A 57,671-nucleotide genomic window follows, 5' to 3' on the forward strand; every position below is an offset into this window, starting at 1 on the left:
CCTCGGATCGTCGCGGCAACGGTGGACGCCAACGGCGAACGAACCGAGACACCGCGACCCGACGGGGTGTACGTGGTCAGTCCCGATACGGCCAAGACGGTCCGCAACATGTTCCGGTCGGTCACCCAGGACGACAACGGAAATCAGCGCGGTACCGGAGTCGCCGCTGGTGTCGAGGGCTACCAGATCAGTGGTAAGACCGGCACGGCCCAGCAGGTCGATCCCGAGTGCAAGTGCTACTCGAACTCGAAGTACTGGATCACGTTCGCGGGTATCGCTCCGGCCGACGATCCTCGCTACGTGATCGGGATCATGCTGGACGCGCCGTCCCGCAGTGCCGACGGCTCGGGAGGGCAGTCGGCCGCACCGCTGTTCCACAACATCGCCAGCTGGCTGTTGCAGCGCGACAGTGTTCCGATGTCCGCAGACCCGGGCCCCAAGTTGGTTCTTCAGGCCGACTGAGGCTCGAATCTGTCGGTCCGGGAATCGGGGCGGCAGCATGCCGATCACGGTCGCCGGTAATCTGACACATCGGCTCGAGGCGTGTTCGTCGATCAGCCACCGCAGCGTGTTCGAGCTGACGCAGTGTGCGGTGGAAGTACAGAGGAAGGGAGCAGGAGTGACTGTGTCATCGGATTCACAACCCGCTCCGGGGTCTCGGCCGGCGAATCCGCCGCACACCGACGTATCCGACGTGGCGACCGCTGTCGGTGCAACGATCGAGTGGGGACACCTCGACGGAGTGCAGGTCACCGGAATCGATCTGCGAGCGCAGTCCGTTCGTCCCGGCGATCTCTTCGCCGCGCTACCCGGATCCGCTCGGCACGGAGCCGAGTTCACCGCCGACGCGATCGAGCGGGGTGCGGCGGCGGTCTTCACCGACCCATCCGGTGCCGACATCGTCCGCCGCGTCCTCGCCACCGCCGATCGCCAGGTTCCCGTCCTCGTGCACGACCGACCACGCCAGGTGCTCGGAACCGTGTCCGCCCTCGTGTACGGCAATCCGTCGTCGAAGATGACGGTCGTCGGAATCACCGGCACGTCGGGCAAGACGACGACCGCGTACCTCGTGGAGGCCGGCCTGACAACCGCCGGCCGCCGCTGCGGACTGATCGGCACGATCGAGACCCGCGTAGTGGGCCGGCACGTACCGAGCGCTCTCACCACCCCCGAGGCTCCGCAGTTGCATGCGCTCTTCGCCGTCATGGTCGAGGCCGGAGTCGACACCGTGGTGATGGAAGTGTCCTCCCATGCGTTGTCCCTCGGCCGAGTCGACGGCACCGACTTCGCGGTTGGCGCGTTCACCAACCTGTCCCAGGATCATCTCGACTTCCACGACTCGCTCGAGGACTACTTTCTGGCCAAGAGCCGGCTGTTCGGGGTCGATTCGCCGGTACGGGCAGACACAGCGGTCGTGTGCGTCGACGATGCCTGGGGCGTGCGGATGACCGATATCGCCCGGTCGGCAGGATCCACGGTCGTCACGGTGTCCACCGGTGCCGACTCGCAGTGGACCGTCTCCGAGTGGGCCAAGCACGACGACGGAACGCAGTCGTTCACCGTTGCCGATCCGAACGGAACGTCGTTGCCGGTGTCGGTGCGTCTGCCGGGTCGCTACAACGTCGCCAACGCCGTGCTCGCGCTCGCGACCTGCGAAGCGGCAGGAGTGGATGCCGCGACGGCGGCACCCGGAATCGCGACCGTCGACGTGCCCGGTCGAGTGCAACGAATCGATCGTGGCCAGGACTTCCTCGCGGTGGTCGACTACGCCCACAAGCCCGCTGCGGTCGAAGCGGTGCTGGCGACTCTGCGAGAGTCGTCCCGTGGACGTATCGCCGTCGTGTTGGGTGCCGGCGGGGATCGAGACACCGCCAAGCGCCCTCTGATGGGTGCGGCCGGAGCGCGCGGTGCCGATCTGCTCGTGGTGACCGACGACAATCCGCGCAGTGAGGATCCGGCAGCGATACGGCATGCCGTCGAAGACGGTGCACTGTCGGTGCCCGACGACGCTCGTGGCGAAGTACGAAATGTCGAAGGCCGCGCAGCGGCGATAGAACAAGCCGTGGCGTGGGCACGTGAGGGGGACGTTGTGTTGATCGCAGGTAAAGGACACGAGACGGGCCAGGAGGTGGCGGGGGTGAAGTATCCGTTCGACGACCGAGTGGTACTCGCATCGGCCATCGACGCACGACTGGTCACCACGAGCGCAGGCGCACGGTGATACCGCTCTCGATCGCTCGCATCGCCGAGATCGTCGGCGGCGAACTGCACGACGTAGCGGACCCGACGGTGCTGGTCGCCGGGCCGGTGGAGTTCGACTCACGCAAGGTCACACCCGGCAGTGTCTTTCTCGCCCTGCCCGGTGCCAAGGTGGACGGCCACGAGCACGCGGCCGACGCCGTGGCCGCAGGCGCTGCTGTCGTTCTCGCGGCGCGTCCGGTGGGCGTCCCGGCTGTCGTCGTTCGGCCGGCGCCGCACTCGAGCCGTGCGATGGCACTCGAACACGACCCGGAGGGGGCCGGCGCTGCGGTGCTGACTGCGCTCGGCGCGTTGGCCCGGGAATCGGTGCTCGAACTGACCGCGCACCACGACCTGACCGTGGTGGGCGTGACGGGGTCGTCGGGCAAGACGTCGACGAAGGATCTCATCTCGGCGGTGCTGCGTCCGCTCGGATCCGTGGTGGCCCCACCCGGATCGTTCAACAACGAACTCGGGCATCCATGGACTGCTCTGCGGGCCGACGCCGATACCGACTTCCTCGCCCTCGAGCTGTCCGCCCGGGGAATCGGCCACATCGCCGAGCTCGCCAGGCTTGCGCCGCCGCGGATCGGGGTGGTTCTCAACGTCGGAACCGCGCACCTGGGCGAGTTCGGTTCACGTGCCGCCATTGCGCTGGCCAAGGGTGAACTGGTCGAGGCACTGCCCGCTGCTGCGGACGGCGGCGTGGCGATCCTCAACATCGACGATCGTCTGGTCGCCGAGATGGCGACACGTACGAAGGCGGCCGTCGTCACCGTCGGACTCAACGCGGACGCCGACGTCCGGGCTGTCGACGTCGTGGTCGACACCGATGCGCGAGCGTCGTTCACACTCGTGTGTGCGGCAGGCACGGCGCACATCACCCTGGCGGTGCACGGTGAACATCAGGTGGGCAACGCCCTGGCTGCCGCGGCCGTCGCGCTCGAGTGCGGGGCCGGCGTGGCCCAGGTTGCCGAAGCGCTCTCGACCGCGGTACCCACCTCGATCCGCCGGATGGATGTACGCACCCGCGCGGACGGGGTCACCGTCATCAACGACTCGTACAACGCGAATCCCGATTCGATGCGGGCCGCCCTCAAGGCGCTGGTGTCGATGTCGCGGCGAGACGACGGGCCGAAGCGGCGCAGTTGGGCGGTGCTGGGGGAGATGGGCGAGCTCGGCGGCGAATCGGTGGTGGAGCACGATGCGATCGGTCGGCTCGCCGTCCGCCTGGACGTCGATCGGTTGATCATCGTCGATTCGGGTCGGCCCACGCGTGCGCTGCATCAGGGTGCCGTCATGGAAGGGTCCTGGGGCGAGGAATCGATGCTCGTACCCGATCGCGAGACAGCCATCGCCGTGCTCGAGGACGAGGTTCGCGCCGGCGACATCGTTCTGGTCAAGGCCTCGCAGTCGGGCGCGATGTGGATTGTTGCTGAGGCCTTGTTGGCCGAACCGTCGGCCGACGCCCTGTTGGCCGAACCGTCGGCCGACGCCTTGTTGGCCGAACCGTCGGAGGGCGAGCAGTGAGACAGATCCTGTTCGCCGGAGGGATCGCACTTGCAGTCGCAATTCTGCTGACTCCCGTGCTCATCAAGACCTTCTCGAAACAGGGCTTCGGCCAGGAGATCCGGGTCGAGGGCCCGGCGAGCCATCAGTCCAAGCGCGGTACTCCCACCATGGGCGGCGTGGCGATCCTGGTCGGGATCTGGGCCGGCTACTGGGGCTCGCACCTGATCGGCATCGGATACGACGCCGAGGGGCCGTCGGCGTCGGCTCTACTCGTACTCGGCCTGACCACCGTGCTCGGCCTCGTCGGCTTTCTCGACGACTTCATCAAGATTCGTAAGCAGCGGAACCTCGGTCTGAACGCCACCGGCAAGTACGTCGGCCAGATCACCGCGGCGGTGCTGTTCGCCATCCTGGTCCTGCAATTTCGCAGCGACGACGGATTGACTCCGGGCAGCACTCAACTGTCGTATGTGCGCGACATCGCAACGTGGTCGATGTCGGCTGCTGTCTTCGTGTTTTTTGTCTGTCTGCTGGTGATCGCGTGGTCCAACTCGGTCAATCTCACCGACGGCCTCGACGGCCTGGCGGCCGGGTCCATGACATTGGTCCTCGGGGCGTACACCGTCATCACCTTCTGGCAGTACCGGCAGGCGTGTGCAGGACCGGCCGGTCCTGCGCCGGGTTGCTACGACGTACGCGACCCTCTCGACCTGGCCCTGGTGTGCGCATCGGCGGCCGGTGCCTGCATCGGTTTCCTGTGGTGGAACGCCGCGCCCGCCAAGATCTTCATGGGCGATACCGGATCCCTCGCTCTGGGCGGCCTGATCGCAGGACTGTCCGTGGTCACCAAGACCGAACTGATCATGGTGGTCATCGGCGCGTTGTTCGTCGCCGAAGCGGCGTCGGTCGTCATCCAGGTCGCAGTGTTCCGGTCGAGTCGGCGACGCGTGTTCCGAATGGCCCCGTTCCATCACCACTTCGAGTTGGCCGGTTGGGCCGAGACGACGGTCATCATCAGGTTCTGGTTGCTCGCCGCGATCGCGTCGGCCGTCGGCTTGGCACTGTTCTACAGCGAATACCTCGCGGCTGTGGGCGGTTAGGCAATGACCGAAGCCTCGACCCATCTGTCCTGGTTGCGCGATAGTTCGGTGCTGGTCACCGGTGCGCGCATCTCCGGGCTGGCCGTCGTACGCCCACTGCTGGACCTCGGCGCACTCGTGACCGTCACCGACTCGAACCGAGCTGCGCTCGACGAGGCGTCGGCGCTCGGTGCTGCCGTGGTGGTTCAGGACGATCTGCTCGCCGATCCGGACGCGATCGCGGCCTTTGCGCTCGTCGTCACCAGTCCCGGGTTCCGGCCGGACTCTCCGGTGCTGGCTGCGGCCGCCGACCACGCCGTCCCGGTGTGGGGCGACGTGGAGTTCTCGTGGCATCTCGACCGCGCCGAGGTGTACGGCCCGCGCGCTCGTTGGCTGGTTGTCACCGGTACGAACGGTAAGACGACCACCACCTCGATGCTCGCGTCGATCCTCGACGCTGCCGGAATCGACTCCGTCGCCTGCGGAAACATCGGCCTCCCCATCGCCGACGCGTTGCGCGGTACCCCGCATCCGCGCGTACTCGCGGTCGAGCTGTCGTCCTTCCAGTTGTTCTGGGCACCGTCGGTTCGTCCCGCGGCGGGGGTGGTGCTCAACATCGCCGAGGACCATCTGGACTGGCACGGGGGCATGGACGGGTACGTCCAGGCCAAGGCGCGCGCATTGACCGGGGACGTCGGGGTCGTCGGACTCGACGACGCGGTGGCGGCCGGTCTGCGGGCGGGGGCACCGGCAGCGACGGTCGTCGGTTTCCGCCTGAACGAACCCGCCGCGGGCGAGCTGGGAGTGCGGGCGGGAATGCTCGTCGACCGTGCGTTCGGGGACAACGTCGAGTTGCTCCGGGCCGACGAGGTGGAACCGAGTGGCCCGTCCGGTGTGCTCGACGCGTTGGCCGCGGCTGCGTTGGCGCGATCGATCGGTGTCGACGCCGAGGCCGTCCGAAACGGATTGCGGACGTACCGGGTGGGACCGCATCGGGCCGCAGTGGTGCGTGAGCTCGGTGGGGTGACGTTCGTCGACGATTCCAAGGCGACGAATCCGCATGCCGCGCGCTCGTCGATCCTCGCGCACGATCGGGTCGTGTGGATCGCGGGCGGGTTGTTGAAGGGTGCGGTGATCGACGATCTGGTCGTCGAGATCGCCGATCGGCTCGTGGCTGCGGTGGTGTTGGGCCGCGATGGGATGCAGATCGCAGAGGCTTTGGCGCGACACGCCCCCGATGTTCCGGTCGTCAGGCTCCCTTCGGGAGACGATGCTGGTGTGACTCATGAGGCTGAAGATGCAGATGCGGTGATGCGAGCGGCCGTCGACCACGCTGCGGGGTTTGCCGCGGCCGGCGATACCGTCCTGCTGGCCCCCGCGGCTGCGTCGTTGGACATGTTCGTCGATTACGGCCACCGCGGCCGAAGCTTCGCCGAGTCCGTCGAGCGCCTCGACATCGCCGCCCTCGGATCGCCGCGATCGTGACCACCGCAGCTCGACCGGCGCGTCCACCTCGTCGCACCACCACGCCGCGCACCCGAATCGGACTGTGGTTCGGTCGGCCGCTGGCGTCGTTCCACCTCATCGTCACGATCGCGGTGCTGCTCACTGTGCTCGGACTGGTGATGGTGCTGTCCGCGTCGTCGGCCGAATCGTTCGCAGCCGATGAGTCCGGCTACGCGCTGTTCACGCAACAGCTGATCGGTGTCGCACTGGGTGTGGTCGCGTTCTATGCGGCGCTTCGGCTGCCGGTGCGATACCTGCGCAAATTGTCGTTCCCGCTCTTCCTGGTCTCGATCACGATGTTGATGCTGGTGTTGATCCCCGGTATCGGTGCCGAGCGTCAGGGCGCACGGCGTTGGTTCGACTTCGGTGTCGTCTCGTTCCAGCCGTCCGAGCTGGCGAAGGTCGCGTTGGTTCTGTGGGGAGCGCACCTGCTGGCCTCCCGTCGCAGCGAGCACGGCAACATCAAGTCGCTGCTGGTGCCGTTGCTGCCTGCGGGCCTGCTCATGTGTCTGCTCGTCGTGCTCCAGCCCAACCTCAGTACCGCGATCGCCCTGGGCATCATTCTCGTCGCACTACTGTGGTTCGCCGGCCTCAACGCCCGGCTGTTCGGAGCAGTCCTGGTGACCGGTTTGGCTCTGGCGACCGTGCTCGCGTTCACCGCCGGCTACCGCTCGAACCGCGTCAAGGCCTGGCTCAACCCGGGGGAGGACACCCAGGGTCTGTCGTATCAGTCCACCCAGGCCAAGTACTCCTTGGCCGACGGCGGACTCTTCGGTCGCGGATTGGGACAGAGTCGCGCGAAATGGAGCTACCTCCCCAACGCGCACAACGACTTCATCTTCGCGATCATCGGCGAGGAGCTCGGCATGATCGGCTGCCTTGCCGTCATCGGATTGTTCGGTCTCTTCGTCTACACCGGCCTACGCATCGCGATGCGGTCGGTCGATCCGTTCCTGCGTCTGTTGACTGCAGGCGCAACGTGCTGGGTGTTCGGTCAGGCCATGATCAACATCGGCTATGTGGTCGGGCTGCTGCCGGTGACCGGTCTGCAGCTGCCGCTGGTGTCCTACGGCGGTACGTCCACGGCCATCACGCTGTTGATGTTCGGGATCATCGCCAGTGCGGCCCGACACGAACCGGAAGCCATCGCCGCGCTGCACGCCGGGCAAGAGGGTCGTATCGCCCGAGCTCTGAGATTGCCGCTGCCTGCTGTCTTCTCACCGAAGCGGGCCGCGATGGCACGCTCCAAATCCACCCGTCCCACGTTGGCGGCGCAGGATCGCACACGTCTCGAGTCCCGCAAGAACAAGGACGGCCGCGGGGCACGGTCACCCGAGCCCGGACGTACCCGGGTGTCGAGTTCACGGGTGGACACTGCCGGCCCCAACGGGTCGGCCAGGAACGCACCCCGTGGCCACGCCCGCCGTGCCGAGCCCCAACGCCGAGACACCGGCAGCGGGTACGCCGCCGGACCACGGTCGCCGTATCGGCCGCGTCCGGAACCGCAACCCGGTCGTCCGCCGGTCCGCTCGGGTGAGCGAGGATATCGACGGTGAAGCAGACATCGAGGCCGATATCCGTGGTGGTGGCCGGAGGCGGAACCGCCGGACACATCGAGCCCGCGCTCGCCGTGGCCGACGCCCTGCGCGAGCTCGACCCCACCGTCACCGTCACCGCCCTCGGCAGCAGCCGGGGGCTCGAAACGACACTGGTACCCGCCCGCGGCTACGCGCTGGAACTGATACCGCCCGTGCCGCTGCCTCGCAAGCCCACTCTCGACCTGGTGAAGTTACCGGTTCGGGTCGCACGGTCGGTGCGTCGAACCCGGGAGATCTTCGCTGCGGTCGAGGCCGATGTACTGGTCGGCTTCGGCGGTTACGTCGCGCTTCCTGCGTATCTCGCTGCCCGCGGTCGACTTCTCGGTCGCGGCGGCCGTATTCCGGTGATCATTCACGAGGCCAATGCCCGCGCCGGCATCGCGAACAAGGTCGGTGCACGCAGCGCCGAACGAGTCCTTGCCGCCGTCGCCGGATCTGGTATCTCTGCACCGGGGTCCGAGGATGCAGAAGTGATCGGAATTCCGGTGCGGCCCACCATCACCGGTCTCGATCGCGCAGCGATGCGGTCGCAGGCTCGCGCTCATTTCGGTCTGCCCGAACACGGGCCGGTGCTGCTGGTGTTCGGCGGTTCACAGGGCGCGCGTTCACTCAACGACGCAGTGTCCGGTGCCGCGGGCGCCCTTGCCGCCGCCGGCATCTCGGTTCTGCACGCACACGGTCCCAAGAACACACTGGACGTGGAGCAGAGCAATCCGGATGCTCCGTACGTCGCAGTGCCCTACATCGACCGGATGGACCTGGCCTACGCGGCGGCCGACCTCGCGATCTGCCGGTCCGGTGCCATGACGGTCGCCGAAGTCTCCGCGACCGGGCTTCCTGCCGTGTACGTGCCTCTACCGCACGGCAACGGTGAGCAGGAGCTCAATGCCCGTCCCGTCGTCGACGCCGGAGGTGGCATCCTGGTAGCCGACGCGACGCTGAGCGCGCAGTACGTGACCGACACGGTCGTCGCTTTGGTGGCCGACACCGAGCGCATCGCCGCGATGTCCCGTGCTGCGGCAGGAGCCGGTCACAAGGGTGCTGCGGCTGCCGTTGCGCAGATCGTGCTCGATACCGCGCACGCGGCGCGGCGCTGAACCGGGCGGCGGCGAGAATGCCACAGAACGAGGGAGACGTCCGCGTGACAACTGAGGGTGCGGCGATGTCGGAGTTGCCGGCAGAGCTCGAACGGGTGCACATGGTGGGAATCGGCGGTGCCGGGATGTCCGGGATCGCACGCATTCTGCTGGCGCGCGGTGGTCAGGTGTCCGGATCGGATGCCAAGGAATCGCGCGGGGTGTTGGCGCTGCGAGCCCGCGGTGCGCTGGTGCGAATCGGGCACGATGCAAGCGCGCTGGACATGATCGACGGCGGCCCCACCGTGGTCGTGACGACCCACGCGGCCATACCCAAGACCAACCCCGAACTCGTCGAGGCTCGCGATCGCGGGATTCCGGTGGTGTTGCGGCCCGCCGTCCTCGCGTCGTTGATGGAGGGGTACCGCACCCTGCTGGTGTCGGGCACGCACGGGAAGACGTCGACCACATCGATGTTGGTCGTCGCACTGCAGCACTGTGGGTTCGACCCGTCGTTCGCGGTCGGCGGTGAGCTCAACGAGGCCGGAACCAACGCGCATCACGGCAGTGGCGACGTCTTCGTCGCCGAGGCGGACGAGAGTGACGGTTCGCTGTTGCAGTACTCGGCGAACGTGATCATCGTGACGAACATCGAGGCCGATCATCTCGATTTCTTCGGTACGACCGAGGCCTACGTGAAGGTGTTCGACGATTTCGCCGCGCTGCTGCACCCGGGCGGTGTGCTGGTTGCATGCATGGACGACCCGGGTTCGGCAGCTCTGGCCCGCCGCGTGGTCGAGAAGAATCTTCCCGGAGTGACGGTGCTCGGCTACGGGTCGTCCGACGTCGACGCCGGACCGGTGGAGATGGCCGTTCGTCTGTTGGCCTGGGAGCCCGAGGACATCGGGGGCGTCGCGCAGTTGCAGATCGCCGGTGAGGACTCTGCCCGCACGGTTCGGCTGGGAGTACCGGGACGGCACACCGCCCTCAACGCGCTGGCGGCGTTCGTGGCTGCCCGCCAGGTGGGCGCGGGGGTCGAGGAGTTGCTGGCCGGGCTGACCGGATTCGGGGGAGTGCACCGGCGGTTCCAGTTCACCGGACGCGAGCACGGAGTCCGAGTGTTCGACGACTACGCCCATCACCCCACCGAGGTGCGGGCCGTGCTGACCGCTGCGCAGGCGTTGGTCGCGGGTCAAGCACTGGAGGGTGGCGAGCGGGCGCGGGTCGTGGTGGTGTTCCAACCGCATCTGTACTCGCGCACTGCGACGTTCGCCGAGGAATTCGGTACCGCACTGTCGTTGGCCGACGAGATCGTGGTGCTCGACGTCTACGGCGCTCGCGAGGAACCCCTGCCCGGTGTGACCGGGGCCTTGGTCGCAGCGTCGGTGACCAAACCGGTGAACTACCAACCGGATCTGTCGTTGGTCGCCAAGCAGGTGGCCAATCTCAGTCGTCCCGGCGACGTGGTGATCACGATGGGTGCGGGCGACGTGACCATGCTCGGCGGGCCCATTCTCGACGCCCTTCGTTCCAAAACCGATTTCGGTGCCACGACCGGCCGCGCGGTACCGAAGGATCGGCCGTCGACGTGACTCGTCGGTCCGATCGAGACCGCGCTTCCAGATCGGAACCCGTTGCCGGGCAGGGTGATTCGACGTCGTCGGTCACAGACAGGCAAGCTCGCGCGCGGGCCAGGGAAGAAGAGCGCGCTCGCGTGAAACGGTCACGCCGTCGCGCAGTGCTTGCCGTCGTGGCGGTTGTCGCAGTGATCATCGGATCGGCAGTGCTGGTCTACTTCACGCCGCTGCTGTCGGTTCGGACGATTTCGGTCGTGGGAGCCTCGTCGGTGTCCGAACAGCAGATCCTCGACCGACTCGAGGTGCCGACCGGCCTGCCGCTGGTCCGGGTCGACGCCGCGGCCGCGGCCCAGCGTGTTGCATCGATACCGGAGCTGGCATCGGTTCGGGTGCAACGGAAATACCCGTCCACCGTGCAGGTGACCGTCGAAGAACGTGTCCCGGTGGCGTTCGTCGATTCCCCCGACGGCGCTCACTTGCTCGATGCAACCGGCGTGGACTTCGCCGTCGCACCGCCTCCGCCCGGGGTGGTCCGACTGGTGACCGACAATCCTGTCTTCGGCGATCCGGTGACGAAAGATGCACTGGCTGTACTCGATTCGCTGCCGCCGCTGATCCGAGGTCAGGTCGGCGAAGTGCGCGCGAGCACGCTGTCCGACATCTCGATCCTCCTGTTGGACGGGCGGACCGTCGTGTGGGGGAACAAGGACAACTCCGAGCGCAAGGGGGCGGTGGCGATCGCGTTGCTGTCGCAACCGGGTCAGATTTTCGACGTGTCCAGTCCCGATCTTCCGACCACGAAATAGCAACGGGCCCGAAAGGCTCATATTTTCGGCGCGGCATCGGCGCGCCTAATGGCGATCGTGGCCGTCGGTGAATAGCGTTCCGATCAGTCGAGTACTTGACATAACTCTAAGCCTGTGGTTTAGGTTGAGGGTTTTCCACATTTTTCGAGCAACAATCCACGGAAGGCGAGAGCCCATGACGCCCCCGCACAACTACCTCGCCGTAATCAAGGTCGTCGGCATCGGCGGCGGCGGCGTGAACGCGGTCAACCGGATGATCGAACAGGGACTCAAGGGAGTCGAGTTCATCGCCGTCAACACCGACGCTCAGGCCTTGCTGATGAGTGACGCCGACGTCAAGCTCGACGTCGGCCGTGAGCTGACTCGCGGACTCGGTGCCGGTGCCGACCCTGAGGTGGGTCGCCGCGCAGCGGACGACCACAAGGACGAGATCGAAGAGGTCCTCAAGGGTGCCGACATGGTCTTCGTCACCGCAGGTGAGGGCGGCGGAACCGGTACCGGTGGCGCTCCCGTCGTCGCCAACATCGCGCGCAAGCTCGGCGCGCTGACCGTCGGCGTCGTGACGCGTCCGTTCTCTTTCGAGGGCAAGCGCCGTGGTGGCCAGGCCGACACCGGTATTCAGCAGCTGCGTGAATCCTGCGACACGCTCATCGTCATCCCCAACGACCGTCTGCTTCAGCTCGGCGACGCGGCTGTCAGCCTCATGGATGCGTTCCGCAGTGCCGACGAGGTCCTGCTCAACGGCGTTCAGGGCATCACCGATCTGATCACCACCCCCGGGCTGATCAACGTCGACTTCGCCGACGTCAAGGGCGTCATGTCCGGCGCAGGCAGTGCGCTGATGGGCATCGGTTCCTCCCGCGGTGAAGGCCGCGCGATCAAGGCCGCGGAATCCGCGATCAACTCGCCGCTGCTGGAAGCGTCCATGGAAGGTGCTCGCGGAGTGCTGCTCTCCATCGCGGGTGGCTCGGATCTCGGCCTGTTCGAGATCAACGAGGCCGCCTCGCTGGTCCAGGAAGCGGCGCACATCGACGCCAACATCATCTTCGGAACTGTCATCGACGACTCTCTCGGCGACGAGGTTCGTGTCACCGTCATCGCCGCCGGGTTCGACGGGGGAACGCCGACGCGTCGTCCGGTCGAGGCAGCGGCATCCACCCGCGGCCCGATCGGATCGGCGCGCTCGGGCGAGGTCTCCTCGCGTTCCAACGACAGCTCCGAAGGCGCTGTGTTCCGCGACCCGGTGGGCGCACCCAGCGGATCCAGCCTGCCCCCGCTGAACTCGTCCAGTTCGTCGAACCGCGAATCGTCCAGCCGCGAGTCCGCAGCCGGTCACGGCCGGGATTCCGGCGGTCAGGGCCGCGAGTCGGTCGGATCCGGACGCCGCGTTCCCGTCGCCGAGGACGACGGCGAAGACGAGGTCGACGTGCCGTCCTTCATGCGGCGGTGAGTGACTCCTTTCGGGTCAGGCGGGTGTCGACGACGCGAGCAGGCGGCGTGTCGGCCCCGCCGTTCGACACCTTCAATCTCGGTGACCACGTCGGCGACGACCCGGCTGCTGTCGAGGCCAACCGTCGGCGCCTCGGTGACCGGTTGGGTATGGGCATCGAACGCATGGTGTTCATGGAACAGGTCCACGGCCGCACCGTCTCGGTGGTGGACGGGCCGGTGTCCGAGCCCGTTCCCATGACCGATGCGTTGGTGACGACGCAGCGCGATCTCGCGCTCGTGGTGTTGACGGCCGACTGTGTTCCGGTGTTGCTGTCCGACGAAGAGGCGGGCGTGATCGCCGCGGTACACGCCGGCCGCGTCGGTGCCCGCATCGGCATCATTCCTCGAGTACTTGCGTCGATGGTCGAGCTGGGCGCGGTCCCGGAGAGGATCGGGGCCTTCCTCGGCCCGGCGGCCAGTGGGCGTCAGTACGAGGTACCCGCCCACATGCGTGCCGACGTCGACAAGCATCTTCCCGGAAGCGCGACGACGACGGTTCGGAAGACTCCCGGTCTCGATATCCCGGCAGGTGTGCGCGCGCAGCTGATTGCCGCAGGACTGCACGGAGTGGCTCAGGATCCCCGGTGCACCATCGAGGATCGCACCCTGTTCAGCCATCGCCGGGAAGGTTCGACCGGCCGTATCGCGAGCGTCGTGTGGATGGATTCCGCATCCGCAGACGAGGTTCCCGACTCCGGCCAGGAGAGGATGTCGTGAGCGAGCCCACCGACCGAGCTGCCGAGATCGCCGCCGCGTTGGCGTCGGTACGCGAACGACTGGCGCGAGCATGCGCGGACGCAGGTCGAGAAGACTCGACCGTGACTCTGCTGCCGGTGACGAAGTTCTTCCCCGCGTCCGACGTTCGGATCCTGTACGAGCTGGGCTGCCGTGAGTTCGGCGAGTCCAGAGAGCAGGATGCGTCGCCCAAAGTGGCCGAGACCGCCGAGGACTTCCGCGGTGATCCGCCGCGATGGCACATGATCGGGCATCTCCAGCGAAACAAGGCGAAGTCCATCGCTGCGTGGGCGCACTCCATTCACTCGGTGGACAGTGCTCGATTGGTCACCGCGCTGTCCAAGGCCACCGAGACAGCACTCGACGACGGCGCTCGGACGACGCCGCTCGACGTCCTCGTTCAGGTCAGTCTCGACGGCGATGTCCACCGCGGCGGCGTCGAACGCGGGGACCTGTACGAGTTGGCCGACGCGGTGTCGACCGCACCCGGCTTGCGTCTGGCCGGACTCATGGCCGTACCTCCGTTGGACGCCGATGCGGACGCTGCGTTCGGTGATCTCGAGGTGCTGCATCAGCGACTTCTGCGTGATCATCCCGATGCCCGCGAGTTGTCGGCCGGCATGACGGGGGACCTGGAAGCTGCTGTGCGACACGGATCGACGTGCGTGCGTGTCGGTACCGCAATACTCGGTGCGCGGCCGATAGCCTCCCAATAACAGTCCACGGATCACATCAGTCACAACAGACACTTGCGAACCTGGAGATGGACAGTAGACACGGCCACGGAAGGCAGAACGATGAGCACCCTGCACAAGTTCAAGGCGTACTTCGGCATGGTTCCGCTCGCGGACTACGAGGACGACTACCTCGACGATCCGGACACCCGCCGCAGTCCCCGTGGTGGCCGTGACGGTTACGACGACATCGACGATCGTGACTTCGTCAAGCCGTCGTTCGGTGGCTCGCGGCACGCGCAGGCCGAGGACGACTACGACGATTACGAGGCTCCTCGCCCCGCTGCGACGCTCGCTCCGATCGGTGGACGCGCACGCGGCACAGCAGGACCGTCGACCCGAGGCGCAGCCACTCGTGGCGCGCTGGCGATGGACACCCGCATGGACGTGCGGGCCGAGACCCGACGCAGCCCGATCGTCGACGACGGCGGCCCACTCTCGAAGATCACCACCCTGCGCCCGAGGGACTACAGCGAGGCGCGCACCATCGGTGAGCGTTTCCGTGACGGCACTCCGGTCATCATGGATCTCGTCGAAATGAGCAACGCGGACGCCAAGCGACTCGTCGACTTCGCTGCCGGATTGGCCTTCGCACTCCGTGGATCGTTCGACAAGGTGGCCACGAAGGTGTTCCTGCTTTCGCCGGCCGATGTCGATGTGTCCCCGCAGGAGCGCCGGCGAATTGCGGAAACCGGCTTCTACAGCCAGCAGTGATCGTTTCTCCCCTTGGGGCGGCAAGTCGGAGCTGTGACCAGCGCACTTTGCTCAGCCCGGCGAAGTCAGGCAGAGTATAGCCGTGATCGTGTTCACGGTGATCAACATCGTATTGTTTCTTTTTTGGCTCCTTCTCATCGGTCGAATCATCGTCGAGTTCATCAGGACTTTCGCGAGAGATTGGCAACCGACCGGGCTGGTCGTCATCCTTCTGGAGGCGATCTTCACGGTCACCGACCCGCCCGTGAAGTTCCTGCGCAGGATAATTCCGCCGCTCAACCTCGGTGGTGTGCGACTGGACCTGTCGATCATGGTCTTGCTGTTCGTCGTGTTCATTCTTTGGAATGTGACCAGCAGTCTCGCGGCCTGAGGCCGAAGATGGAATGTTAGAACTCGGGACCCAGCGCAAGCTGCGTGTCCCGTGTGACAGAATGGACGCCAGTTACAGTTTGATTGTTCTGCACTCGCGCGGAATGGCATATAACTGAATGCTTGCTCTACCGCCCCAAGACGCGTGAAGGGATCCTTCCATGCCGCTGACTCCAGCTGATGTGCACAACGTTGCGTTCAGCAAGCCGCCCATCGGTAAGCGCGGTTACAACGAAGACGAGGTCGACGCATTTCTCGACCTCGTCGAGCAAGAGTTGTCCCGACTGATCGAAGAGAACGCCGACCTGCGCCAGCGTGTCGGTGAGCTCGACCAGGAGCTTGCGGACGCCAAGAACTCTGCGCGCCAGAGCCCACAGTCGGCTCCGGTTGCCGCACCGAAAGCCGAGCCGCAGCGGCCGGTCGATCCCCCCAAGCCGCCACCGGTGGTTCAGCAGCCCGCGCCGGTCGCTCCCGTGGCCGCAGCACCGCAGCAGAGCGGCGACTCCAACATGCAGGCCGCGAAGATTCTCGGTCTCGCGCAGGAGATGGCGGATCGCCTCACCGGCGATGCGAAGACCGAGTCCGAGCAGCTGCTCGGCAATGCGCGCACCAACGCCGAACGTCTGGTGTCGGATGCCCGGGCTCGCTCGGAGTCGATGATGTCCGAAGCGCGGCAGAAGTCCGAGTCGCTGCTCACCGATGCACAGACTCGCTCCGAGACCCAGCTTCGCCAGGCCAAGGAGAAGGCCGACGCATTGCAGGCCGACGCCGAGCGCAAGCACACCGAGATCATGGCGACGATCAACCAGCAGCGGTCCGTGCTGGAAGGTCGCATCGAGCAGCTCAAGACGTTCGAGCGCGAATACCGGGTGCGCCTCAAGTCGTACCTCGAATCGCAGCTCGAAGAGCTCGAGAACCGTTCCTCGGCGCTGCCGGTGGACAACGGCCAGGACAACTTCAACCAGGACAACCAGACGTCCGGCTACAGCCAGTCGTACGCCAAGGGCAACAACTGACGCGATCGTTCTCCGACGCTGTCTCTCGGGGCAGCGTCGGGCTCGGTTGTAGCGTCGAGTGGTGAGCGAGGAATCCTGTGCTGATTCTGACCCTCGGCGCGGCGGCTGTCGGGTTCGGGTTCCTGGTGTTGGCCCTGATGACCGGATCGGTCGTCTGGGCCTGGGCCTGCATCGTGATCTGCATAGTCGGGGCGGTGCTGCTCCTGGTCGGGGCCCTGCTCGGGCGACGGCCACCGCCCGAGATCGACAGGTAGCATCTACGCGGCAGTGCATCAGGCGGTAGTGCATCAGGCGGTAAGTGCATCAGTTCGACGGTTGTCAGACGAGAGAACAATCAGGCGTCGATCCGGCCATCACCGGGGAGCCTTCGGAAGAACGACAGTGACGATTCGGTCTGCAACGACCGAAATGGGCTGTTCAGTAGAACCGAACGGGTGAGCCCGTCACAGCTCGTGTGGAGAGGCTCGGTCCGACGGGTTCCATCGGTCCGAGCAAGCGGGGTGGTACCGCGGTACTCGGCGTCCCCATCGCCGAATGTCGTCCCCGTGCCAATCGATGTCGCGTCCTGTACGCGTCCGGCACGGAGGAGACAGATATGACAGATTCGAGCGCACGCACCGAGAACGCGTCGTACCCGCTGGTGGATCTGGCCGAAGGTCGATCGGGAAGCGTTCCGTTTCCCGATCTCGAGCGTATCGTGCTGCACGAATGGGCCGAGGACGGCACGTTCCGCGCCAGCATCGACAACCGCGCCGATGCCGAGGAATTCGTTTTCTACGACGGACCTCCGTTCGCCAACGGTCTGCCGCACTACGGCCATCTGCTCACCGGATACGTCAAGGATCTCGTGCCCCGGTTCCAGACCATGCGCGGCAAGAAGGTCGAGCGTCGTTTCGGGTGGGACTGCCACGGCCTTCCCGCCGAATTGGAAGCGGAGAAGCAACTCGGCATCAAGGACAAGTCCGAGATCGACGAGATGGGCCTGGCGAAGTTCAACGCCTACTGCAAGCAATCGGTGTTGCAGTACACCGACGAGTGGCGGGATTACGTCACTCGGCAGGCGCGGTGGGTCGACTTCGACAACGACTACAAGACCCTCGACGTCGACTTCATGGAGTCCGTCATGTGGGCGTTCAAGACGCTCCACGACAAGGGCCTGATCTACCAGGGCTACCGAGTGCTGCCGTACAGCTGGTACGAGCAGACGCCGCTGTCCAACCAGGAGACCCGGCTCGACGACGCGTACAAGATGCGTCAGGATCCCGCGGTCACCGTCACCATGCCCCTGACGGCACCGGGCACACCCCTGGACGGCGCGAACGCACTGATCTGGACCACCACTCCGTGGACTCTGCCGTCGAACCTCGCGATCGCGGTGCATCCGGAGGTGCACTACGTTCAGGTCCGCGGTGCCGACGGTGAGCGTTACGTGCTCGCCTCTGCCCGACTCGCGCACTATGCGAAGGAACTGGGGGAGGAGCCGGAGGTGCTCTCGGAGCACACCGGCGCGGAGTTGGTCGGCCTCGCCTACGCACCGCCCTACGACTTCTTCCTCGGCCACGAGAATGCGCATCGCGTTCTGGAGGCCGATTACGTCACCACCGACTCCGGCACCGGAATCGTCCATCTCGCACCGGCATTCGGTGAGGAGGACATGGACGTCGCCACCGCGAACGGTATCGAGGTCGTGCAACCGCTCGATGCGGGCGGCAAATTCACGTCGTTGGTGCCGCCCTACGAGGGCCTGATGGTGTTCGACGCCAATCCGGTGATCATCAAGGATCTCAAGGCCTCGGGCCGCTTGCTGCGGCACGAGACCATCGAGCACTCGTACCCGCACAGTTGGCGTAGTGGTCAGCCGCTGATCTACATGGCGGTTCCGTCGTGGTTCGTCGCGGTCACCAAGTTCCGCGATCGGATGGTCGAGCTCAACCAGGAGATCACCTGGGTGCCCGAGCACATCAAGGACGGTCAGTTCGGCAAGTGGCTCGAAGGTGCCCGCGACTGGAACATCAGCCGAAACCGGTACTGGGGCAGCCCGATCCCGGCCTGGACGTCCGACGACCCCGCCTACCCTCGTCTCGACGTGTACGGCAGCCTGGACGAACTCGAGCGTGACTTCGGTGTGCGTCCGACCGATCTGCATCGGCCGTACATCGACGACCTGACGCGTCCCAACCCGGACGACCCGACCGGCAAGTCGACCATGCGTCGCGTTCCCGAGGTGCTGGACTGCTGGTTCGAATCGGGCTCGATGCCGTATGCACAGGTGCACTTCCCGTTCGAGAACGAGGAGTGGTTCCAGACGCACAACCCGGGCGACTTCATCGTCGAATACAACGGTCAGACGCGCGGCTGGTTCTACACCCTGCACGTGCTCGCGACTGCTTTGTTCGACCGGCCTGCCTTCAAAACTGTTGCTGCCCATGGCATCGTGCTCGGTGACGACGGTCTGAAGATGAGTAAGTCGAAGGGGAACTACCCGGACGTCAAGGAGGTCTTCGACCGCGACGGCTCGGATGCCATGCGGTGGTTCCTGATGTCGTCGCCGATCCTGCGCGGTGGCAACCTGATCGTCACCGAGCAGGGCATCCGCGAGGGAGTCCGGCAGGCGCTGTTGCCGATCTGGAACGCGTGGAGTTTTCTGCAGCTCTACGCGTCGACGCCGGGGCAGTGGCGGACCGATTCTCCGCACGTTCTCGATCGGTACGTGCTTGCCAAACTGTCCGCCACGCGGGATGCGATCACCGATGCGCTCGAAGGGAACGACATCGCCGGGGCGTGCGACGAACTGCGTACGTTCTGTGACGCATTGACCAATTGGTATGTGCGACGGTCGCGTTCACGCTTCTGGGGCGAGGACGCCGACGCGATCGACACCCTGCACACCGTGCTCGAAGTGCTCACCCGCATCGCCGCTCCGTTGTTGCCGTTGATCAGCGAGGTGGTCTGGCGCGGATTGACCGGTGGCCGATCGGTGCACCTGACGGATTGGCCGACGGCCGACGAGTTGCCGTCCGACCCGGAGCTGGTCGACAGCATGGACGAGGTTCGTACCGTGTGCTCCACGGTGCTCGGTCTGCGTAAGGCACAGAATCTGCGCGTGCGGCTGCCGCTGCCCGAGGTGACCGTCGCGGCCGCCGACGCCGAGCGGCTGCGTCCGTTCCTCGACATCATCGCCGACGAGGTCAACGTCAAGAAGGTGGATCTGACCGAAGACGTTGCCGTGCACGGCAAATTCGAGCTCGTCGTGAACGCACGCGCTGCCGGTCCGCGGATCGGTAAGGATGTCCAGAAGGTCATCAAGGCAGTCAAGGCCGGTGACTGGTCGGAAGATGCCGACGGTGTCGTGAGCGCCGCAGGCATCGCGTTGCTGCCCGAGGAGTACACCCGCAGACTCGTTGCCGCGGAGCCGGAATCGACGGCACCGCTGCCCGGGAACGCAGGACTCGTGGTGCTCGATTCGGCGGTCACCGAAGAGCTGGAGGCCGAGGGTTGGGCCAAGGACCGCATCCGTGAGCTGCAGGATGCGCGTCGTAGCCACGGACTCGATGTGTCCGACCGTATCGACATCGTCATCGAGGTACCCGAACATCGACGGGCGTGGCTGGACGCTCATCGGGATGTGATCGCGCGCGAAGTACTCGCGTTGTCGCTGGTCGACGGCTCGGTCGGCGACGACGGCAGCGATCTCGGTGAGGGAGTTCGGGCAGCGATCACGAAGTCGTCGTGACCGAGGGCATATGAGCGAGGGGCACCGGGTCGTCGTGACCGAGGAGGAGGTGGTCGATGCCGTCCACGAGCGCCTCTCCGAGGCTCGTGGCGGCGTCGTTCCCATCGTCGCCGCCGGCCATCCGGTGCTGCGTGCCCCGGCGCTGCGCTACACCGGTCAGCTCGAGCGTGATGTGTTGACGGAGTTGATCGAGGTGATGCGCGCGACGATGCACGACGCGCCCGGTGTCGGCCTTGCTGCCCCGCAGATCGGAATTCCGTTGCAGATCGCGGTGATCGAGGATCTCTTCGAAGTCGCGGAGGGCGTCGCCCGGGTCCGGGAGCGCACCCCGTTGTCGTTCCGAGCGTTGATCAATCCACGGTACACCCCGGTAGGACGACGCACTGCCTCGTTCTACGAGGGCTGCCTCAGTGTGCCGGGGTATCAGGCCGTCGTCACTCGCGCCGCGGAAGTCCGGCTTGTGTGTACCGACGAGACCGGCCGCGAGATCGACGAGGTGGTGCGTGGCTGGCCCGCACGGATCGTGGCCCACGAGAGCGATCACCTCGCCGGCACGCTGTACATCGATCGTGCACACACACGGTCGCTGACCACGACCGAGCAGTACTCCGCACGGTGGTCCGATCCCGGACCGGAGCGGGCCGCACGTGTGCTCGGCTTCGGTGCCGACGCCCCGTTCGAGCCGCCCGACGGCCGTCGTTGACCATGCCCGACAGTGTCGATCGGACTCTGCGGAGCCGGCGTTGGGTGTTGCATCTGGACATGGACGCGTTCTTTGCGTCCGCCGAGCAGCTGACGCGGCCGACGCTGCGGGGTCGGCCGGTGCTGGTCGGCGGTGCAGGCGGCAGAGGCGTGGTGGCCGGGTGCAGCTATCAGGCCCGGGCGTTCGGGGCTCGTTCGGCGATGCCGATGCACCAGGCCCGTCGACTCGTCGGTGCGAGCGCAGTGGTCCTGCCGCCGCGGTTCCCGCTGTACTCGGAGCTGAGCAGACGTGCCTTCGAGGCGCTTCGGGTGCGCATGCCCGTGCTGGAACAGCTCTCGATCGACGAGGCCTTCGGCGAGCCGCTCGAGCTGGCGGGTGCGACGGTGGCCGAGGTCGAGCGCTTCTGTGCCGATCTGCGGGCGCTGGTACTGGCAGAGACCGGGCTCGTCGCCTCCATCGGTGCCGGGTCCGGGAAACAGATCGCCAAGATCGCGTCGGGTCTGGCCAAACCCGATGGAATCACGGTGGTAGCGCCCGGCATCCAGGCCGAGTTGATGGCCGATCTGCCGGTGCGCAAGTTGTGGGGGATCGGCCCTGTTGCCGGAGAACGGTTGCACCGCTTGGGGATCGACACCATCGGCAAGTTCGTGGCTACGCCCGAGTCGGAAGTGGCGTCGATTCTCGGTGCGACCATGGGCCCGAGCCTGCATCAGCTGGCGCGCGGCATCGACAACCGGGTGGTGGCCGAGCGGGCCGAGGCCAAGCAGGTCAGTGCCGAGACGACGTTCGCGAACGACCTTACGACTCTCGCTCAACTACGCCCGGCGATCGAGTCCATCGTCGAGTCGACTCATCGCCGGTTGCTGAAGGACGGCCGGGGGGCCCGCACGGTCGTGCTCAAGTTGCGTAAGTCCGACATGAGCATCATCACCAGATCGGCGACATTGCCCTACGCGACGGTGGACAAGCAGACGATCGTGGCCACTGCTCAGCGGTTGGCGGTCGATCCGGTGGATGTCGGACCGATCCGGCTCGTCGGTGTAGGCCTCGCCGGTCTGTCCGCGGTTCGGCAAGGATCGTTGTTCCCCGAACTCGAGTACGAGCCGGTTGCTCCGGTCCCGGACGAGCCGTTACCCGCGACGGAGGAGACCGCGAATCTCGCCGTGGTCGAGGACGGTCCGCGGTGGCAGCCGGGTATGGACGTTCGGCATGTTCGGTACGGTCACGGGTGGGTGCAGGGCGCGGGACACTCGGTGGTGACGGTCCGTTTCGAGACACGGACCACCGGTCCGGGAACGGCCCGCACCTTTGCAGAATCGGACACCGACCTGGTCGTGGCCGATGTTCTGGACAGCTTGGCGTGAGTTGTGGCGCGGCTGAGGAAACTCTGTGAGGTTTCACAGGTATGGCCTTCGCGTTGTGACTCGGGCGAGTCGAGCTGACATAGTGGACTCGGTCCGAGACGACCCCCATACAGACGACCGACGAGTCACAGAACGATCGATACGTGACTCAGAGTGAAAAGGACAAGCACTTGAAGCTTCGCAACACCCGACGGGCCATGGTTGCCGGTATCGCCATCGCCGGTGCACTGACCATGTCTGCCTGCAGCTCGGAAGACGGCGGCACGACGGCCACGACCACGACGGTTGCCACCACCACCGCGAGTGCTGCACCCGCGGGCGGGGACTACCCGCCGGTGCCCACCGTCGAGCAGCTCAACACCGAGCTCAACCGCGGACTCGATCCCAACGTTCCGGTCGAGGAGAAGGCTGCTCTGATCCAGGGTGCGTCCGAGGATCCGGGTCTGATCAACCAGGTTGCCGCCGCTGCTGTGGCCAATAACGCACAGATCGAGATCACCAGCATCGACGATCTGGGCACCGGTGAGCTCAACGCGGGTATCACCATCACCCTCAACGGCCAGGCCAACCCCGGCACGTTCAAGTTCGTCCCCGAGGACGGTGTGTGGAAGCTCTCCAAGGAGAACGCCTGCGGCATCGTGTCTCTCGCGCAGCTGACCAGCCCGGCGTGCCCCGCACCCTGAGTCCTGCCGATCGTCTCTGACCAACGGCGAACTGCCGGTGACACCTTCTTTCGAGGGAGTCACCGGCAGTTCGTCTTGTGTAGGGACGGCGGTCAGGCGCTGGGCACGGCCGATCGAATGCGATCCGCTGCAGACCCCGCGACGGCGGTGACGGTCTCCGGTTCCAGTCCGCTCTGGTCGGAGACGACGATCTGCACCACGGTCGAGTCGACCACCGCCACCACGACGTCGGAGACCAGCGTGAAGCCCTCGCTCGTGGTGGTCAGTCGAATCGATGCGGACGCGTCGCCGACGGTCGCTTGGTCACGCCCCGCCACCGAGTAGTCGACGCCGATACCGTCCGCGTCGGTTCCGGTGAACGTCGAGCACTCGGCCCACGCTCGCTGAATGTTCGCGAAAGCCTCGGCGGCTCCCGGCACGGGATAGCTCGCCGCGTCCTCGTCGATCGACGAGAAATTCGGACCGGAGAAGCGGACCACCGCGCTCGACGCGGCTCCGGCCTGCTGTTGCGATACCGGCGCGAGGACGGCGGCGCACTCGGCCGGGTCGGTGCTCGAGCGATCAGGCGAGTCGTACTCCGGTGCCGGATCCAACCCCAGATCACGAACCGGATCGGGAATCGAGGAGAAGCCGTCCGGCAGGTCTGCGAGCCCCAGCATCGCGGCAGTCAGCGCGGCCGGATCGGTGATCGGCGGACCGCGTAGCGGGTCGGGAGCCGCGACGGTGGTGACGGCAGGCGTGGCCGTTTCGGCAAGCTCGTTCGTGCTGCATCCGGTGGCAGCGATCCCGAGAATCGACAACGTCGCCAGTACTCGGGTGGCAGCGCGCGTCATCGGGCGGTCCAGGTGATCGAATCGCCGACGGTTTGCCGGAGCACCGTGGTGCTGTCGGGGTCGGTGTACATCTGCTCGCCGCCTGCGGTGATCGAACCTCCGACCGGAAGTGGTCGGGAGAGATCGACATCGAGTGTTCCCGCGCCCGTGAAGGTGTAGGACGCGATGTTGAGCGTGCCCGCATTGTCGGGCAGATTCCACACCGACGATTCGGGCGTCTGGGTGATGGCCACGTCGAGGGTCGCGCGGTCGCCGTCGAGTGCACGCAAGGTGACCGTGGTGCGCTGGTTCAGTGTGATGCCACTGAGCACTTGCTGATCGACGGTCCAGACCGCGCCGACCCCCACTTCCGCGTCGGGAAAGTCGATGGATCGGTACACCGCCGCGTTCAAGGAGCGTTCGATCGCGGCGCGGGCGGTATCTAGGGCATCGTCGGCCGGCGTGATGTGCAGGGCGGTGATCGCTCCGGAATCGGTCCTGGCCAATCGCGCAGTCGATCCCTCGGATGCGGAGAGTGCGTCGGTCAGTCCCGCGTCCGGTGACGTCGCGGCTCCGATGGTCAGCTCGACGGAGGTGGTGGCCCCGCTCGACGCGTCCTCGTCCGGGACGGTGTCGGACGTCGAGGCAGTCAGCGGCACGGTCAGTTCCGGACTGGAGAAGTCTTGCGGCGCAGCAGCATTGATCTGTTGCTGCACGGTCGAGGTGGTGGTGAGGTCGACGCTCTGGTTCTGCGCGTCCGCGTCGGAGCTGTCGAAGGTGAGCGCGCGCCGTGGCTCGCTACCGGGATCGACGACGGTGGTGGTCGTGGGCGTCACCGCGATCGTGACCTCGTTCGAAGCCGGGGTCTGTTCGGGTGCGGGATCCGAATCACCGCTCGAGCATCCGGCCAGTAGAGCCACTGCGCAGGAGGCGGCCACGAAGCCGGAGCGGACGGTGCGGGTGCGATCGGTCGACTTCACGGGCACCAGGCTACTGATGACACCGGGTGCGCAGACCGCTACCACGCGGCTCGGATGCGGACCGACGGTTGTCGATGCGCCATGATGGACGGGTGAGTGACGACCGACCCGACGATCCGACCACCGAGACCAGTGCAACCCCCGACCCCCACGAGGCTGCAGACGAGCAGGTGTCCGGTGCCGACAGTGCTGCGGTTCGGCCCGCCGCACCTCTGCGTACCCGACTCCTGGTGGCGATCGCGGCAGTGATTCTGCTGTTCGACCTGATCACGAAGATCGTGGTGGTGCACTACGTGAAGCCTGGAAACCCGATCGAGATCATCGGCGACGTCGTGACTCTGCGGCTGGTGCGCAATCCCGGTGCGGCGTTCTCCATGGCCACCGGAATGACCTGGTTGCTGACGCTGGTCGCCGTGGCCGTGGTGATCGGGGTCGTGAAGATCGGTCGAACGCTGCGTTCGCCGTGGTGGGCGCTGGGGCTGGGTCTGGTTCTCGGCGGCGCTCTGGGCAACCTGATCGACCGGTTCTTCCGCGCACCGGGCCCGTTCCAGGGTCATGTGGTCGATTTCGTATCGGTGGGCTGGTGGCCGGTGTTCAACGTCGCCGACTCGTCCATCGTGTGCGGGGCCATCCTGCTCGTCGCGCTCAGCCTGTTCGGTTTCGAGCCCAACGGCGAACGGGTGACCAAGTCCACGTCCGATGCCCCGCAGAAGGCCGACTCGTGAGGGAATCGCGTTCCATGCCGGTGCCCGACGGCTTGGACGGCATGCGCGTCGACGCCGGCCTGGCGCGACTTCTCGGGCTCTCGCGTACGGTCGCCGCAGCCTTGGCCGAAGAGGGTTCGGTGCTGGTCGATCACAGTGCCGTCGGGAAGTCCGATCGCCTCTCGGGTGGGTCGTGGCTCGAAGTGACTCTGCCCGAACCTGCACGTGAGCTGACTATCGAGGCCGAACCGGTCGAAGGTATGGAGATTCTCTACGCCGACGACGACGTGGTGGCAGTCGACAAACCGGTGGGCGTCGCCGCGCACGCCAGTGTGGGCTGGACCGGGCCGACCGTCATCGGCGGCCTCGCGGCCGCCGGTTTCCGAATCTCCACGTCCGGCGCGCACGAGCGTCAGGGCATCGTGCACCGACTCGATGTGGGAACGTCCGGGGTGATGGTGGTCGCGACGTCGGAGCGGGCATACACCGTGCTCAAGCGGGCGTTCAAGGCTCGTACGATCGACAAGCGTTATCACGCCCTGGTGCAGGGACATCCGGATCCGAGCAGTGGAACCATCGATGCTCCGATCGGACGGCACGGCAGCAACGACTGGAAGTTCGCCGTCCGCGCGGACGGCAAGCCCAGCGTCACTCATTACGACACGGTCGAGGCATTCCAGGCCGCGAGCCTGCTGGACGTTCATCTGGAAACCGGACGCACACACCAGATCCGCGTCCATTTCTCGGCGCTGCGACACCCGTGTTGCGGCGACCTGACGTACGGGGCGGACCCGCGGTTGGCCGAACGGTTGGGCCTGGAACGTCAGTGGCTGCACGCGCGTTCGCTCGGCTTCGCGCATCCGTCCGACGGCCGTTGGGTCGAGATCGAAAGCAAGTATCCGGCAGACCTCGAACATGCTCTCGAGGTGCTTCGGAAGGCGTGATGCGCGGATTTTCGGGTGTGGTCGGTGCCGTCGTCACGATCGCTCTGGCGGTCGGTGGCCTGGCTGTCGTCGGCCATCTGAACCCGCAACGGCAACTACGCGTGGGAACCGACCGGCTCGGCCCGGACAGCGGCGAGCAGGTGACCGACTATGTGGCTCGCGCCGAGGAGAGCCTGCTCGACGACGATGCCGAACCTCGCTGGGGATCGGTGTCGTTCGATCGTGAATTCACCGCCGAACAGGCCTACGCCGCCGCGAACGGCGTGCGCATCTCGATGGTGCTCTTTCGAGTACCGCTCGATCGCGTGCAAACTCCGATCCTCACGGTCGGTGTTCCCGGCAGTGAACGGTCGGTACTGAATGCGACCGCGCGTGCTGCCGGCCAGATCCAGGAATCGTTCGGCGCAGGGGACAGGCAGGCGCAGATAGACGCGGTGTCGCAGCGCCGGTTGCTGGCCGGATGCGCATGCGTGGTGACGGTGGTCGTGCGGGGCACCGCGGCCGAGTTGAGCGAGCTGGCAGGCCGCGACGGGGTGCGGGCGGTGGAGGCACTTCCGGCCGACGCGGTGTCCGGGAAGTTCGCCGTCGAGCCGTTGCTTCCGCAGAACATCGACGTCGTCGGGCCGCTGCCGGACGACGGTCCGGTTCCCGCCGAATGAGGCAACTTCAGTCTCGTTCGTCACACCCGTCACGTCCTCCCAGGACACACCGTCGGCCTGAAAAATCTGTCGGTTCCACCGCCTAGAGTGGGTGCATTCGCGGCTCGTATTTTCGAAAACGCACGACCTTCAGGAGAGAACCTTCGTGGCCGATTCGTTCGTTCATCTGCACAACCACACCGAATATTCGATGCTCGACGGTGCCGCCAAGATCGGGGCCATGTTCGCCGAGGCGGCGCGGTTGGAGATGACGGCGGTCGGCATGACCGACCACGGCAACATGTACGGAGCCAGCGAGTTCTACAACGAGGCCAAGAAGGCCGGCATCAAGCCGATCATCGGTATCGAGGCCTACATCGCTCCCGAATCCCGATTCAACAAGAAGCGCGTGCTGTGGGGCGATCGAAGCCAGAAGTCCGACGACGTCTCCGGTAGCGGTGCGTACACGCACATGACGATGGTGGCGGAGAACGCGACCGGCGTTCGCAACCTGTTCAAGCTGTCCTCGCTCGCGTCCATCGAGGGTCAACTCGGCAAGTGGGCCCGCATGGACGAGGAGATCATCGCTTCGCACGCGGAGGGCATCATCGCCACCACCGGATGCCCGTCCGGTGAGGTTCAGACGCGCCTACGTCTGGGCCAGGACCGCGAAGCCCTCGAGGCCGCGGCCAAGTGGCAGGAGATCTGGGGCCCGGACAACTTCTTCCTCGAGTTGATGGACCACGGTCTGTCCATCGAGCGGCGAGTCCGAGAGGGCCTGCTCGACATCGGCAAGAAGCTGTCCATTCCGCCGTTGGCCACCAACGACTGCCACTACGTCACCAAGGACGCCGCCGAGAACCACGAGGCTCTGCTGTGCATCCAGACCGGTAAGACGCTCAGCGATCCCACTCGTTTCAAGTTCGACGGCGACGGCTACTACCTCAAGTCCGCCGCCGAGATGCGTGCTCTCTGGGACGACGAGGTACCCGGTGCCTGCGACAGCACGCTCCTCATCGCCGAGCGAGTCCAGCCCTACGACGAGGTGTGGGCGCACCGCGACCGGATGCCCATCTTCCCGGTTCCCGAGGGATACACGCAGGGAACGTGGCTGCGGCACGAGGTCATGACCGGACTCGAACGTCGGTTCCCCGACGGTCCGGCCGAGGATTACCTCGCGCGAGCGGAGTACGAGATCAAGGTGATCCTGGAGATGGGCTTCCCGGCCTACTTCCTCGTGGTCGGCGACCTCATCAACCACGCGAAAGCGGTCGGCATCCGCGTCGGACCGGGCCGTGGTTCCGCCGCCGGATCCCTGGTTGCCTACGCCATGGGCATCACCAACATCGATCCGCTCCCGCACGGATTGCTCTTCGAGCGATTCCTCAACCCCGAGCGCGTCTCGATGCCCGATATCGATATCGACTTCGACGATCGTCGTCGCGGTGAGATGGTGCGCTACGCCACGGAGAAGTGGGGTAGCGACCGGGTTGCGCAGGTCATCACCTTCGGCACCATCAAGACCAAGGCTGCCATCAAGGACTCCGCACGTGTGCAGTTCGGCCAGCCCGGTTTCGGCATCGCCGATCAGATCACCAAGGCCCTGCCGCCGCCCATCATGGCCAAGGACATCTCGGTGGCCGGCATCACCGATCCGTCGCACGAGCGCTACAAGGAGGCCGTCGAGGTCCGAGCGCTCATCGACTCCAACCCCGACGTGGCCACGATCTACAAGACGGCCAAGGGCCTCGAAGGCCTGATCCGCAACGCGGGCGTACACGCCTGCGCGGTCATCATGTCCTCGGAGCCGCTCACCGACGCCATCCCGGTGTGGAAGCGCGCCCAGGACGGCGCGATCATCACCGGCTGGGACTACCCGTCGTGCGAGGCCATCGGCCTGCTGAAGATGGACTTCCTCGGTCTGCGAAACCTCACGGTCATCGGCGACGCGATCGACAACATCAAGGCCAATCGCGGCATCGACATCGATCTCGACGCGTTGCCGCTCGACGATCCGGCGACCTTCGAATTGCTTTCTCGCGGAGACACTCTCGGTGTTTTCCAGCTCGACGGCAGCGCGATGCGAGACCTGCTGCGCCGCATGCAGCCCACCGGTTTCGAGGACATCGTCGCCGTGCTCGCGCTGTACCGCCCGGGTCCGATGGGCATGAACTCGCACAATGACTACGCCGACCGCAAGAACGGGCGGCAGGAGGTCAAGCCGATTCACCCCGAGCTCGAAGAGCCGCTCAAGGTGATTCTCGGCGAGACGTACGGCCTGGTGGTCTACCAGGAGCAGATCATGCAGCTCGCGCAGAAGGTCGCCGGGTACACCCTGGGTCAGGCCGACCTGCTGCGTCGTGCCATGGGAAAGAAGAAGCTCTCCGAGCTCGAGAAGGCCTACGCCGGATTCCGGCAGGGCATGTTGGACAACGGCTTCTCCGAGGCCGCCATCAAGGCGCTGTGGGACACCGTGCTCCCGTTCGCCGGCTACGCGTTCAACAAATCGCACTCGGCCGGCTACGGCCTGGTCTCGTACTGGACGGCGTACCTCAAGGCCAACTACCCGGCCGAATACATGGCCGGCCTGCTCACCAGTGTCGGTGACGACAAGGACAAGGCCGCGATCTACCTGGCCGACTGCCGCAAGCTCGGCATCACGGTGCTGCCACCGGACGTCAACGAATCCGAGCTCAACTTCGCATCGGTGGGCAAGGACATCCGGTTCGGTCTCGGCGCGGTGCGCAACGTCGGCACGAACGTGGTCGCATCGATCATCAGAGCGCGGTCGGAGAAGTCCAAATACACGGATTTCTCGGACTACCTGGGCAAGATCGACGCGATCGCGTGCAGCAAGAAGGTCACCGAATCTCTCATCAAGGCAGGCGCTTTCGACTCTCTCGATCATCCGCGCAAGGGTCTGATGTTGATCCATGCCGACGCGATCGATGCGGTGATGGGCACCAAGAAGGCCGAGGCGATCGGACAGTTCGATCTGTTCGGCGGTGAGGACGCCGACGAGTCCATTTCCTCGGTGTTCAACGTCCGCGTGCCGGACGAGGAGTGGGAGTCCAAGCACCGTCTGGCCCTCGAGCGCGAGATGCTCGGTCTCTACGTGTCCGGCCACCCGCTGCTCGGTGTCGAGCACATGTTGGCCGCGAAGTCCGACTGCAACATCCCGACGATCCTCGAAGGGGACATCAAGGACGGCACTCAGGTCACCGTCGGCGGAATTCTGGCCTCGGTGAACCGGCGGATCAACAAGAACGGTCTGACGTGGGCGTCGGCTCAGCTCGAGGACCTTGCCGGCGGCATCGAGGTGCTGTTCTTCCCACAGGCCTACTCGGTGTTCGGTGCCGACGTCACCGAGGACTCGGTGGTGCTCGTCAAGGGGCGCGTGTCGGTGCGTGACGACCGGGTGTCGTTGATTGCGAACGATCTTGCGGTGCCGGATCTTTCGGCGATCGGTATCGACAAGCCGCTCGCGGTGAGTTTGCCGACGCGACTGTGCACGGCCGACAAGGTCGGCGCACTCAAGCGGGTGTTGATCAGCCACCCGGGGACCTCGGACGTCCATCTACGTTTGGTCAGTGGCGACAAGATCACCACGATGAAGCTCGACGACAGTCTGCGGGTGACGCCGACGTCGGCGCTGATGGGAGACCTGAAGGCGCTACTGGGGCCCGGCTGCCTGACGGGGTGAGCCGGTCCGGGCGGGGTGGACCTCGGTCAATCGGAGAGTCCACCACGCGGCGACTGCGACTGCCGCGCCGCCGAGGACGGCTGCCTGCAGTGATCCGACCAGCGCGAGGGTGGCGACGAATACGACGAGCCCGATCGCCAATGACTCGAGCTTGTACAGAGGCCAATCGACGCCGGCGACATCGACCGTGCGCAGGACGGGGACAGTTCGACGGCTCACCTGGTTGCTCGTGTAGGTCATCGCGTCCTCCTCGGGTACGCCCGTCCGGTTCGATGATTCGGGTGTCCGGCGGGTGAAGTTCAGACTATACCCACGCAAAGATTCGGTCCACCGAACTCACGGTTCCGACCTGCGACGACCGAGATTCGGTGGCGTCCCGGCGGCCGTGGGTGTTGACTGAAACCATGCCATTGACAGGAGAATACGAACCGAGTTCATCCGACTGGGCCCGCAAGCAGGCCGAGCTGTACGAGAACTCCGGCGGAACCGAAGGCACGACGATGAACGGGATGCCGGTCGTGCTGCTGACCACCAAGGGAAACAAGAGCGGGAAGCTGCGCAAGTCGCCGTTGATGCGGGTGGAACACGATGGGGAGTACGCCATCGTGGCCTCCCTCGGCGGTGCGCCGAAGCATCCCGTCTGGTACTTCAACGTCAAAGCCGAGCCGCTGGTGGAGCTGCAGGACGGACCCGAAAAGCATGATTACGTCGCTCGGGAGGTAACCGGCGACGAGAAAGCCGTGTGGTGGGAGCGTTCGGTCGCGGTCTACCCCGATTACGCGGATTACCAGAAGAAGACAGACCGGGAGATCCCGGTGTTCGTCCTCGCTCGCGCCTGAGCGCGATCGGCCTGCCCGTGGAACGGTCCCGAGTGGGTGACCGTTCCACGCTGGTGGCAGCATGTGCTGGTGTCTTCATCACCTGAGCTCGCCTCCCAGCACCCCTCGTCGGTAGCCGTCACCGCGGCCGACATCGATGCAGCTGCGATGCGAATTTCCTCGGTGGTCGCCGCGACACCCCTGCAGTTGTGCGAGCGCCTGTCGGCAGAGACCGGAGCGACGGTCTACCTCAAACGGGAAGACCTGCAGATCGTCCGCTCGTACAAGATCCGCGGTGCCTACAACCTGATGGATCAGCTGACCGAGGCCGAGCGCAGCGTCGGCGTGGTCACGGCGAGTGCCGGTAACCACGCGCAGGGGGTGGCATTCGCCTGTCGGTCCATGCAGGTGCGAGGTCGGATCTACGTGCCGGCCAACACCCCCAAGCAGAAGCGTGACCGAATCAGGGTGCACGGAGGCGACTTCGTGGAGCTCATCGTCATCGGCGACACGTTCGACGCCGCAGCTGCCGCGGCTGCCGCGGATGTGGCCCGTACCGGTGCCACCATGGTCCCGCCGTTCGACGATCCACGAACGGTGGCGGGCCAAGGGACGATCGCCAAGGAAATCGTCGATCAGCTCGGCGGCGCACCCGATGTGGTGGTGATGCCCGTCGGCGGGGGCGGCTGCATCGCGGGTATCTCGAGCTACCTGCGTGAGCGCGCTCCGCAGACATCGTTGGTCGGCGTCGAACCATCCGGTGCTGCGTCGATGACCGCTGCGTTGATCGCCGGTGAGCCGGTGACGCTGTCGGATATCGATCCGTTCGTCGACGGGGCGGCGGTCCGGCGCATCGGCGATGTTCCGTACGCGGCGCTGCAGTCGTTGGGCGCGACGGTGGTGTCCCATGCATCGTTGCCCCTGATCACCGCGCCGGTGTTCGAAAGTTCCGGCCCCGGTGCGTTCCTGATCACCCAGATAGACGAGGGCGCGGTCTGTACCGCAATGCTCGAGCTGTACCAGAACGAAGGGGTCATCGCCGAGCCCGCAGGCGCATTGGCGGTCGCCGCGCTCGAGCACCTCGACATCGCACCGGGAAGTACCGTCGTGTGCCTGGTGTCCGGGGGAAACAACGACGTCTCACGGTACGGCGAGATTCTCGAACGATCGCTCGTCCACCTCGGCCTCAAGCACTACTTCCTCGTGGACTTTCCGCAGGAGCCCGGCGCACTGCGTCGGTTTCTCGACGAGGTACTCGGGCCCGAGGACGACATCACCCTGTTCGAGTACGTCAAGCGAAACAACCGGGAGACCGGTGCCGCGCTCGTCGGCATCCAACTCGGTGCGGCGCACGGCCTTTCGGCCCTCCTCGAACGTATGCGGTCCTCGCACCTTCAGGTGGAGCAGCTGGAGCCGGGTTCGCCGGTCTACCGCTACTTGACCTGAGTCACCGACCCAGCAGGCGGTCGACCACCCGCTTGTGCAGTTCGGGGTCGACGGCGGGCAGGTCGAGGACGGCTCCGAGGTATATCCCGTCGCCGACGAGTCGGATGATCTCGGCCTGCACCGGATCGTCGATCTCGGTACGTAAGCCCTCGTCCCACTGCTGCATCATGTCCGTGACGGCGTCCTGCACCTCACCGGAGTTGCCGTCGACGCTGCGCAGTGCCGCCAGCGTGGAGCGGTAGAGCGCGATTTCCTTCTCCGAAATGCAATCGGGTGGTTGCAGATACCACTCCGCCACGGAGGTGCCACCTGCGCCGGCGTCGGCTCTCTGCTGATCGGCCTGAACGGCGAGTCGTCGGACCATGGCAGCGACCAGCGCGTCCTTGGTCTTGAAGTGGTACAGCAAGCCGCCCTTCGATACCCCGGCGGCGGCAGCGACGCTGTCCAGGGTCACTTTGGTCATGCCGTGTTCGAGGAGCAGCGTCTCGAGCGAATCCAGAATTCGGTCGCGTGTGTCAGATGACATGGAACTCACTTTACCGGCTGGACGGTTCGAGGTAGTCTTCAGTGCTGTACCGGCTGGACGGTTGGTATTGAAGATGTGCCCGGTCGCGGACCGGGCGGGCGAAATGGAGTCATGGTGAGCGACGTGCGGACCGGTGCGGTGCACGAGATCGACGGCGGATCGGCCTCCAGGGCCACCGCGCGCGACTGGCTCGGGTTGGTGGTGCTCGCGTTTGCCGTCCTTCTCATCGCGGTCGATGGAACCGTGCTCGATCTCGCCCTGCCGTTCATCAGCGCCGATCTGGCACCGTCGAGCAATCAGCTGCTGTGGATCATCGACGTGTACTCGTTCGTACTGGCCGGCTTGCTCATCACGATGGGCACGCTCGGTGACCGGATCGGTCGGCGTCGCCTACTGCTGATCGGAGCCGCGGGCTTCGGAATCGCCTCTCTCGTTGCGGCTGTCTCGACCAGCCCGGAGATGCTCATCGCGGCGCGAGTTCTGCAGGGTATCTCCGGCGCGACCTTGATGCCCGCCACTCTCGGCTTGATTCGCACGATCTTCCTCGATCCGCGCCAACGGGTGACGGCTATCGGCGTCTGGGGCGCCATGGCGGGCGGCGGCGCGGCCGCCGGTCCGCTCGTGGGCGGCTGGTTGCTCGAGCACTTCTGGTGGGGCTCGGTGTTTCTCATCAACATTCCCGTCATGATCGCGCTGATCGCGCTGGGGCCGTTGGTGATTCCCGAGTCCAAGGATCCGAACCCGGGCCGTTTCGACCTCCCCAGCTCGGCGTTGTCGATGCTCGCTATCGTTCCGATCGTGTTCGCGGTCAAGGAGATCGCAGCGCACGGCCTTCACCCGGCCTACGTGGTCTCCGCCGTCGTCGGCATGATCGCCGGTGTGGTGTTCGTGCGGCGGCAGCGAATTCTGGACGCCCCGATGATCGACATCCGGCTGTTCGCCAACCGTGCCTTCTCGACGGGTGTGGCGACGAACTTCCTGTCCGTGTTCGCACTCGCCGGCGTGCTGTTCTTCGGTTCGCAGTACCTGCAGCTCGTCCTGGGCAACAGCCCGCTCGAAGCCGGACTGCTGTTGCTGCCGGGCACGGCCGCCAGCATCGTGACCTCATTGCTCGCGGCGGTTCTGGTTCGGTACTTCACCGCAGGCACGGTCCTCGGCGCAGGCATGATCGCTGCCGCTGCGGGCGCGGGCATCCTGGTCGGTCTCGGTACCGACACCAGCCCGGCGTTGTTCATCGCCGGATTCGTCCTGGTGGGTGCCGGCGTCGGCTTCGCGCTCACTCTGACGTCCGACCTGGTGGTCAGCGCCGTCGAACCCGAACGAGCCGGGGCTGCGTCCGCGGTGTCGGAAACCGCGTACGAGCTGGGCATCGCGCTGGGAGTGGCGATCCTCGGCACGGTCGTCATGGCCATCTTCCGACGCGGCATCGATACCTCGCAGCTCACACCCGAGCTCGGTGCCAGAGCAGCCGAAACGCTCGGCGGCGCCGACGCGGTGGCCCGTGAACTACCGGACTCGGTGGCGACGGTCCTCCTGGACTCCGCGCACACCGCGTTCGTCTCGGGCATGCACGTTGCGGCCGTCGCCACCGCGGTGGTCCTTGCGGTCACCGCCGTGTTCGTGCTGGTGAACCTACGGGTTCGTCAGGATTCGAGTACCGCGAAGGAGTGACCGGGAACCGTGGTGGCAGACCCGGTGTCGTTCGAGGTCGTCGGCTCCCACTCGAGCAGTGTGGAGCCGCCGACCGGCACCGTCACCGCGGACTCGGACAGATTGCACACCACGCTGACGCTGCCGCGGCGAATCGCGATCCACTGGGCGTCCTCGTCGTACTCGACCTTGACGTGGTCGAGCCACGGGTCGGTCAGTTCGGTCCGCTCGCGGCGCAGGGCCAGTAGGTCTCGATAGACGGCCAACAGTCGGGCATGGTCGCCGTCGCCCAGTTCCGACCAATTCAATTTCGATCGTGTGAACGTCTCGGGATCCTGTGGGTCGGGGATGTCGCTCTTGTCCCACCCGTGTTCGGCGAACTCGGCTTTGCGTCCTTCCGCCGTGGCCTTGCCGAGCTCGGGTTCGGGGTGCGAGGTGAAGAACTGGAACGGAGTCGACGCTCCCCATTCCTCGCCCATGAACAGCATCGGAGTGTAGGGCGAGGTGAGTACCAGAGCTGCCTTGATCGCGAGCTGTCCGGGGGAGAGGTAGAAGCCGGGGCGATCTCCGATCGCACGGTTACCGACTTGATCATGGGTGGTCGTGTAGGCCACCAGAGAGCTGGCGGGAATGCGGCGGGTGTCCAATGGTCGCCCGTGGATTCGGCCGCGGAAGCTGGAGTACGTTCCGGCATGAAAGAAGCCCTGCCGCACCGTGTTCGCCAGGCCCTGCAACGACCCGAAGTCGCCGTAGTAGCCCTGCCGTTCGCCGGAGACCGCAGCATGGATCGCGTGGTGAATGTCGTCGTCCCACTGTGCGTCGAGTCCGTAGCCGCCACCCGACCGCGCCGTGATCAGCGACGGATCGTTCAGGTCGCTCTCGGCGATCAGAGTGAGTGGACGGCCGAGATGCGCTGACAGGGTGCGCGTTTCGATCGAGAGCTGCTCGAGGAGATGCACAGCGGTGTGGTCGACGATGGCGTGCACCGCGTCGAGACGCAACGCGTCGATGTGGAACTCGGAGAACCAGCGCAACGCGTTGTCCAGGGCGTAGCGCCGCACCTCGCCCGAGTCTGCATCGGCATAGTTGATCGCCTGGCCCCAGCTGTTGGCCCCTTCGGTCATGTAGGGACCGAAGCGTTCCAGGTAGTTGCCGGACGGGCCGAGATGGTTGTAGACGACGTCGAGAACGACACCGATCCCGCGGCCGTGGCATGCATCGACCAAGCGCTGCAACCCTTCCGGGCCACCGTAGGCCTCGTGCACGGTGTACCAGAGGACGCCGTCGTAGCCCCAGTTGTGCACGCCGTTGAATCCGTTGACCGGCATGATCTCGACGAAAGATACGCCGAGGTCGACGAGGTGATCGAGCTTGTCGATCGCCGCGTCGAACGTTCCCTCGCGAGTGAAGGTGCCGATGTGGAGTTCGTAGATCGACGATCCGGGGAGTTGACGACCGGTCCATGCGGAATCGGTCCACAACGACGGATCGACCTCGAACACCTGGGACAATTCGTGCACACCGTCGGGTTGCCGAGGCGAGCGTGGATCCGGCAGCGCCTTCTCGGCGTCGTCGAGGAGGAATCCGTAGCGACTGTCCGCGGCGGCGGCCACCTCTGCTCGCCACCAGCCGTCCGAGGATTGCTCCATGTCGTGGACCGCGTCGTCCAGTTGCAGCCGTACTCGTTCCGGGGTCGGTGCCCATACTGCGAATTCACGGGTGGTGGCCGAAGATGTCGTGGCCGGGGATGTAGTGGTCGAGGATGTCATCGTGCTGACTCTCCTTCGTTGTCGCGCACCAGAAGTGCAACCGGCAGGGAGGCGAACAGCTCGGCGACCGCAACGGTCCCGCTGTGTTCGACGTCGGTGATGCGGTCGCGCCACCGACCGTTGGGCAGCGTCACGGTCGTCTCGCCCCACCCTTTCTCGGCCACACCGAGGGACAGCCTCGTGGCCAGCGCAACCACATCGGAGTTGCCGGGCAACGGACCTCGGGCAAATCCGACGACATGCTCGGCCGCGGCCCCGTCCGCGACGATCGGCGTGTAACTACCGCCGACGAAGCTCGCAGGCCGTTCGCGTCGTACCGTCAGCGCGGAACGAACCACGGCCAATTTCGCAGCACCGGTATCGACCGACGGCGCGGATCCGTTCAGTCCGGCCAGAACGGACCGGCGTACCGAGTAGTCGACGGGTCTGCGGTTGTCGGGGTCGACGAGCGAGTCCTCCCACAACTCGGTGCCCTGATACACATCCGGGATTCCGGGACCGACGAGTGTGAGCAACTTCTGCCCGAGTGCATCGGAGTGTCCATGGGGCGAAAGCTTTTCGACGAGCATCGTCATCGAACGCGCCACCGGACCGTCCATGATCGCGTCGAGCCACGTGTGTACGGCAGTCTCGAACTCCTCGTCCGGATCGGTCCACGTGGTACGGAGAGCGGCCTCGCGAATGGCCTTCTCGGCGTAGGCGTGTAGCCGTTCCCGCAGGGTCGAGGTGATCACCCCGTCGACCGGCCAGACACCGAAGACGTTCTGCCACAAGAACATCCCTGTGGTGCCGTCGGGGCTCGGGGCCAGCTCCTCCCAATCGGCGATCGACCGGGCCCACAGCTCCGGCGTCTGCGAGAGCACGCCGATACGCGCCCGCACGTCCTCACCGCGTTTGGTGTCGTGTGTGGACAGTGTCGTCATCGCGGCGGGCCAGCGCTTCGCGCGGTCGGCGTTCTTCAGATGGAAGTACGCTGGGCTGCAACCGAACCGAGCGGGATCGCCGCCGACCTCCTGCAGCGAGATCAACCGGTTGGCGCGGTAGAACAGGCAGTCCTCGACGCCCTTGGCCGTGACGGCACCGCACACCTGATCGAAACGCACGGGGGATTCGGTACCGGCGATCAGGGCGGTTGTCAGAGCGTCGAGACCGCCGGCCAGTTCCGGCTGCTCTTCACCGATGGCGGCGACGACACCCGGAAGCACACCGGCCAGCGGCGCGTAGTCGGTGCGGTACACCGGAACTGCGGCAACAACGGCGACGATGGCGTCGATCACCGATTCGAGCTCGATGGAGGTACCCGATTCACGAACCACGGCGCGGGCGAGGCGTCGCACCTCGGGGGACAGGTCGCCGCGCGCGACAGCGGTCTTGAGATCGAGTTCTGTCTCGTGCAACGTCTCGTCGTCGTAGGCGATGCCGGAGCGCACCTGGGACAGTGCGGTCAGTGCCGGCGCCCCTTCCGGGTCGACGAATATCCCGCCCACGGCCGCCAACGCGTCGTACCCTGTCGTGCCGTCGACGGGCAGCGACTCGTCCAACGGTTCGCCGTCGGCCAAGATCTTCTCGATCACCAGCCAGCGGTCGGGACCGAGCAGCCCGCGCAGTTCGGTCAGATATCCGGCAGGATCGGCCAAGCCGTCGGGGTGATCGACGCGCAAACCGTCGATCAGCCCGTCCTCGATCCAGCTCGCCACCTGGCGATGCGAGTCGGTGAAGACGTCGAGGTCTTCCTGCCGGACACCGGCCAGGCCGTTCACCGAGAAGAAGCGCCGGTAGCCGATCAGCCCGGCGGACCAACTGACGAGGCGGTAGGCCTGACGGTCGTGCACGGCCTGGGCGTCGTCGCCGTCGGTACCGTCGGCGATGGGGAAGCGGTGCTCGTAGAACGCCAGTAGAGGCTCGTCCTCGGAGCGGTCGACGGTGAGCTCGGCGACATCGCTCGCGCTGCCGAGCACGGGGATGGCGATCTTGCCGTCCACTCCGTTGTCGGCTGCGAAGTCGATGTCGAAGTAGGTGGCGAACTCCGAGTCACGACCGCGCCGCAGAACGTCCCACCACCACGCGTTCTGTCGTGGATCCTCCACCCCGACGTGGTTGGGGACGATGTCGACGATGATCCCCATGCCCACCTCGGCAGCCCGAGAGTGCAAGCGGGTCAATGCATCTCGCCCGCCGAGGGCGGCGGAGACGGTCGAGGTGTCGGTGACGTCGTACCCGTGCGTCGAACCGTCGGTTGCGGTCAGTATCGGCGAGAGATAGAGATGGCTCACTCCGAGGTCGTGCAGGTAGTCGACCACGTCCGAGGCGTCGGCCAGGGTGAAGGCATCGCCCCGCAGTTGTAACCGGTATGTGCTGGTGGGCAGCGGCATGAGTCAGGCAGTCTTTCGTAGAACGAGTAGGGATCGAGCGGTGACCTCCACCGGTGTACCCGCTTCGATCGATTTCTCACCCGCTCCCGTGCGCGCTGCCGTATCGAGGGCGACCGTCCATTCCTTGGCGTAGTTTCCGTCCGGGGTGACGAATTCGATCGTCTCGTGATGTGCGTTGAAGCACAACAGGAACGAGTCGTCGACCACCCGCTCCCCGCGCTGATTCGGCTCGGGAATGCCCTCACCGTTGAGGAACACGGTGAGCGATTTGCCGAAACCGCTGTCCCAGTCCTCGGGAGTCATCTCCTCGCCTGCGGGGGTGAGCCAGGCGATGTCACGTGCCTGTTCGCCCGATCGGATGGGCCTGCCCTCGAAGAATCGGCGACGGCGAAACACCGGGTGCTCGTTGCGCAGCGCAATTGCGTTGCGGGTGAACTCGATCAGGTCGGCGTTGGTCTCGGCCAGGGACCAATCCATCCACGCCAGTTCCGAATCCTGGCAGTAGACGTTGTTGTTGCCCTGCTGAGTTCGGCCGAGTTCGTCGCCGTGCGCGATCATCGGCGTGCCTTGGCTGAGCAGCAGCGTGGCCATGATGTTGCGAATCTGGCGGGCACGCAGATCGAGGATCTCGGGATCGTCGGTCGGACCTTCGACGCCGCAGTTCCACGACCGGTTGTGGCTCTCGCCGTCGTTGTTGTCCTCGCCGTTGGCCTCGTTGTGCTTGTCGTTGTACGAGACCAGGTCGTTGAGGGTGAAGCCGTCGTGTGCGATGACGAAGTTGATGCTGGCACCGGGGCGACGGCCCGTCGCCTCGTAGAGATCCGACGATCCGGTCAGACGCGACGCGAACTCGCCCAGCGTCGCGGGCTCACCGCGCCAGTAGTCGCGAACGGTGTCGCGGTACTTGCCGTTCCACTCGGTCCACAGACCGGGGAAGTTGCCCACCTGGTATCCGCCCTCGCCGACATCCCACGGCTCGGCGATCAGCTTCACCTGGCTCACGACCGGGTCCTGTTGCACCAGATCGAAGAACGCGCTCAACCGATCCACGTCGTGCAGTTCACGGGCCAGGGTGGATGCGAGGTCGAATCTGAATCCGTCGACGTGCATCTCGGTGACCCAGTAGCGCAGCGAGTCCATGATGAGCTGCAGCGTGTGCGGGTGTCGAGCATTGAGACTGTTGCCCGTCCCGGTGTAGTCCATGTAGTGCTCGAGATCGCCGTCGACCAGTCGGTAGTAGGCCGCGTTGTCGATGCCGCGGAAGCTGATGGTGGGGCCCATGTGGTTTCCCTCGGCGGTGTGGTTGTAGACCACGTCGAGGATCACCTCGATGCCGGCGGCGTGGAACGAACGGACCATCGCCTTGAATTCGGTCACCGCGGCACCGGGCGACTGATGCGAGGAATACTCCGCATGAGGCGCGAGGAATCCGAAGGTGTTGTAGCCCCAGTAGTTTCGCAGTCCCTTGTCCAGAAGTACCTGGTCCTGCATGAACTGGTGCACCGGCATCAGCTCGATCGCGGTGACGCCCAGGTGCTGCAGATGCTCGATGATCACCGGATGTGCCAGACCGGCATAGGTGCCGCGCTCGGCCTCGGGGATGTCCGGATGGGTGATCGTCATGCCCTTGACGTGGGCCTCGTAGATCACCGTCTCGTGATACGGCCTCTTCGGCGCGCGGTCGGCCTGCCAGTCGAAGAAGGGGTTGATGACCACGGTGGTCATCGTGTGCCCCAGCGAATCGTGCTGGGGGAAATCGTTGTTCGGCTCGTCGTCGTGGGCGATCGGGGCCTCGTCGACGATTTCGCCGTCCGGATCGGCAAGATCCGCCGCGTCCTCGAACCGGCCGTCGGCGTCGAGTGGATCCGCGGCTGCGGAGTCCGTGGACTCCACGGGCTCGGGTTCGGCGGCCGGGATGTCGATGTTGTAGGAGAAGAGCGATCGGTCTCCGTCGAACGACCCCTCGAATGCTTTTCCGTAAGGATCGACCAGCAACTTGCTGGGATCACAACGATGTCCGGCAGCCGGATCCCACGGCCCGTGGACGCGGTAGCCGTAGCGTTGTCCCGGCACGACCGTGGGCAGGTACGCGTGCCACACGTAGCCGTCGGACTCCTCGAAACGAATACGAGTTTCGGTACCGTCCTCGGCGATCAGGCACAGGTCCACGGCCTCGGCGACCTCGGAGAACAAGGCGAAGTTGGTTCCTGCTCCGTCGTAGGTCGCTCCCAGTGGATAAGGGGATCCCGGCCATACGGCGATGGCGGGCGTGTCGTCGGAGGCGTCGTGCAGCATGGATCAACCCTACTGTGACCGGTGGGACCAGGCTTACCGAGCGCGAGCCGTTCCGCTCACGGTCCGGCCCACCAGCCGGTCGCAGATCCGAGCTGCCGGCCGAGCTCGGTGGTCAGGGTTCGCACGTAGGTGGCGGTCAGATGATGCTCGTCGCGATAGATCAGTACGTTCCCCTGCTCGACGCGACAGACGGTGTCGTCGCACACCGCGTCCGAGAGGTCGAGGGCGGAGAATCCGCTCAGCTGGAACGAGGACGCCAGAGCGGGGTTGACCGAGTCGAGCGCCTCGTCTCGCGGGATGCCGCACGAGGTGGCCGAGCCGCCGTCGGCCAGGCAGTCGATGGCTCGATACGCGAGCCACGGGGTGTCCCTGATACCGAGGACGCCGACACCGTCGGCGATCAACTGCTGCCAGACCGAGACGTACCAGGGCGGGGTGAAGTCGCCGGGGAAGTCGTCGCGGGGCCGGGTGGCCGTGGTGAACACGTATTCCGGTTGCATCGATGCGACGTCGTCGAGCACGGTCCGGGTCCAATCCAGACAATCCGGGTACTCGTTCTGCCCGAGCATCGGCATCGTGTCCAGGCTGAGCGGGCACCCCATCTTCACGAACGTGACCACCTTGAAGCCGTGCCGCCGCCCCAAAGTGTCGAGAGCGGTCACCCAGTGCTCGGCGTGTGAGCTCCCCGCCAGCACGATCGTTCGGGCCGCATCGACGTCGCCGTAGGTACAGGACAGCGCGTCGCGAGTCTCGAAATCCGCGATGCAGCCCTCGAGGGTGGTGACGGGAAGATCCTCGGGAGCGGAGTACAGGGGAGGCGTCATCTCGGCCGGTTCGACGCGAATGCCGTCGGTCAATTCCAGCGCCCCCGGGTGCGTGGCTTCGTCGACCGATTCGTCGGCCTGCACGGCCGAGATCGATCGTTCGATGTAGGCGTTCCAGCCGACCGAACCGGCTGTCACCGCCACGGCAGCAACGAGGGCGACGGCCGTGACTGCGATGCGGCCGGGAGTGAATGTGGTGGCCTGCGTGGGACGCTCCACGAAGCGGACGGTGAGCCACGCGAGTGCGACCGATGCACCGACGATGCCGAGTCCGCCGGGTATGTCCGCGTGGGTCCTGCCGGTGGCCGACAGGTAGAAGATCAACAGCGGCCAGTGCCACAGGTACAACGGAAACGCGATCGAGCCGACCCAGGCGAAGAACCGGTTGGACAACGTCGCGGCGACCACGGTGTTCGAGCCTCCGATGATCAGCGCCACAGTGGCCAGTACCGGAATCAGCGCCAGGGGACCGGGGAACGCGGTCACGCCGTCCACCACGAATCCACAGACGACGATGACGAACATCGCACCGGCGGCGAGCGCGCCCCGGGCGGTCGATCCCAGCCGACTCACGCGGGCATCGGCCCCGGTGTTTCTGCCGGCGAATGCCGCGAACGTGGCCGCGACCGCCGCACCGAGCATGATCTCCCAGAGTCGCGCGCCCGTGTCGTAGTAGTTCCACGCCTGATGGCGTCGAGCACCGTCCGCTGCATACACGAACGACAACACCGCGATGACGGCGAAGATCACGGCGAAGGTCTGTGGTCGCAGACTTCGCGGTCCCTCCGGTCGCATCGTGCGCAGAATCCACGCCAGACCGAACACGACGGCAATCGCGAGCAGATAGAACTGGAATTGCACCGCGACGGACCACAGGTGCTGGACCGGGCTCACCGAGGGGTCGGCCGCCAGGTAGTCGTTGGCCGTCGTCGCCAACTGCCAGTTCACGAAGAAGAAGACACCGGAGACGAGTTGGTCGCCCACGTCGGCCCAGCGGGTCCTCGGTAGCAGGAACACCGACGCGGCCGCTACCGCCAACAGGGTGAGCGCGAGCGGCGGTCCGAGTCTGCGGAGCACGCGAACGATGCGGGTGATCGGGTTCAGGCTCGCACCGGCCTCGGCCGATCGAAGCAACGACGCAGTGAAGAAGAAGCCGGACAGCGTGAGGAAGACATCGACTCCGCCCGACACCCGACCCATCCAGATGTGGAACACGACCACCAGAGCGATGGCGACACCACGCAGGCCGTTCAAATCCTGGCGCTGTGGCGGTCGCGGCACGACGGGAGCCGACACCGAACTCGGGGCCGCGGAATCGGTTGCCGATTCGTGATCGGTGCCGCTCGGGTGTACCTGCATGAAAGGGGAATGGCTCCGGCTGTCGATCGACCACTGGTCGGGCGGTCACGGTCGGTGGTGTTCGTCTCGGAAGCTGCTCGGCAGACGCCGAGGTTCGTCGCAAACAAGAAGACGTTCTGAGCAAACAATACGTGTACGCGCGGTGACGCACTCCTCGGAGTCCGTACTGCGGTGCCGGTCCCAGCTCGTCGCCGGTTTCTCACAGCGTGGTCTCACCGGTCCCGCAGCAGTTCGGGTTCACATCCCACCGTCGGCCGGAACCGAGGACAACGCGGCGACCAGGGCCACGGGATCGTCCACGTACACGCCGATGGACGTCGCGGTGCCCTCGACCCGCCACCGACGTAGGGGTGCGGGTACGACGACTGTGGTGCGGGTCGACAACGTGATGTCGACGTTCGTGCCGTCCTGGTTCGGTAACACGGCTCGGTCGTCGCGGACAGTGGGAGCCACCACGCCGAACCGGCGATGGAGTCGGGCCGAAACGATCGTCGATCTCTCCACCGTGGTGACGACCTCGCCGGAGGTGCGCAGGACGAGTGCTTCGGGTGTGAGGACATGGGGGTGCACCCGGCCGACGGCTGTGGCCGACGCCAGCAGAACGATCGATACGACCGAGAGCGCACCGAGCACGATATCGAGCCACAGCCACGGCACCAAGAGATGCACGACGACTATCTCGACGACCGAGGCCACACCGAACATCAACGGCATCGAACCCGTTCCGCGCACTGCGGTGAACTCGGCAGAGTCGGCCGCGATCGGTGCGTGGCGGCCGCGTCCCCACAACAGCAGTGCGTGCCATCTGCCGACCCGGGCACCCCGATCCGGGGTCACTGTGATGTTCCTGCCGGATGCGCACCGTCGAGCAGACGAGCTGTGGTGCGGAGGACGACGGCGCGTTGGGCCGCGTCGGGAACGATGTCTTCGATGTCGAGCAACCCGGTCGAGTCGCTCCCGAGCGCAGCGGACTCGCGCACCTGAGCGAAGGACTCGACATCGAGTACGGACACCAACTCGTCGGCCAACGCGTCGATGTCGTGCTCGGATTCGGCGACGCTTCGGCCCTCGAGGGCACCGAAGCGTCGTAGCAACACCAGGTATCTCCGACGTAGGTCGTGATCGCCGAGCGCGGCGGACATCGTCTCGAAGAATGCCGCCGGGACGCGGCCCGAAATTGCCATCACTTCGAGTAGATCGCGTTCGCGGATCAGCGCGGGCCGGTCCCGTTCGTCCGCTGCATCGAGCAAGGACCCGAACGTCGCGGCAACATCTCGTGGGAGCGCGGTCAGAGGACGCCGTTCGACAGCGTCGTCGAGCAACGCCGACAAGCGACTGTGCTTGTGTGCCAATGCCGTCTGCTCGGTCTCGATGCCGGCCAGCAAGGCTCGCAGGTCCGCGACCACGTCGGGCTCGTCCGTCGCTTTTCCGTCGAGCACTGCCGCTATCGCGCCCAGCGGCATTCCGCACTCGGCCAACCATCGGATTCGCATCAGCCGAACGACGTCGTCGATCGTGTACTCGCGGTAGCCGTTGGACAGCCGCCGAGGCTCGGAGAGCAAGCCGAGTCGGTGGTAGTGGCGCACCGTCCGCGGGGTCGTTCCGGCGGCATCGGCGAGGGATCCGATTCTCATGCTTCCAGTGTGAACGTTGACGTAGCGTCAAGGTCAAGACCGATCGCTGGATACTGTTCGGGCCCCCACGACGGCGTATCGTCGGTGTGTCGTGTGAATCGATGTGGCTCGCACCGTTCGAGGAAGTGAACCGGACAATCATGGTCGACGCCGATCGCTGGTATCGGGAGATGTTCGAGGCCAGCACGGTCGGAATGGCACTCGCCGACGAACACGGACTGCTGTTACTCGCGAACGAGGCGTATGCGGCAATCGTGGGGTGCCCAAGGGATCTACTGTGGGGCCGATCCTCCCGTGAATTCACCCACCCCGACGACCTGGACCAACACGCGGCGATGGAACAGATGATGGACGACGCCGAGGCCCGTGGTGAATCCGTACACGTCGAGAAGCGATACCTGCATCCCGACGGCACAGTGCGGTGGGGTTGGGTGTCGGCCAGCGAGGTCCCCGGCCCGGACGGCCGACGATGGACCATGGCGGTGGTCCACGACGTCACCGACCGGCGGCGGTTGGAGGACGACCTACGGGAGGCTGCGCTGACCGATCCCTTGACCGGGCTGCTCAATCGGCGCGGTTGGCGAGATCGGTTGTCTCAGTTGACGACTCCGCGCGGAGTCGAGGTGTCGCTGGCCATGGCGATGATCGATTTCGATCGCTTCAAGTCGTTCAACGACAAGTACGGACACGGCCGCGGCGATCGCCTGTTGGTCCAGTTCTCCACTGCCGCAATGCAGTTGCTTGCAGGACGAGCGTATGTCGCCAGGTGGGGCGGGGAGGAATTCGCCATCGCGATGCCCGATACCGGGTCGACGACGATGGCAACCGTGCTGACCGAACTCGCAGCCGTCGTTCCGGACGAGCAGACATTCTCCGCCGGTTACACGACATTGCGTCCGGGGGAATCCCTCTACGACTGTTTCGACCGAGCAGACCTGTTGCTGTACAGAGCGAAGAGAGACGGAGGGGCGCGATCACTCGGCGACCGTTCCAGCACCCCGTTGCAATGACGGCCTTCAGGATGCCAATCGGCCGAATCCGACTACACCCGAGTCGGATTCGTAATTCAGAGTGTGAATCCTGATCTTGCCGGCTTCGTTCCCGCCCACGGTGACGGCCTCGCTGCCGTCGACAGCCACGATGACGTTGGTGTGTTGGCCGACCCAACTGCTGTTGTCGTACAACACCACATCACCCACCGACGGCGTGTAGTTGCCTACGGTCTCGAATCGTCCCTCTTGCTGGTAGTACTCCTGCAGCGTGTAGACGCCGGGAATGCGCCACGAACCAGAGTTGGGATTCGACAACGGCATACCCGCTTCCTTCATGATCCAGCTGACGAAGTCGGCGCACCAGGCCTCGTCCACGCCCTCTGCATAGAAGGTTCCCGGACGCTGCTTCTCGTGCTCGACTCGCAGCAGGTCAACCACACGGGCTTGGTCGACGGTCAACTCGGAGCTGTTCACCTCGGGGAACGATTCGGTGTCCCACGGTAGATAGCGACTCGGGGCGAGCCACAGAACACCGACGGCCACCACCACGACCACAGCGGTGACCGCTGCGGTCCACAGGGGCCAGCGTCGCCGCGTACGGGTATCGGTGTCGATGCTCATGCCCACACGGTAGCGCGTGAGCGAACACCGGTTGGCACAATAGCTGTGTGACCCATTCGCACGAGCAGACGGTCGACGCCGTTCCACAACCCATCGTGGACGCCGCACGATCGGCGTCGCGCATCGTCGTTCTGACCGGGGCCGGCATGTCGGCCGAATCCGGAATTGCAACGTTTCGCGACGCCCGGACCGGTCTGTGGCAGGACTTCGATCCGAAGGACCTCGCCAGTCCCGAGGGTTGGCTCGCCGACAGCGACCTCGTGTGGGGTTGGTACCGGTGGCGTGCAGCATTGGTTCGTCGTTCCGAACCCAACGCCGGTCACCGCGCCGTCGCGCAATGGCAGCAGCAAGCGCAGGTGGACATCGCCACGCAGAACGTCGACGATCTGCACGAACGAGCCGGATCCACAGTGCTCGCACACGTACACGGAAGCCTCTTCGAGCCGTACTGCAGCGAGTGTGGAGTGCGCGCGGAACTCGACGACACCGACATTCTGGACGACGGCATTCTGATCGACGCAGATCAGCGTGTTCCGCCGCCGGACTGTCCCCGGTGCGGCGGACTCATCCGTCCTGGGGCCGTGTGGTTCGGCGAATCGCTGCCCGAACAGGCGTGGGAAGCAGCCGAGAATTCTGTGCGCGCTGCAGATCTGGTGCTCGTGGTCGGTACGTCGGGCGTGGTGTACCCGTTCGCCGGACTGCCCGCCGTCGCACGCAGTGCGGGCGCAACCGTGGTCGAGATCAACCCGGTCGAGACCGAGGTATCCGACATGGCCGACCACCGATGGCGCACAACGGCCGCGGTGGGTCTGCCACTGCTGGTCGCACAATTGTGAACGGACGGGCGGCACGCGAACTACCCTGATCACACCATCGACTTCGAGGAGGCCGAGATGGCGGAGTACTGGTTGCTCGTGTGCGCCCTCGCGTGTTCGTCCGTCGGTGCGTGGTGGGCAACCTCGGATCCGACATCCCGACGCGTTCGCCGAATCGAATTTCTCGCCTGGATCCTCGGCATCGTCGGCGCGGTCACCCTGGCCGATCAGCTGGGGGTGTCCAGGCCGTGGTCCACTGCTGCACTCGTAGTCGGAATCATGGTTCTGGTCCTCGGCCTCCCCGCCCTCGTGGCCACTGTGATCAGAAAATCGGAAACCGCTCGGGATTCCAGCGCAGAGGTAGCTGCGGCAGACCTGCCCTAGGGACGCAGCCTGCGCAGCAGCAGGAGTGACACGCCGCCGAGAAGCCCGGCAACCACCAACGACAACGCCGACTCGATCGCCTGGAACCGCCAGAACGATCTGTCCTCGTGATAGCGCGTCTCGTAGGCCTCGGCACCCTGATCCCGAATGCACTGGATCTCGATGTTGCGACGTTCCACGCTCTGGCGGTCGGAGTACTCCTCGTACTCGGCGACAGTCTCGAATTCGCTCAGATCCCTGTAGTTCTGGGTCCAATTGCAGTCCATCAAGTCGACGGACACCGGGCTGCCGTTGCTGTCGACGTAGTCCGCAGAGAATTCCCATCGCGGGAACAAGCTGATCGAGTCGCCTGGCCTGTAGTCCGGAGTACCGCCGTACATGTCGTCGACCTTCTGTTCCACCGATACTCGTTCGACCTGTGGAGTCGCATAGTGCTCGCGAAACTGCGTCGGCAGCAGCGCCAGGAATGCAGTCGACACGATGACGGTCGTGATCATCGCAGCGATCGTGTTCCGCATCGCGAGTGCGCATGCCGAACCGACCATCAATCCGACGGCCGTGTACGCGCCTGCGACGAATCCCGTGGCTCCGAAGATGGGAAAGTCCAACCGCGATGCGCTCGACCCCGCGAAGGACATGGCGAAGGTATCGGGTGCAGTGTTGTACTTGGCTGCGAACAGCACGCATCCGAGCACCGTCATCGCCCCGACGATCGGTGCGAACACGACGAGAATGCGCACGCTGTACCACCGTCGTCGGCTCACGGATTGAGTCAGACCGAGTACATGGGTGCGACGTTCGAGATCGCGGGAGAAGACGGTCACCCCGACGAATGCCCCCAGGACGACGGGCAAGACGATCGCCGAAAGTATTGCTATCGTCTGCATGTTTCCGACGGCACAGTCGGACGAATCGAAGGATCGGCAACTCTGCAGATACGGTGACGGAATCACACCACCGCCGATCACCGTGACGGCAATGGTGATCGCAGCCAACAGAAGTGGCGTCAACACCCCGAACAGGATGGTCGCGCGAAATTGTCTCCAAGTCACCCAGATCATCAGGTGGTCTCCGTTCCGAGGTGGGCGAGTACGACGTCGTCGAGGGTGGCGTTCTCGACTGTCCACCCCGGTGGTGTCGTTGTCGGTTGTTTGCCCTGTACGACGAATGTTGTTGCCCCGGAACCGAACACCTCGGACACGATGGTGCCGTCCTCGACCGTCGGGTCGGCGTCGGAGCTGCCGGCGAGCAGGTAGTGGTCGGCGGTGATGGCGTCGAGGTCCCCGTCGAGTCGCATTCGCCCACCGCGTAGCAGCAACAGCCGGTCGGCGACGTCGACGAGCTCGGACAGTACGTGTGAGGACAGCACGATCGTCGTACCGTTCTCGGCTGCATCGCGCATCAGGGTGCGTGCCACCGCCCTGCGAGCGACCGGATCGAGATCGGCAAGCGGCTCGTCGAGCAGCAGTACTTCGGGTCGACGCCCGAGTGCCAGTGCGAGGGCAATCCGCGTGCGGTGGCCGGGGGAGAGGGACTTGACCCGAGCGGAGGTGGCGATTCCGGCGGCGTCGACGATTTCCTTCGCGTACGCATCGTCCCAGTGCGAGTTCGTGTTTCGGCCGAATCGCAGCAGTTCGGCGACGGTGAAGTGTGGGTACAGGGGCTTGTGCTGCGCCAGATAGGACAGGCCGGGCGAGATTCCGCGTTGGGTAACGCCCTCACCCAGAACCCGAATGGTTCCGCTGTCCGGTGTCAGCAGGCCGACGGCCAGCGACAGCAGCGTCGACTTTCCGGCACCGTTGGAGCCGACCAACGCTGTGACGCTTCCTCTTTCGACTGCGAACGAGCATCCGTCGAGGACGGTCTTCCTGCGAAACGATTTGGCCACCTCGTCCATGGTGAGCACCGCGTCGGTCATGTTTCGTCTCTTTCGGTTCGGTCGAATTGCTTGTCGAGTGCGGCGGTGACGATGGCTTCGAGGTCAGGTCTGTCCAGTCCTGCGGCCGTGCAGTGTCGGATCCAGCGGTCGAGTTCGGTCTCGAGCGCCGATCGTTCGGCCATGCCGGGTTTTGCGAGCGAGGCGACGACGAACGTCCCGGAACCGGTTCGTGGTTGGACCAGCCCGTCGCGTTCGAGTTCTCGGTACGCCTTGAGGACGGTGTTGGGATTGATGGCCAGCGCCGTGACCACTTCTTTTGCTGTCGGCAGTCGGTCACCGACAACGAGTGTTCCCAGTCGCAGGGCCTGTTTGGTCTGCAGTATCAGTTGGACATAGGTGGGAATGCCGGACTGACGATCGATACGGTAGGCGATCACCAGAAGCCTTTCACTAGTTGATTAGTGGAAGACGTTAATACGTACCCCTCGGTTTGTCCATGCTCTGTTCGGATCTCGATATTCGGAGGGCGATCACTGCGTTCGTGACGGCTGGGGGATGCGCCGCCATCTCCGACCCGCAGCAGGCCCGAGACTTCTTCGCCCAGGGCCAGTCCTACTACCGCTCGCAGAATCGCAGTGACAACGCCGCTCGACGCGGGGTAGTGGGCAATCGGCACTCGGTACTGTGGGAAAGAAGATCACGTACTTTCTCGAGTAGGGATGACAGATGGCTGTGGGCTCCGACCGATTCTGGCGTGTACTCGGCCGCTCTGCGCAGAAGGCGCAGAGCGCGTCGCGTCGGCGCGTCGAGCAGGCCGGAGACCATGCGAGCTGGGCTTCGGGCTTGTCGGACGCCGAATTGGCCACCGAGGCCGCTGCGTTGCGGGCCCCGAGCGCGTCGAAACTCGACGTTCCGCGGTACCTGGCGTTGACGCGTGAGGCGAGCGACCGCACGCTCGGCATGCGACCGTTCGACGTACAACTTCTGGGAGCCGAGCGACTTCTCGCCGGTGACGTGGTGGAAATGGCGACCGGCGAAGGAAAGACGTTGTCCGGGGCCGTGGCTGCGGTGGGATACGTTCTGTCCGGTCGCAGGGTTCACGTCATCTCGGTCAACGACTTTCTCGCACAACGTGATGCGCGGTGGATGGCCCCACTGTTCGAGGCTCTGGGTATCACCGTCGGTTCCATCGCCGAGTCGTCCTCCGCGCAGGAACGTCGTGACGCCTACGCGTGCGATATCACGTACGCGTCGGTCAACGAGGTCGGATTCGATGTTCTCCGTGACCATTTGGTCGACGATCGTGCCGATCTGGTGTCGCCCGTCCCGGATGTCGCACTGATCGACGAGGCCGACTCGGTGTTGGTCGACGAAGCGTTGGTGCCGTTGGTGTTGGCCGGCTCGGTATCGGGTGACGTGTCGACCTCGACGGTGATGGACGCAGTCCGCCTGTTGGACAAGGGGATCGACTTCGACACCGATGCCGAAGGACGCAATGTGTTCCTCACGGACGAGGGTGCGCTTCGGCTCGAGAAGGAACTTGGCGGAATCGATCTCTACTCCGAACAGCACGTCGGATCGACTCTCGTTGCGGTCAATGTAGCGCTGCACGCTCAAGTGCTGGTGCAACGCGATGTCGACTACATCGTGCGTGACGGACGTGTTCAGCTGATCAACGCTTCCCGTGGCCGAGTGGCGGACCTGCAGCGTTGGCCGGACGGGTTACAGGCGGCCGTGGAGATCAAGGAGGGGCTCGAGCCCACCGAGACCGGTGAAATTCTCGACACGATCACGGTGCAGGCGCTGATCAACCGGTATGCCACCGTATGTGGAATGACCGGCACGGCAATGGCGGCGGGGGAGCAGCTGCGTACGTTCTACGGTCTCGGCGTCTCGGTCATCGAGCCGAACGTACCGACGGTGCGGGTCGACGAGGTCGACCGGGTGTACGACACGGTCGAGCACAAGAATGCCGCAATTGCGCAGCAGGTCAAGGAAATTCACGAGACCGGGCAACCGATACTCGTCGGCACGCACGATGTCGCGGAGTCGGAGACGCTGGCGGCGATCCTCGCGGAATCCGGTGTGGACGCCGTCGTACTCAACGCCAAGAACGACGCCGAGGAGGCCGCGGTCATCGCTGCCGCCGGAGTGCACGGCGCGGTCACCGTCTCGACGCAGATCGCCGGGCGCGGAACCGACATCAAGCTCGGGGGACCGGAGGGGACCGACCGCGACCGCATCGCCGAGTTGGGTGGGCTGTTCGTCGTCGGCACCGGCCGCCACACCACCGAGCGGCTCGACAATCAATTGCGAGGACGTGCGGGCAGGCAGGGCGACCCGGGCCGTTCGGTGTTCTTCGGCAGTTGGGAGGACGACGTCGTCAAGAACAACATCGGTGACAAGGACGCACCGAAAGGCATCGACGACAGCGGCCTGTTCACCTCTGCCGCCGCAGCCGATCGAGTCGATCATGCCCAGCGCATCGCCGAAGGGCAGATGCTCGAAATACACTCGCGTACCTGGCGCTACAACCAACTGACGGCGCAGCATCGGGAGATTCTGGACCGTCGTAGGGCAGCGTTGCTGAGCACCGGAGAGGCGTTGGCTCTGCTCGAGGAGCAGTCGCCGACGCGATCGAAGGAACTTCGCGAGAACGTGTCGGAGGAGACCCTCGTGGTGGTCGCCCGCCGAATCGTTCTTCACCACCTCGACCGCGCGTGGTCGGACTACCTAGCGCACCTGACCGACGTGCGCGAGAGCATCCACCTCCGTGCGCTGGGTCGCGAGAATCCACTCGACGAGTACCACCGAATTGCGGTCGAGGCCTTCAAGACTGTCTCCGCCAAGGCCATGGATCTGTCCCACGCGACATTCGAGTCGGCCGAGATCACCTCCGACGGAATCGATCTCGACAATGCCGGTATGCGCCGACCGACGTCGACGTGGACGTACATGGTGCACGACAACCCGTTTGCCTCCCGCGGAAATGCCGGTGCGGCCGGTCTGGGGCCGATCTTCGGTGGCTGACGCGCGCCGGGCACTGCTCGCTCTCGCCTGTGGCGTGAGCGTGTTGGCCTCGGGCTGCACCGATTCGTACGGGGAATTCCCGGCAGACAAGAATTACACCTCCGTCGATGCCGACGGTTCCTACACCCCGGTCTCGGGTACGACGATCCGGCTCGAGTTCGCCGACGACCGCATCTCGGCCGAAGCCGGATGCAACAGGTTGTTCGGCACCGTCGACACTTCGCTGGGGACGCTCACCGTCGATTCCCTGGGTGCCACGCGGATGGGGTGCCCGACCGAGCTCATGGAGCAGGATCGGTGGCTGTCGGAGTTTCTGTCCTCGAAGCCGAAATGGTCCAGAGAAGACGACACGATGACTCTGGACAACGGACGCGACCGAATCGTGTTCACCGAATCCTGACCGAGCGTGGTTCGGACGCGGCGTGGCGCACGCCGTCCAGAAAGAGCCGGAGACCGAAGTCGAATTTGCTGGTGGGATCGGGGCGCTCGAACATCGGGGACGCGTCGGCGGTCAGCGCCCCGGCCGAGTCCATCTGGAGCCGAGCCTGTTCGTCCACGGTATGGCCGAGCACGTAGTACAGCAGCGTATCGGCGGTCAGTTCGGCGTCGACCCGGGGTAACCCGGCACGAATGCAGACCGCGGCGATGCGTTCACGGATGCGGTTGGTGGTGAGCCGCGAAGCGTAGGTGGAGGCGACCAGTTCGGCTCCGTCGCGCCGGGAGAGCAGCGCGTCGCGAAGTCGATGTGCGATCTGCGAGATCTGCGCGTCCCACAGTTCTTCCGTCGACGGTGCGTCGGCACCGGACAGTATGTGATCTGCGATCGCTCCCAGCAGCGTCTGCTTGTTGGGGAAGTGCCAGTACAGCGCTCCGGGTTGGACGTGCAGTGAGGTCGCCAGGCGGCGCATGGTCAGATCCGCGAGGCCGTACTCGTCGAGAATGGCTATTGCACCGTCCAGGACGTCCTGCCTGCGTAGCTGCACTTCCTACCCCTGCCGTTCGACGCGGTGTTTCGCTTTGACAGTAGCCGAGTGCGGTGCCTAACGTGAACGCCGTTCAACTTGAACGGTGTTCAATTCCGAGACCGTTCGACGACGAGGGGACCGGTATGGACATATTGCGTACGGCGCGCCTGCAGGTGCTCGACAACGGCATCGCGCTCGATCGATCCCAGGTGCTCGAGGTACTCGAGCTCGGAGAGGACCGTCTCGAAGAGACGATGCAACTGGCGCACGAGGTTCGGATGCGATGGTGCGGACCGGAAGTGGAGGTCGAGGGGATCGTCAGCCTCAAGACCGGAGGCTGCCCCGAGGACTGCCACTTCTGCTCGCAGTCGGGCCTGTTCGCCTCTCCGGTGCGGGCGGCCTGGCTCGATATTCCGTCGTTGGTCGAGGCGGCGAAACAGACCGCAAAGACCGGAGCCACGGAGTTCTGCATCGTGGCCGCAGTGCGGGGTCCGGACGCTCGACTGCTCGCGCAGGTCGCCGCAGGAATCGAGGCCATTCGCGGCGAGGTCGACATCGACATCGCTTGTTCGCTGGGCATGCTCGACCAGGATCAGGTCGACCAACTCGCCGCAATGGGTGTGCACCGCTACAACCACAACCTCGAGACCTCGCGGTCCTACTTTCCGAACGTGGTCACCACCCATACCTGGGAGGAACGCTGGAACACACTGCGGATGGTCCGCGAGGCCGGCATGGAGGTCTGTTGCGGAGGCATCCTCGGTATGGGCGAGACGCTGGAGCAGCGAGCCGAGTTCGCAGCCGATCTCGGCGCTCTCGAACCCGACGAGGTTCCCCTGAATTTCTTGAACCCACGTCCCGGAACGCCGTTCGGAGATCTGGACGTGCTGCCTGCATCGGATGCGTTGCGAGCCGTTGCCGCCTTCCGGCTGGCCCTGCCGCGGACGATTCTTCGATTCGCGGGCGGCCGCGAGATCACTCTCGGTGATCTCGGAGCTCAGCAGGGAATTCTGGGCGGCATCAACGCGATTATCGTCGGAAACTACTTGACGACGCTCGGTCGTCCCGCCGAGGAGGATCTCGATCTTCTCGGGGAACTGCAGATGCCGATCAAAGCGTTGAACTCGACGATCTGATGCGCGTATTAAGGTGGGTCGAATGACGAGCGAGAGCCGGTACGACCCGCACACCGGTCGGCCTGTCGAGGTCGGTACGGATGCGGGGGCACCGTCGTTCTCGGTTGCCGTCGGTCTCGGGCTGGAGCCGCCGAGGTACTGCGACCGGTGCGGTCGCAGGATGGTGGTGCAGATCGTGCCCGACGGATGGACGTCGGTGTGCTCGCGGCACGGCCTGATCGATTCCGCCGCGACGGGTAGGCGTTAGGTGACGACCTCGTCTGCCGTCGAGACTCCGGAGCGGCGTCGAACGCTTCGCTTTGTGGCTCTGGTCGGCGGTGTGACGATCGCGCTGTCCGCCGTCGGCGGTCTGCTGTGGGGATTCCTGGCACCGAGCCAGCAATTGCTCGTCGTCGCGCAGGACAGAGGAGCAACACTGACCGGGGAGAGTCTGCATCGATTCGACGCTCTCGCCCTGTTCGTCCTCGTCTCGTTCGCTCTCGGCATTCTCGTGCCGATCGGGTGGTGGCTGTGGATTTCCCAGCGGGGTCCACGGCTGTTCGTGGCCGTGTTCGTCGGGTCGTTCGTCGGCTCGATCGCAGCAGTGCTGGTGGGCAACGGAGTTGCGGCGCTGCGATTCCCGAGGGCGGACGAGCCGGCCGTCGGATCGATCGTCCGGGTTGCACCGAGTATCGACACGCCAACGGCACTGATCGTGCAGGCGCTGACGGCGTCGTTGGTGATACTGCTGCTCGCGGCGATGAATCCCAACGACGATCTGCAGCACCCCGATTCCGATCCCGAGCTCGACGAGATCGAATTCGACGTCGCTCCGCCGCCGCCGTCGTTCGACTCGCGGGTGCCCGACTGACGGCGGATCTCGTTCATCCCTGTGGTGGCCGCAATGCCGCGAACTCGTCGGTGACGCGAATGCTGTTGTCGGCGAACCGGAACAATGCTGGAGGCCGTCCACCCGCTCGACCCGACGGTGCCCGCCGTCCGGTGGGTTCGATGACGCCGCGGCGGCTCAGTACCCGTTGCAGATTGGTGGCGTCGACCTGATAGCCGAGGGCTGCGCCGTAGATTTCGCGAAGCGTCGAAATCGCGAATTCTGCGGGAGCGAGGGCAAATCCGATGTTGGTGTACGACAGTTTGGCGACCAGTCGATGCCGTGCGTGCTCGACAACCGTTCCGTGATCGAACGACATGGCGGGCAGCTCCGACACCGGGTACCAGGTCGTATCCGCGGGCAGGGTCGGCTCGGCCGCGATCGGTACGAGGCCCAGAAACGTCGACGCGATTCGGCGATCTCCCGGCACCCTGTCGGGCTCGCTGAAGATGGACAGCTGCTCGAGGTGTGCCACCTTGCGTACGTCGACCTTCTCGGCGAGCTGTCTCCGCGCGGACGTGGCCAGGTTCTCGTCGTCGCGCAGGGTGCCCCCGGGGAGTGACCAGGTGCCCGCCTCGGGGTCGAGTGCACGCTGCCACAACAGGACCGCCAGTTCAGGGGTGTCGGGGTCGGAAAAGACCCGAACTTGGAACACCGCAATGAGTACTTCGTGGACGGTGCTACGATGAATCATGTTTTCGATCATAAGTCGAAAACTCCCTCGGAGGAAATTCGGTCACCGACGACCGGATGATCGGTGAAGGAGAACCGTCATGACCAGCAGCGCTACCCAGGTGAACTTCCTGGACTCGGCATTCGCCGGAGTCCGCGACATCGTCGATGGAGCCGGTGGTTACGGGGGAGTCGACGCGTCGGCGGAATGGGCCGCGGAAGTGCGACGGCTCGCCGATCTGCGAGGTGCGACCCTGCTGGCGCACAACTACCAGCTGCCTGCGATTCAGGACGTTGCCGATCACGTGGGTGATTCGCTCGCGCTCTCGCGCATGGCCGCCGAAGTATCCGAGGACACCATCGTGTTCTGCGGCGTGCACTTCATGGCCGAGACCGCCAAGATCCTCAGCCCGCAGAAGACGATCCTGATCCCGGACCAGCGTGCGGGTTGCTCGCTCGCCGACTCGATCACTGCCGAGCAGTTGCGCGAGTGGAAGGCAGACTTCCCGGATGCCGTCGTCGTCTCTTACGTCAACACCACCGCTGAGATCAAGGCGCTCACCGACATCTGCTGCACCTCGTCCAACGCGGTCGAGGTCGTGCAATCGATCGATCCGAGCCGCGACATCCTCTTCCTGCCCGACCAGTTCCTCGGGGCTCATGTCAAGCGCGTGACCGGGCGCGAGAATCTGCACATCTGGGCCGGTGAATGCCACGTCCACGCAGGCATCAACGGCGACGAGCTCGCCGAGAAGTCTCGAACCCACCCCGATGCGGAGCTCTACGTGCATCCCGAATGCGGTTGCGCCACCTCGGCTCTCTACCTCGCCGGAGAAGGATTCGTGCCCGCCGACAAGGTCAAGATCCTCTCCACCGGCGGCATGCTCGACGCGGCCCGCGC

The 57,671-nt window shown here is 65.4% G+C and carries 52 protein-coding genes (2 of these 52 cut by a window edge); 36 read left to right on the forward strand and 16 right to left on the reverse strand.

Going from position 1 to position 57,671, the window contains the following annotated elements:
- The 20 genes from ASH04_RS10070 to ASH04_RS10160 all read left to right on the forward strand — a co-directional run.
- Positions 1–462, forward strand: partial view of a peptidoglycan D,D-transpeptidase FtsI family protein gene (locus tag ASH04_RS10070; RefSeq protein ID WP_057473411.1) — the 3' end only. Its footprint begins 1,410 nt before the window's first position; the window shows 462 of its 1,872 coding nt (coding positions 1,411–1,872); the start codon falls outside the window, past its left edge; its stop codon occupies positions 460–462.
- 157 nt (positions 463–619) lie between these two features.
- On the forward strand, positions 620–2,221 hold the full coding sequence (locus tag ASH04_RS10075) for a UDP-N-acetylmuramoyl-L-alanyl-D-glutamate--2,6-diaminopimelate ligase (RefSeq protein ID WP_057473484.1): 1,602 nt from the start codon (positions 620–622) through the stop codon (positions 2,219–2,221).
- A complete protein-coding gene (locus ASH04_RS10080; RefSeq protein WP_057473412.1) occupies positions 2,218–3,768 on the forward strand; it encodes a UDP-N-acetylmuramoyl-tripeptide--D-alanyl-D-alanine ligase in 1,551 nt (516 codons plus the stop codon). Before ASH04_RS10075 ends, ASH04_RS10080 begins: the two co-directional genes overlap by 4 nt.
- Positions 3,765–4,850 carry a phospho-N-acetylmuramoyl-pentapeptide-transferase gene (mraY, locus tag ASH04_RS10085; protein WP_032374350.1) on the forward strand — a complete coding sequence of 362 codons (1,086 nt, stop codon included), beginning with the start codon at positions 3,765–3,767 and terminating at the stop codon, positions 4,848–4,850. The genes ASH04_RS10080 and mraY overlap by 4 nt, the downstream gene beginning before the upstream one ends.
- Before the next feature lie 3 nt (positions 4,851–4,853).
- Positions 4,854–6,314: a UDP-N-acetylmuramoyl-L-alanine--D-glutamate ligase gene (gene murD / locus ASH04_RS10090; RefSeq protein WP_057473413.1), complete on the forward strand. Its 1,461-nt coding sequence runs from the start codon at positions 4,854–4,856 to the stop codon at positions 6,312–6,314.
- The gene (gene ftsW / locus ASH04_RS10095) at positions 6,311–7,891 is read left to right on the forward strand and encodes a putative lipid II flippase FtsW (protein ID WP_027497345.1); all 1,581 of its coding nucleotides are present in this window, start codon (positions 6,311–6,313) and stop codon (positions 7,889–7,891) included. The genes murD and ftsW overlap by 4 nt, the downstream gene beginning before the upstream one ends.
- A complete protein-coding gene (murG, locus tag ASH04_RS10100) occupies positions 7,888–9,030 on the forward strand; it encodes an undecaprenyldiphospho-muramoylpentapeptide beta-N-acetylglucosaminyltransferase (protein ID WP_200937308.1) in 1,143 nt (380 codons plus the stop codon). Before ftsW ends, murG begins: the two co-directional genes overlap by 4 nt.
- Positions 9,031–9,095: 65 nt before the next feature.
- On the forward strand, positions 9,096–10,601 hold the full coding sequence (gene murC, locus ASH04_RS10105; protein ID WP_052066102.1) for a UDP-N-acetylmuramate--L-alanine ligase: 1,506 nt from the start codon (positions 9,096–9,098) through the stop codon (positions 10,599–10,601).
- Between the two features lie 122 nt (positions 10,602–10,723).
- Positions 10,724–11,392: a cell division protein FtsQ/DivIB gene (locus ASH04_RS10110; protein ID WP_230592095.1), complete on the forward strand. Its 669-nt coding sequence runs from the start codon at positions 10,724–10,726 to the stop codon at positions 11,390–11,392.
- A 175-nt stretch (positions 11,393–11,567) separates the two neighbouring features.
- Complete coding sequence (ftsZ, locus tag ASH04_RS10115; protein ID WP_027497341.1) at positions 11,568–12,842, forward strand: cell division protein FtsZ; 1,275 nt, start codon at positions 11,568–11,570, stop codon at positions 12,840–12,842.
- Positions 12,839–13,600, forward strand: coding sequence for a peptidoglycan editing factor PgeF (pgeF, locus tag ASH04_RS10120; RefSeq protein ID WP_052068817.1), 762 nt, complete (start codon positions 12,839–12,841; stop codon positions 13,598–13,600). Before ftsZ ends, pgeF begins: the two co-directional genes overlap by 4 nt.
- Complete coding sequence (locus tag ASH04_RS10125; protein WP_048318678.1) at positions 13,597–14,334, forward strand: YggS family pyridoxal phosphate-dependent enzyme; 738 nt, start codon at positions 13,597–13,599, stop codon at positions 14,332–14,334. The genes pgeF and ASH04_RS10125 overlap by 4 nt, the downstream gene beginning before the upstream one ends.
- 81 nt (positions 14,335–14,415) lie before the next feature.
- On the forward strand, positions 14,416–15,066 hold the full coding sequence (locus tag ASH04_RS10130; RefSeq protein WP_032368101.1) for a cell division protein SepF: 651 nt from the start codon (positions 14,416–14,418) through the stop codon (positions 15,064–15,066).
- Positions 15,067–15,148: 82 nt separating this feature from the next.
- The gene (locus tag ASH04_RS10135; protein ID WP_027497338.1) at positions 15,149–15,436 is read left to right on the forward strand and encodes a YggT family protein; all 288 of its coding nucleotides are present in this window, start codon (positions 15,149–15,151) and stop codon (positions 15,434–15,436) included.
- 160 nt (positions 15,437–15,596) lie between these two features.
- Complete coding sequence (gene wag31 / locus ASH04_RS10140) at positions 15,597–16,451, forward strand: DivIVA-like cell division protein Wag31 (protein ID WP_027497337.1); 855 nt, start codon at positions 15,597–15,599, stop codon at positions 16,449–16,451.
- 77 nt (positions 16,452–16,528) lie between these two features.
- Positions 16,529–16,705, forward strand: a complete 177-nt coding sequence (locus ASH04_RS26900) for a hypothetical protein (RefSeq protein WP_027497336.1) — start codon at positions 16,529–16,531, stop codon at positions 16,703–16,705.
- Between the two features lie 341 nt (positions 16,706–17,046).
- Entirely contained in the window at positions 17,047–20,184 is a 3,138-nt protein-coding gene (ileS, locus tag ASH04_RS10145; RefSeq protein ID WP_057473485.1) for an isoleucine--tRNA ligase, read from the forward strand.
- Between the two features lie 10 nt (positions 20,185–20,194).
- Entirely contained in the window at positions 20,195–20,887 is a 693-nt protein-coding gene (locus ASH04_RS10150; protein WP_082519213.1) for a peptide deformylase, read from the forward strand.
- A 2-nt stretch (positions 20,888–20,889) separates the two neighbouring features.
- Positions 20,890–22,251: a DNA polymerase IV gene (locus tag ASH04_RS10155; protein WP_057473414.1), complete on the forward strand. Its 1,362-nt coding sequence runs from the start codon at positions 20,890–20,892 to the stop codon at positions 22,249–22,251.
- Positions 22,252–22,448: 197 nt separating this feature from the next.
- Entirely contained in the window at positions 22,449–22,934 is a 486-nt protein-coding gene (locus tag ASH04_RS10160) for a hypothetical protein (protein ID WP_230591182.1), read from the forward strand.
- Between the two features lie 92 nt (positions 22,935–23,026).
- Here ASH04_RS10160 and ASH04_RS10165 read toward each other — a convergent pair whose 3' ends face one another.
- The gene (locus ASH04_RS10165; RefSeq protein ID WP_057473415.1) at positions 23,027–23,767 is read right to left on the reverse strand and encodes a hypothetical protein; all 741 of its coding nucleotides are present in this window, start codon (positions 23,765–23,767) and stop codon (positions 23,027–23,029) included.
- Entirely contained in the window at positions 23,764–24,726 is a 963-nt protein-coding gene (locus ASH04_RS10170) for a hypothetical protein (protein ID WP_235579980.1), read from the reverse strand. The genes ASH04_RS10165 and ASH04_RS10170 overlap by 4 nt, the downstream gene beginning before the upstream one ends.
- Before the next feature lie 74 nt (positions 24,727–24,800).
- Here ASH04_RS10170 and lspA point away from each other — a divergent pair, with 74 nt between their 5' ends.
- From lspA to dnaE, 4 genes are all read left to right on the forward strand, one after another.
- The gene (gene lspA / locus ASH04_RS10175; RefSeq protein WP_080729936.1) at positions 24,801–25,451 is read left to right on the forward strand and encodes a signal peptidase II; all 651 of its coding nucleotides are present in this window, start codon (positions 24,801–24,803) and stop codon (positions 25,449–25,451) included.
- Positions 25,448–26,374, forward strand: coding sequence for an RluA family pseudouridine synthase (locus ASH04_RS10180; RefSeq protein ID WP_027497328.1), 927 nt, complete (start codon positions 25,448–25,450; stop codon positions 26,372–26,374). Before lspA ends, ASH04_RS10180 begins: the two co-directional genes overlap by 4 nt.
- Positions 26,374–27,033 carry a hypothetical protein gene (locus ASH04_RS10185; protein WP_057473416.1) on the forward strand — a complete coding sequence of 220 codons (660 nt, stop codon included), beginning with the start codon at positions 26,374–26,376 and terminating at the stop codon, positions 27,031–27,033. The genes ASH04_RS10180 and ASH04_RS10185 overlap by 1 nt, the downstream gene beginning before the upstream one ends.
- Before the next feature lie 145 nt (positions 27,034–27,178).
- Positions 27,179–30,715, forward strand: a complete 3,537-nt coding sequence (dnaE, locus tag ASH04_RS10190) for a DNA polymerase III subunit alpha (RefSeq protein WP_057473417.1) — start codon at positions 27,179–27,181, stop codon at positions 30,713–30,715.
- Here dnaE and ASH04_RS10195 read toward each other — a convergent pair.
- Entirely contained in the window at positions 30,686–30,955 is a 270-nt protein-coding gene (locus ASH04_RS10195) for a hypothetical protein (RefSeq protein ID WP_057473418.1), read from the reverse strand. The two genes, dnaE and ASH04_RS10195, sit on opposite strands and share 30 nt — an antisense overlap.
- 164 nt (positions 30,956–31,119) lie before the next feature.
- Between ASH04_RS10195 and ASH04_RS10200 the strand changes: the two genes are divergently transcribed.
- On the forward strand, positions 31,120–31,554 hold the full coding sequence (locus tag ASH04_RS10200; protein WP_027497325.1) for a nitroreductase family deazaflavin-dependent oxidoreductase: 435 nt from the start codon (positions 31,120–31,122) through the stop codon (positions 31,552–31,554).
- A gap of 69 nt (positions 31,555–31,623) precedes the next feature.
- Entirely contained in the window at positions 31,624–32,979 is a 1,356-nt protein-coding gene (gene ilvA / locus ASH04_RS10205; RefSeq protein WP_032370420.1) for a threonine ammonia-lyase IlvA, read from the forward strand.
- Position 32,980: 1 nt separating this feature from the next.
- Here the strand turns inward: ilvA and ASH04_RS10210 are convergent, their stop codons facing one another.
- A complete protein-coding gene (locus ASH04_RS10210; RefSeq protein ID WP_027497323.1) occupies positions 32,981–33,505 on the reverse strand; it encodes a TetR/AcrR family transcriptional regulator in 525 nt (174 codons plus the stop codon).
- A gap of 114 nt (positions 33,506–33,619) precedes the next feature.
- Here ASH04_RS10210 and ASH04_RS10215 point away from each other — a divergent pair, with 114 nt between their 5' ends.
- Complete coding sequence (locus ASH04_RS10215) at positions 33,620–35,176, forward strand: MFS transporter (RefSeq protein WP_235579981.1); 1,557 nt, start codon at positions 33,620–33,622, stop codon at positions 35,174–35,176.
- On the opposite strand, the gene treZ is transcribed toward ASH04_RS10215, so the two are convergent.
- From treZ to ASH04_RS10245, 6 genes are all read right to left on the reverse strand, one after another.
- Entirely contained in the window at positions 35,149–36,924 is a 1,776-nt protein-coding gene (treZ, locus tag ASH04_RS10220) for a malto-oligosyltrehalose trehalohydrolase (RefSeq protein ID WP_082519214.1), read from the reverse strand. The two genes, ASH04_RS10215 and treZ, sit on opposite strands and share 28 nt — an antisense overlap.
- Positions 36,921–39,296 (reverse strand): malto-oligosyltrehalose synthase, encoded by a 2,376-nt coding sequence (gene treY, locus ASH04_RS10225; protein ID WP_057473420.1) that lies wholly within the window; start codon positions 39,294–39,296, stop codon positions 36,921–36,923. Before treY ends, treZ begins: the two co-directional genes overlap by 4 nt.
- Positions 39,297–39,299: 3 nt before the next feature.
- Positions 39,300–41,591: a glycogen debranching protein GlgX gene (gene glgX, locus ASH04_RS10230; RefSeq protein WP_032387826.1), complete on the reverse strand. Its 2,292-nt coding sequence runs from the start codon at positions 41,589–41,591 to the stop codon at positions 39,300–39,302.
- A 56-nt stretch (positions 41,592–41,647) separates the two neighbouring features.
- Positions 41,648–43,774 carry an acyltransferase family protein gene (locus ASH04_RS10235; RefSeq protein WP_032387825.1) on the reverse strand — a complete coding sequence of 709 codons (2,127 nt, stop codon included), beginning with the start codon at positions 43,772–43,774 and terminating at the stop codon, positions 41,648–41,650.
- A gap of 237 nt (positions 43,775–44,011) precedes the next feature.
- Complete coding sequence (locus ASH04_RS10240; protein WP_057473421.1) at positions 44,012–44,611, reverse strand: hypothetical protein; 600 nt, start codon at positions 44,609–44,611, stop codon at positions 44,012–44,014.
- On the reverse strand, positions 44,608–45,408 hold the full coding sequence (locus tag ASH04_RS10245; protein ID WP_032387824.1) for a MerR family transcriptional regulator: 801 nt from the start codon (positions 45,406–45,408) through the stop codon (positions 44,608–44,610). Before ASH04_RS10245 ends, ASH04_RS10240 begins: the two co-directional genes overlap by 4 nt.
- Before the next feature lie 125 nt (positions 45,409–45,533).
- On the opposite strand from ASH04_RS10245, the gene ASH04_RS10250 reads away from it, so the two are divergent.
- Positions 45,534–46,418, forward strand: a complete 885-nt coding sequence (locus ASH04_RS10250) for a sensor domain-containing diguanylate cyclase (protein ID WP_162247525.1) — start codon at positions 45,534–45,536, stop codon at positions 46,416–46,418.
- A 6-nt stretch (positions 46,419–46,424) separates the two neighbouring features.
- On the opposite strand, the gene ASH04_RS10255 is transcribed toward ASH04_RS10250, so the two are convergent.
- A complete protein-coding gene (locus tag ASH04_RS10255; RefSeq protein ID WP_032387822.1) occupies positions 46,425–47,021 on the reverse strand; it encodes a CHAP domain-containing protein in 597 nt (198 codons plus the stop codon).
- 146 nt (positions 47,022–47,167) lie between these two features.
- Here ASH04_RS10255 and ASH04_RS10260 point away from each other — a divergent pair, with 146 nt between their 5' ends.
- On the forward strand, positions 47,168–47,857 hold the full coding sequence (locus ASH04_RS10260) for an SIR2 family NAD-dependent protein deacylase (protein WP_235579989.1): 690 nt from the start codon (positions 47,168–47,170) through the stop codon (positions 47,855–47,857).
- Between the two features lie 57 nt (positions 47,858–47,914).
- Positions 47,915–48,220, forward strand: coding sequence for a hypothetical protein (locus ASH04_RS10265; RefSeq protein ID WP_032368087.1), 306 nt, complete (start codon positions 47,915–47,917; stop codon positions 48,218–48,220).
- Here the strand turns inward: ASH04_RS10265 and ASH04_RS10270 are convergent.
- Genes ASH04_RS10270 through ASH04_RS10280 form a run of 3 tightly spaced genes read right to left on the reverse strand, consistent with a single transcriptional unit; the run spans position 48,217 to position 50,536 of the window.
- Entirely contained in the window at positions 48,217–49,281 is a 1,065-nt protein-coding gene (locus tag ASH04_RS10270) for an ABC transporter permease (protein ID WP_057473424.1), read from the reverse strand. The two genes, ASH04_RS10265 and ASH04_RS10270, sit on opposite strands and share 4 nt — an antisense overlap.
- Positions 49,281–50,138, reverse strand: a complete 858-nt coding sequence (locus ASH04_RS10275) for an ABC transporter ATP-binding protein (RefSeq protein WP_027497312.1) — start codon at positions 50,136–50,138, stop codon at positions 49,281–49,283. The genes ASH04_RS10270 and ASH04_RS10275 overlap by 1 nt, the downstream gene beginning before the upstream one ends.
- Positions 50,135–50,536 (reverse strand): GntR family transcriptional regulator, encoded by a 402-nt coding sequence (locus ASH04_RS10280; RefSeq protein WP_057473425.1) that lies wholly within the window; start codon positions 50,534–50,536, stop codon positions 50,135–50,137. Before ASH04_RS10280 ends, ASH04_RS10275 begins: the two co-directional genes overlap by 4 nt.
- Before the next feature lie 289 nt (positions 50,537–50,825).
- On the opposite strand from ASH04_RS10280, the gene secA2 reads away from it, so the two are divergent.
- Positions 50,826–53,129, forward strand: a complete 2,304-nt coding sequence (secA2, locus tag ASH04_RS10285) for an accessory Sec system translocase SecA2 (protein WP_057473426.1) — start codon at positions 50,826–50,828, stop codon at positions 53,127–53,129.
- Positions 53,122–53,529, forward strand: a complete 408-nt coding sequence (locus tag ASH04_RS10290) for an META domain-containing protein (RefSeq protein WP_162247526.1) — start codon at positions 53,122–53,124, stop codon at positions 53,527–53,529. The genes secA2 and ASH04_RS10290 overlap by 8 nt, the downstream gene beginning before the upstream one ends.
- Here the strand turns inward: ASH04_RS10290 and ASH04_RS10295 are convergent.
- Positions 53,516–54,112: a TetR/AcrR family transcriptional regulator C-terminal domain-containing protein gene (locus ASH04_RS10295; protein WP_027497309.1), complete on the reverse strand. Its 597-nt coding sequence runs from the start codon at positions 54,110–54,112 to the stop codon at positions 53,516–53,518. The genes ASH04_RS10290 and ASH04_RS10295 overlap by 14 nt on opposite strands.
- 125 nt (positions 54,113–54,237) lie before the next feature.
- Between ASH04_RS10295 and bioB the strand changes: the two genes are divergently transcribed.
- Genes bioB through ASH04_RS10310 form a run of 3 tightly spaced genes read left to right on the forward strand, consistent with a single transcriptional unit; the run spans position 54,238 to position 56,080 of the window.
- Positions 54,238–55,230, forward strand: a complete 993-nt coding sequence (gene bioB / locus ASH04_RS10300) for a biotin synthase BioB (RefSeq protein ID WP_032370319.1) — start codon at positions 54,238–54,240, stop codon at positions 55,228–55,230.
- Between the two features lie 22 nt (positions 55,231–55,252).
- Positions 55,253–55,477 carry a biotin synthase auxiliary protein BsaP gene (gene bsaP, locus ASH04_RS10305; protein WP_032382834.1) on the forward strand — a complete coding sequence of 75 codons (225 nt, stop codon included), beginning with the start codon at positions 55,253–55,255 and terminating at the stop codon, positions 55,475–55,477.
- The gene (locus ASH04_RS10310) at positions 55,478–56,080 is read left to right on the forward strand and encodes a DUF2567 domain-containing protein (protein ID WP_027497306.1); all 603 of its coding nucleotides are present in this window, start codon (positions 55,478–55,480) and stop codon (positions 56,078–56,080) included.
- 13 nt (positions 56,081–56,093) lie between these two features.
- On the opposite strand, the gene ASH04_RS10315 is transcribed toward ASH04_RS10310, so the two are convergent.
- Positions 56,094–56,792 (reverse strand): NUDIX hydrolase, encoded by a 699-nt coding sequence (locus ASH04_RS10315; protein WP_027497305.1) that lies wholly within the window; start codon positions 56,790–56,792, stop codon positions 56,094–56,096.
- A gap of 79 nt (positions 56,793–56,871) precedes the next feature.
- Here ASH04_RS10315 and nadA point away from each other — a divergent pair, with 79 nt between their 5' ends.
- A protein-coding gene (gene nadA, locus ASH04_RS10320) for a quinolinate synthase NadA (protein WP_048318691.1) crosses the window boundary here: on the forward strand, positions 56,872–57,671 show its 5' portion. Its footprint extends 259 nt past the window's final position; the window shows 800 of its 1,059 coding nt (coding positions 1–800); it begins with the start codon at positions 56,872–56,874; the stop codon falls past the right edge of the window.

The organism is Rhodococcus sp. Leaf233 (genome assembly GCF_001426165.1).
Lineage (GTDB): Bacteria > Actinomycetota > Actinomycetes > Mycobacteriales > Mycobacteriaceae > Rhodococcoides > Rhodococcoides fascians.

What these genes read in the sequence shown, in the direction of transcription:
- murD (WP_057473413.1), top strand. Translation starts at nt 4,854, where the DNA reads ATGACCGAAGCCTCGACCCATCTGTCCTGGTTGCGCGATAGTTCGGTG.
- murC (WP_052066102.1), top strand. Translation starts at nt 9,096, where the DNA reads ATGTCGGAGTTGCCGGCAGAGCTCGAACGGGTGCACATGGTGGGAATC.
- ftsZ (WP_027497341.1), top strand. Translation starts at nt 11,568, where the DNA reads ATGACGCCCCCGCACAACTACCTCGCCGTAATCAAGGTCGTCGGCATC.
- ASH04_RS10130 (WP_032368101.1), top strand. Translation starts at nt 14,416, where the DNA reads ATGAGCACCCTGCACAAGTTCAAGGCGTACTTCGGCATGGTTCCGCTC.
- wag31 (WP_027497337.1), top strand. Translation starts at nt 15,597, where the DNA reads ATGCCGCTGACTCCAGCTGATGTGCACAACGTTGCGTTCAGCAAGCCG.
- ileS (WP_057473485.1), top strand. Translation starts at nt 17,047, where the DNA reads ATGACAGATTCGAGCGCACGCACCGAGAACGCGTCGTACCCGCTGGTG.
- ASH04_RS10150 (WP_082519213.1), top strand. Translation starts at nt 20,195, where the DNA reads ATGAGCGAGGGGCACCGGGTCGTCGTGACCGAGGAGGAGGTGGTCGAT.
- ASH04_RS10155 (WP_057473414.1), top strand. Translation starts at nt 20,890, where the DNA reads ATGCCCGACAGTGTCGATCGGACTCTGCGGAGCCGGCGTTGGGTGTTG.
- ASH04_RS10160 (WP_230591182.1), top strand. Translation starts at nt 22,449, where the DNA reads ATGGTTGCCGGTATCGCCATCGCCGGTGCACTGACCATGTCTGCCTGC.
- ASH04_RS10165 (WP_057473415.1), bottom strand. Translation starts at nt 23,767, where the DNA reads ATGACGCGCGCTGCCACCCGAGTACTGGCGACGTTGTCGATTCTCGGG.
- lspA (WP_080729936.1), top strand. Translation starts at nt 24,801, where the DNA reads ATGCGCCATGATGGACGGGTGAGTGACGACCGACCCGACGATCCGACC.
- ASH04_RS10185 (WP_057473416.1), top strand. Translation starts at nt 26,374, where the DNA reads ATGCGCGGATTTTCGGGTGTGGTCGGTGCCGTCGTCACGATCGCTCTG.
- ASH04_RS10195 (WP_057473418.1), bottom strand. Translation starts at nt 30,955, where the DNA reads ATGACCTACACGAGCAACCAGGTGAGCCGTCGAACTGTCCCCGTCCTG.
- ASH04_RS10200 (WP_027497325.1), top strand. Translation starts at nt 31,120, where the DNA reads ATGCCATTGACAGGAGAATACGAACCGAGTTCATCCGACTGGGCCCGC.
- ASH04_RS10210 (WP_027497323.1), bottom strand. Translation starts at nt 33,505, where the DNA reads ATGTCATCTGACACACGCGACCGAATTCTGGATTCGCTCGAGACGCTG.
- treZ (WP_082519214.1), bottom strand. Translation starts at nt 36,924, where the DNA reads ATGACATCCTCGACCACTACATCCCCGGCCACGACATCTTCGGCCACC.
- treY (WP_057473420.1), bottom strand. Translation starts at nt 39,296, where the DNA reads ATGCCGCTGCCCACCAGCACATACCGGTTACAACTGCGGGGCGATGCC.
- glgX (WP_032387826.1), bottom strand. Translation starts at nt 41,591, where the DNA reads ATGCTGCACGACGCCTCCGACGACACGCCCGCCATCGCCGTATGGCCG.
- ASH04_RS10235 (WP_032387825.1), bottom strand. Translation starts at nt 43,774, where the DNA reads ATGCAGGTACACCCGAGCGGCACCGATCACGAATCGGCAACCGATTCC.
- ASH04_RS10245 (WP_032387824.1), bottom strand. Translation starts at nt 45,408, where the DNA reads ATGAGAATCGGATCCCTCGCCGATGCCGCCGGAACGACCCCGCGGACG.
- ASH04_RS10255 (WP_032387822.1), bottom strand. Translation starts at nt 47,021, where the DNA reads ATGAGCATCGACACCGATACCCGTACGCGGCGACGCTGGCCCCTGTGG.
- ASH04_RS10260 (WP_235579989.1), top strand. Translation starts at nt 47,168, where the DNA reads ATGTCGGCCGAATCCGGAATTGCAACGTTTCGCGACGCCCGGACCGGT.
- ASH04_RS10265 (WP_032368087.1), top strand. Translation starts at nt 47,915, where the DNA reads ATGGCGGAGTACTGGTTGCTCGTGTGCGCCCTCGCGTGTTCGTCCGTC.
- ASH04_RS10270 (WP_057473424.1), bottom strand. Translation starts at nt 49,281, where the DNA reads ATGATCTGGGTGACTTGGAGACAATTTCGCGCGACCATCCTGTTCGGG.
- ASH04_RS10275 (WP_027497312.1), bottom strand. Translation starts at nt 50,138, where the DNA reads ATGACCGACGCGGTGCTCACCATGGACGAGGTGGCCAAATCGTTTCGC.
- secA2 (WP_057473426.1), top strand. Translation starts at nt 50,826, where the DNA reads ATGGCTGTGGGCTCCGACCGATTCTGGCGTGTACTCGGCCGCTCTGCG.
- bioB (WP_032370319.1), top strand. Translation starts at nt 54,238, where the DNA reads ATGGACATATTGCGTACGGCGCGCCTGCAGGTGCTCGACAACGGCATC.
- bsaP (WP_032382834.1), top strand. Translation starts at nt 55,253, where the DNA reads ATGACGAGCGAGAGCCGGTACGACCCGCACACCGGTCGGCCTGTCGAG.
- ASH04_RS10315 (WP_027497305.1), bottom strand. Translation starts at nt 56,792, where the DNA reads ATGATTCATCGTAGCACCGTCCACGAAGTACTCATTGCGGTGTTCCAA.